53 protein-coding genes, 1 other RNA gene and 1 riboswitch (1 of these 55 running past the window's edge) are annotated in these 57407 nt (G+C 63.2%); of the genes, 24 read left to right on the plus strand and 30 right to left on the minus strand.

What is annotated here, in order from left to right:
- The first annotated feature begins 228 nt into the window (after nt 1-228).
- The 20 genes from cobT to yacG all read left to right on the plus strand — a co-directional run bounded on the left by cobT (nt 229) and on the right by yacG (nt 20039).
- Nucleotides 229-1269 carry a nicotinate-nucleotide--dimethylbenzimidazole phosphoribosyltransferase gene (gene cobT / locus ACZ92H_RS25530; RefSeq protein ID WP_465051461.1) on the plus strand — a complete coding sequence of 347 codons (1041 nt, stop codon included), beginning with the start codon at nt 229-231 and terminating at the stop codon, nt 1267-1269.
- A 3-nt stretch (nt 1270-1272) separates the two neighbouring features.
- On the plus strand, nt 1273-2079 hold the full coding sequence (locus tag ACZ92H_RS25535; RefSeq protein ID WP_465051462.1) for an adenosylcobinamide-GDP ribazoletransferase: 807 nt from the start codon (nt 1273-1275) through the stop codon (nt 2077-2079).
- 4 nt (nt 2080-2083) lie between these two features.
- Nucleotides 2084-2638, plus strand: coding sequence for a histidine phosphatase family protein (locus ACZ92H_RS25540; RefSeq protein ID WP_465051463.1), 555 nt, complete (start codon nt 2084-2086; stop codon nt 2636-2638).
- 44 nt (nt 2639-2682) lie between these two features.
- Nucleotides 2683-2924, plus strand: a riboswitch (cobalamin riboswitch).
- 127 nt (nt 2925-3051) lie between these two features.
- The gene (locus ACZ92H_RS25545; protein ID WP_465051464.1) at nt 3052-4923 is read left to right on the plus strand and encodes a TonB-dependent receptor domain-containing protein; all 1872 of its coding nucleotides are present in this window, start codon (nt 3052-3054) and stop codon (nt 4921-4923) included.
- Between the two features lie 89 nt (nt 4924-5012).
- Nucleotides 5013-6038, plus strand: a complete 1026-nt coding sequence (locus ACZ92H_RS25550; RefSeq protein ID WP_465051466.1) for a FecCD family ABC transporter permease — start codon at nt 5013-5015, stop codon at nt 6036-6038.
- A gap of 7 nt (nt 6039-6045) precedes the next feature.
- The gene (locus ACZ92H_RS25555) at nt 6046-6813 is read left to right on the plus strand and encodes an ABC transporter ATP-binding protein (RefSeq protein ID WP_465051467.1); all 768 of its coding nucleotides are present in this window, start codon (nt 6046-6048) and stop codon (nt 6811-6813) included.
- A 2-nt stretch (nt 6814-6815) separates the two neighbouring features.
- On the plus strand, nt 6816-7460 hold the full coding sequence (gene cobO / locus ACZ92H_RS25560) for a cob(I)yrinic acid a,c-diamide adenosyltransferase (protein ID WP_465051468.1): 645 nt from the start codon (nt 6816-6818) through the stop codon (nt 7458-7460).
- Nucleotides 7461-7467: 7 nt separating this feature from the next.
- The gene (cobU, locus tag ACZ92H_RS25565; protein WP_465051469.1) at nt 7468-8034 is read left to right on the plus strand and encodes a bifunctional adenosylcobinamide kinase/adenosylcobinamide-phosphate guanylyltransferase; all 567 of its coding nucleotides are present in this window, start codon (nt 7468-7470) and stop codon (nt 8032-8034) included.
- The gene (gene cbiB / locus ACZ92H_RS25570) at nt 8028-8981 is read left to right on the plus strand and encodes an adenosylcobinamide-phosphate synthase CbiB (RefSeq protein ID WP_465051470.1); all 954 of its coding nucleotides are present in this window, start codon (nt 8028-8030) and stop codon (nt 8979-8981) included. The genes cobU and cbiB overlap by 7 nt, the downstream gene beginning before the upstream one ends.
- Nucleotides 8974-9960 carry a threonine-phosphate decarboxylase CobD gene (gene cobD, locus ACZ92H_RS25575; protein ID WP_465051472.1) on the plus strand — a complete coding sequence of 329 codons (987 nt, stop codon included), beginning with the start codon at nt 8974-8976 and terminating at the stop codon, nt 9958-9960. Before cbiB ends, cobD begins: the two co-directional genes overlap by 8 nt.
- Complete coding sequence (locus ACZ92H_RS25580) at nt 9957-10868, plus strand: cobalamin-binding protein (RefSeq protein WP_131376135.1); 912 nt, start codon at nt 9957-9959, stop codon at nt 10866-10868. The genes cobD and ACZ92H_RS25580 overlap by 4 nt, the downstream gene beginning before the upstream one ends.
- Nucleotides 10865-11671 carry an ABC transporter substrate-binding protein gene (locus ACZ92H_RS25585; RefSeq protein ID WP_465051473.1) on the plus strand — a complete coding sequence of 269 codons (807 nt, stop codon included), beginning with the start codon at nt 10865-10867 and terminating at the stop codon, nt 11669-11671. Before ACZ92H_RS25580 ends, ACZ92H_RS25585 begins: the two co-directional genes overlap by 4 nt.
- Nucleotides 11668-13131, plus strand: coding sequence for a cobyric acid synthase (locus ACZ92H_RS25590; RefSeq protein ID WP_465051474.1), 1464 nt, complete (start codon nt 11668-11670; stop codon nt 13129-13131). The genes ACZ92H_RS25585 and ACZ92H_RS25590 overlap by 4 nt, the downstream gene beginning before the upstream one ends.
- Nucleotides 13132-13245: 114 nt before the next feature.
- Complete coding sequence (locus ACZ92H_RS25595) at nt 13246-14718, plus strand: DHA2 family efflux MFS transporter permease subunit (RefSeq protein ID WP_465051475.1); 1473 nt, start codon at nt 13246-13248, stop codon at nt 14716-14718.
- 73 nt (nt 14719-14791) lie between these two features.
- Nucleotides 14792-15988, plus strand: a complete 1197-nt coding sequence (locus ACZ92H_RS25600) for a type II secretion system F family protein (protein ID WP_465051476.1) — start codon at nt 14792-14794, stop codon at nt 15986-15988.
- A gap of 135 nt (nt 15989-16123) precedes the next feature.
- Nucleotides 16124-17305, plus strand: coding sequence for an acyltransferase family protein (locus tag ACZ92H_RS25605; protein ID WP_465051477.1), 1182 nt, complete (start codon nt 16124-16126; stop codon nt 17303-17305).
- A gap of 177 nt (nt 17306-17482) precedes the next feature.
- Nucleotides 17483-18352 carry a prepilin peptidase gene (locus ACZ92H_RS25610; RefSeq protein ID WP_465051478.1) on the plus strand — a complete coding sequence of 290 codons (870 nt, stop codon included), beginning with the start codon at nt 17483-17485 and terminating at the stop codon, nt 18350-18352.
- Nucleotides 18353-18373: 21 nt separating this feature from the next.
- Nucleotides 18374-19021 (plus strand): dephospho-CoA kinase, encoded by a 648-nt coding sequence (coaE, locus tag ACZ92H_RS25615; protein ID WP_131376149.1) that lies wholly within the window; start codon nt 18374-18376, stop codon nt 19019-19021.
- 62 nt (nt 19022-19083) lie between these two features.
- Complete coding sequence (gene zapD / locus ACZ92H_RS25620) at nt 19084-19839, plus strand: cell division protein ZapD (RefSeq protein ID WP_131376152.1); 756 nt, start codon at nt 19084-19086, stop codon at nt 19837-19839.
- 11 nt (nt 19840-19850) lie between these two features.
- Entirely contained in the window at nt 19851-20039 is a 189-nt protein-coding gene (yacG, locus tag ACZ92H_RS25625) for a DNA gyrase inhibitor YacG (protein WP_071325269.1), read from the plus strand.
- Nucleotides 20040-20042: 3 nt separating this feature from the next.
- Here yacG and ACZ92H_RS25630 read toward each other — a convergent pair whose 3' ends face one another.
- The 5 genes from ACZ92H_RS25630 to argJ form a co-directional block, all read right to left on the minus strand.
- Nucleotides 20043-20459, minus strand: coding sequence for a PIN domain-containing protein (locus ACZ92H_RS25630; protein ID WP_465051479.1), 417 nt, complete (start codon nt 20457-20459; stop codon nt 20043-20045).
- 6 nt (nt 20460-20465) lie between these two features.
- On the minus strand, nt 20466-20675 hold the full coding sequence (locus tag ACZ92H_RS25635; protein ID WP_131376156.1) for a FitA-like ribbon-helix-helix domain-containing protein: 210 nt from the start codon (nt 20673-20675) through the stop codon (nt 20466-20468).
- A 119-nt stretch (nt 20676-20794) separates the two neighbouring features.
- Entirely contained in the window at nt 20795-21229 is a 435-nt protein-coding gene (locus tag ACZ92H_RS25640; RefSeq protein WP_465051480.1) for an NUDIX domain-containing protein, read from the minus strand.
- Entirely contained in the window at nt 21226-22107 is an 882-nt protein-coding gene (locus ACZ92H_RS25645) for an ATP-binding protein (RefSeq protein WP_131376160.1), read from the minus strand. Before ACZ92H_RS25645 ends, ACZ92H_RS25640 begins: the two co-directional genes overlap by 4 nt.
- Nucleotides 22104-23342, minus strand: coding sequence for a bifunctional glutamate N-acetyltransferase/amino-acid acetyltransferase ArgJ (gene argJ, locus ACZ92H_RS25650; RefSeq protein ID WP_465051481.1), 1239 nt, complete (start codon nt 23340-23342; stop codon nt 22104-22106). The genes ACZ92H_RS25645 and argJ overlap by 4 nt, the downstream gene beginning before the upstream one ends.
- Before the next feature lie 291 nt (nt 23343-23633).
- Here argJ and ACZ92H_RS25655 point away from each other — a divergent pair, with 291 nt between their 5' ends.
- Nucleotides 23634-24908 (plus strand): alpha/beta hydrolase, encoded by a 1275-nt coding sequence (locus tag ACZ92H_RS25655; RefSeq protein WP_465051482.1) that lies wholly within the window; start codon nt 23634-23636, stop codon nt 24906-24908.
- A 73-nt stretch (nt 24909-24981) separates the two neighbouring features.
- Here ACZ92H_RS25655 and secA read toward each other — a convergent pair whose 3' ends face one another.
- On the minus strand, nt 24982-27753 hold the full coding sequence (gene secA, locus ACZ92H_RS25660) for a preprotein translocase subunit SecA (protein WP_131376169.1): 2772 nt from the start codon (nt 27751-27753) through the stop codon (nt 24982-24984).
- Nucleotides 27754-28034: 281 nt separating this feature from the next.
- Between secA and ACZ92H_RS25665 the strand changes: the two genes are divergently transcribed.
- Nucleotides 28035-28544, plus strand: a complete 510-nt coding sequence (locus tag ACZ92H_RS25665) for a DciA family protein (protein ID WP_131376172.1) — start codon at nt 28035-28037, stop codon at nt 28542-28544.
- 149 nt (nt 28545-28693) lie between these two features.
- Here the strand turns inward: ACZ92H_RS25665 and lpxC are convergent, their stop codons facing one another.
- From lpxC to ACZ92H_RS25680, 3 genes are all read right to left on the minus strand, one after another.
- Nucleotides 28694-29629, minus strand: a complete 936-nt coding sequence (gene lpxC, locus ACZ92H_RS25670; protein WP_465051483.1) for a UDP-3-O-acyl-N-acetylglucosamine deacetylase — start codon at nt 29627-29629, stop codon at nt 28694-28696.
- A 75-nt stretch (nt 29630-29704) separates the two neighbouring features.
- Nucleotides 29705-30547 (minus strand): DMT family transporter, encoded by an 843-nt coding sequence (locus tag ACZ92H_RS25675; protein WP_465051556.1) that lies wholly within the window; start codon nt 30545-30547, stop codon nt 29705-29707.
- Nucleotides 30548-30722: 175 nt separating this feature from the next.
- Complete coding sequence (locus tag ACZ92H_RS25680) at nt 30723-31493, minus strand: helix-turn-helix transcriptional regulator (RefSeq protein WP_465051485.1); 771 nt, start codon at nt 31491-31493, stop codon at nt 30723-30725.
- A 104-nt stretch (nt 31494-31597) separates the two neighbouring features.
- On the opposite strand from ACZ92H_RS25680, the gene ACZ92H_RS25685 reads away from it, so the two are divergent.
- The gene (locus ACZ92H_RS25685; protein ID WP_465051487.1) at nt 31598-32365 is read left to right on the plus strand and encodes a class I SAM-dependent methyltransferase; all 768 of its coding nucleotides are present in this window, start codon (nt 31598-31600) and stop codon (nt 32363-32365) included.
- 159 nt (nt 32366-32524) lie between these two features.
- On the opposite strand, the gene ACZ92H_RS25690 is transcribed toward ACZ92H_RS25685, so the two are convergent.
- The 17 genes from ACZ92H_RS25690 to rnpB all read right to left on the minus strand — a co-directional run bounded on the left by ACZ92H_RS25690 (nt 32525) and on the right by rnpB (nt 51682).
- A complete protein-coding gene (locus tag ACZ92H_RS25690) occupies nt 32525-33031 on the minus strand; it encodes a peroxiredoxin (protein ID WP_121668503.1) in 507 nt (168 codons plus the stop codon).
- A gap of 322 nt (nt 33032-33353) precedes the next feature.
- Nucleotides 33354-34562 (minus strand): cell division protein FtsZ, encoded by a 1209-nt coding sequence (ftsZ, locus tag ACZ92H_RS25695; RefSeq protein WP_131376184.1) that lies wholly within the window; start codon nt 34560-34562, stop codon nt 33354-33356.
- A gap of 155 nt (nt 34563-34717) precedes the next feature.
- Nucleotides 34718-35950: a cell division protein FtsA gene (gene ftsA / locus ACZ92H_RS25700; protein WP_010394955.1), complete on the minus strand. Its 1233-nt coding sequence runs from the start codon at nt 35948-35950 to the stop codon at nt 34718-34720.
- Between the two features lie 42 nt (nt 35951-35992).
- Nucleotides 35993-36805, minus strand: coding sequence for a cell division protein FtsQ/DivIB (locus ACZ92H_RS25705; RefSeq protein ID WP_131376190.1), 813 nt, complete (start codon nt 36803-36805; stop codon nt 35993-35995).
- A gap of 1 nt (nt 36806) precedes the next feature.
- Nucleotides 36807-37775 carry a D-alanine--D-alanine ligase gene (locus tag ACZ92H_RS25710; protein WP_131376193.1) on the minus strand — a complete coding sequence of 323 codons (969 nt, stop codon included), beginning with the start codon at nt 37773-37775 and terminating at the stop codon, nt 36807-36809.
- 1 nt (nt 37776) lies between these two features.
- Nucleotides 37777-39180: a UDP-N-acetylmuramate--L-alanine ligase gene (gene murC / locus ACZ92H_RS25715; protein ID WP_131376196.1), complete on the minus strand. Its 1404-nt coding sequence runs from the start codon at nt 39178-39180 to the stop codon at nt 37777-37779.
- A 10-nt stretch (nt 39181-39190) separates the two neighbouring features.
- Nucleotides 39191-40246 carry an undecaprenyldiphospho-muramoylpentapeptide beta-N-acetylglucosaminyltransferase gene (gene murG / locus ACZ92H_RS25720; RefSeq protein WP_465051489.1) on the minus strand — a complete coding sequence of 352 codons (1056 nt, stop codon included), beginning with the start codon at nt 40244-40246 and terminating at the stop codon, nt 39191-39193.
- A gap of 35 nt (nt 40247-40281) precedes the next feature.
- On the minus strand, nt 40282-41493 hold the full coding sequence (gene ftsW / locus ACZ92H_RS25725) for a putative lipid II flippase FtsW (RefSeq protein WP_131376201.1): 1212 nt from the start codon (nt 41491-41493) through the stop codon (nt 40282-40284).
- A complete protein-coding gene (murD, locus tag ACZ92H_RS25730) occupies nt 41493-43058 on the minus strand; it encodes a UDP-N-acetylmuramoyl-L-alanine--D-glutamate ligase (RefSeq protein WP_465051490.1) in 1566 nt (521 codons plus the stop codon). The genes ftsW and murD overlap by 1 nt, the downstream gene beginning before the upstream one ends.
- On the minus strand, nt 43058-44233 hold the full coding sequence (gene mraY, locus ACZ92H_RS25735; protein WP_092803429.1) for a phospho-N-acetylmuramoyl-pentapeptide-transferase: 1176 nt from the start codon (nt 44231-44233) through the stop codon (nt 43058-43060). The genes murD and mraY overlap by 1 nt, the downstream gene beginning before the upstream one ends.
- 2 nt (nt 44234-44235) lie before the next feature.
- A complete protein-coding gene (locus ACZ92H_RS25740; protein WP_465051557.1) occupies nt 44236-45672 on the minus strand; it encodes a UDP-N-acetylmuramoyl-tripeptide--D-alanyl-D-alanine ligase in 1437 nt (478 codons plus the stop codon).
- A 23-nt stretch (nt 45673-45695) separates the two neighbouring features.
- On the minus strand, nt 45696-47204 hold the full coding sequence (locus tag ACZ92H_RS25745) for a UDP-N-acetylmuramoyl-L-alanyl-D-glutamate--2,6-diaminopimelate ligase (protein WP_465051492.1): 1509 nt from the start codon (nt 47202-47204) through the stop codon (nt 45696-45698).
- Nucleotides 47205-47212: 8 nt separating this feature from the next.
- Complete coding sequence (locus ACZ92H_RS25750; protein WP_131376210.1) at nt 47213-48991, minus strand: peptidoglycan D,D-transpeptidase FtsI family protein; 1779 nt, start codon at nt 48989-48991, stop codon at nt 47213-47215.
- Nucleotides 48991-49260 carry a cell division protein FtsL gene (gene ftsL, locus ACZ92H_RS25755; protein ID WP_010394930.1) on the minus strand — a complete coding sequence of 90 codons (270 nt, stop codon included), beginning with the start codon at nt 49258-49260 and terminating at the stop codon, nt 48991-48993. Before ftsL ends, ACZ92H_RS25750 begins: the two co-directional genes overlap by 1 nt.
- The gene (gene rsmH, locus ACZ92H_RS25760; RefSeq protein WP_131376213.1) at nt 49257-50225 is read right to left on the minus strand and encodes a 16S rRNA (cytosine(1402)-N(4))-methyltransferase RsmH; all 969 of its coding nucleotides are present in this window, start codon (nt 50223-50225) and stop codon (nt 49257-49259) included. Before rsmH ends, ftsL begins: the two co-directional genes overlap by 4 nt.
- Nucleotides 50226-50234: 9 nt before the next feature.
- Nucleotides 50235-50663 (minus strand): division/cell wall cluster transcriptional repressor MraZ, encoded by a 429-nt coding sequence (gene mraZ, locus ACZ92H_RS25765; protein WP_086145305.1) that lies wholly within the window; start codon nt 50661-50663, stop codon nt 50235-50237.
- Nucleotides 50664-51322: 659 nt separating this feature from the next.
- Nucleotides 51323-51682, minus strand: an RNA gene (gene rnpB, locus ACZ92H_RS25770) — RNase P RNA component class A.
- A gap of 243 nt (nt 51683-51925) precedes the next feature.
- Between rnpB and ACZ92H_RS25775 the strand changes: the two genes are divergently transcribed.
- Nucleotides 51926-53629, plus strand: coding sequence for a thiamine pyrophosphate-binding protein (locus ACZ92H_RS25775; protein ID WP_465051493.1), 1704 nt, complete (start codon nt 51926-51928; stop codon nt 53627-53629).
- Between the two features lie 73 nt (nt 53630-53702).
- Here the strand turns inward: ACZ92H_RS25775 and ACZ92H_RS25780 are convergent, their stop codons facing one another.
- The 4 genes from ACZ92H_RS25780 to ACZ92H_RS25795 form a co-directional block, all read right to left on the minus strand.
- Complete coding sequence (locus tag ACZ92H_RS25780; RefSeq protein ID WP_465051494.1) at nt 53703-54236, minus strand: hypothetical protein; 534 nt, start codon at nt 54234-54236, stop codon at nt 53703-53705.
- Nucleotides 54237-54387: 151 nt separating this feature from the next.
- Nucleotides 54388-55503: a porin gene (locus tag ACZ92H_RS25785; RefSeq protein WP_465051495.1), complete on the minus strand. Its 1116-nt coding sequence runs from the start codon at nt 55501-55503 to the stop codon at nt 54388-54390.
- Between the two features lie 976 nt (nt 55504-56479).
- Nucleotides 56480-56923, minus strand: a complete 444-nt coding sequence (locus tag ACZ92H_RS25790; protein ID WP_465051496.1) for a nuclear transport factor 2 family protein — start codon at nt 56921-56923, stop codon at nt 56480-56482.
- A 14-nt stretch (nt 56924-56937) separates the two neighbouring features.
- A protein-coding gene (locus ACZ92H_RS25795) for an SDR family NAD(P)-dependent oxidoreductase (protein WP_465051497.1) crosses the window boundary here: on the minus strand, nt 56938-57407 show its 3' portion. 298 nt of this gene lie beyond the right edge of the window; only the last 470 of its 768 coding nucleotides appear in the window; its start codon lies beyond the right edge, outside the window; the stop codon is at nt 56938-56940.

Below are 57407 nucleotides of genomic sequence, written 5' to 3' on the forward strand. Positions count from 1 at the left end.
GCGAAGAAGGAAGAGTATGAAGCATTTCGCTAAATCCGTCAACACCTTCTTTTCTGCTACATCACCGTTTCCGGTGATCCTCAAGTGCCGCATTTGACTGCGTCTCATTGGGGAGGCGAACTATAGCAAAGCCGTCCGCACCCCGCAAGGGCTATTTTGCGGCTGGGCAAATATTGCTGTGTGATATCGTAGCGACGACCATACCCAGCTTCATCTACATAGATCCCCATGCCTATCCCACACATCGTACCCACCGCCAATCTCGCCCTGGCCGGCGCACTCGAACACGCCATCAACAGCAAAACCAAGCCATTGGGCAGCCTCGGCATGCTGGAAACCCTGGCCTGCCAGATTGGCCTGATTCAGCAAAGCACGCAACTGGCCTTGCACCAGCCAGCCATCATCGTTTTCGCCGCCGACCATGGCGTCGTCGCAGAAGGCATTTCCGCCTATCCGCAAAGCGTGACCTGGCAAATGGTGGAGAACTTCCTCGGCAACGGCGCCGCCATCAATGTCTTCGCCCGCCAGGCCGATTGCGCCCTCTATATAGTAGACGCCGGCGTGAACCACGACTTCGGCCAGCGCGACGGCTTACTCAACCGCAAGCAAGGCCCTGGCACGCGCAATTTCGCCAAGGAACCGGCCATGAGCGAGGCGCAATGCCTGGCAGCCATGCAGGCGGGCATGGACCTGGTCGCCACACTGGAAGGCAATGTACTGGGCTTTGGCGAAATGGGAATCGGCAACACGACGGCCGCCGCCGCACTGATGCACAAGCTGACCGGCACGCCCGTCGCCGATTGCGTGGGCGCCGGCACTGGCCTGTCGAAGGAAGGCGTGTTGCACAAGCAGCAGGTGATCGAAGCGGCCGTCGCGCATCACGCGGCAGTCAACGAGCCGCTCGCCGTGCTGGCCACGTTTGGCGGTTTCGAGATCGCCATGATGGCCGGCGCCATGTTGAAAGCGGCGGAACGGCGCATGATCCTGCTGATCGACGGCTTCATCGTCAGCAGCGCCCTGCTGGTGGCCGCGCGCCTGCGGCCAGCCATTCTCGATTACTGCGTGTTTTCGCACTGCTCCGATGAAAACGGCCATCGCCAACTGCTGGCCAGCCTGGCTGCGCGGCCACTGCTGCAACTGGACCTGCGCCTGGGCGAAGGCACGGGGTCCGCGCTGGCCTTGCCGCTGCTGCACGCGGCCGTCAACTTCATGCGCGAGATGGCGACCTTCGCCTCGGCCCAGGTCAGCGAAAAATCCGCGGCAGATTAGGCGATGTTCAATCCCCTGACTGCCCTCTTCCACCAGTGCCGGCTGTTCTTCATTGCGCTGCAGTTCTTCACGCGCCTGCCCATCCCGCGCTGGGTAGGTTTCGAGCCGGCCTGGCTGCAGCACGCGTCGCGCTACTTTCCCCTGGTCGGCGTGGTGGTGGCGGCCATTGCCGGCGCCGTGTACGTGCTGGCCAGCTGGCTGCTGCCATCGCCAGTGGCCGTGCTGCTGGCCGTGGCGGCCGGCATTTACCTGACCGGCGCCTTCCATGAAGACGGCTTCGCCGACATGTGCGACGGTTTCGGCGGCGGCCTGACGCGCGAGCGGGTGCTGGAAATCATGAAGGATTCGCGCATCGGCGCGTATGGCGCCATCGGCATCATCTGCCTGCTCGCCGTCAAATGCATGGCACTGGCAGCGCTGCCGCCCGCCGTCGTCGTCGCGGCCTTGTTCATCGCCCATCCACTTTCGCGCCTGGCGGCCGTGTCGCTGATCTGGCTCATGGACTACGCGCGCGACGAAGGCAAGGCCAAGCCAATGGCGCAGGAGATGCGCACGGGAGAATTCCTCATCGCCGCCGCCTGCGGCCTGCTGCCCGCCATCGCCTGCGGCGCACTGGGCATCGTGGACTGGAGCGCACTGGCCTTCGCCATCGTGGCGGCTGCCGGCGCCGCCTGGTGGCTGGGCCGCAAATGCCAGCGCCGCCTGCAAGGCTACACGGGCGACTGCCTGGGCGCCGTGCAGCAGGTGGCGGAAGTGGCGATCTACCTGGCCATCCTGTCCAGCTTCCAGCCGCCAGTACACTTCTATTAGCAGCATGCGCCTGATTCTCGTCCGCCATCCCGCGCCGCACGTCGCCAGCGGCATCTGTTATGGCCGCAGCGACGTGGCCGTGGCGCCGGAGGAAATGAGCAAGGTGCGCGCCGCGCTGCAAAGTAGCTTGCCGGCCGGTGTGCCGCTGTATGCAAGCCCCCTGCGCCGCTGCGCCGAACTGGCGGCGGCACTGAAGCAGGACTTGCCAGCGAGCGCACTGCGTTTTGACGCCCGACTGGCCGAGATGGATTTCGGCGCCTGGGAAATGCGGCCCTGGCAGGCGATCGCGCGCGAAGAAATCGACGCCTGGGCCGCCGACATGGTCCATTACCGGCCCGGCGGCGGGGAGAATGTCCTGTCCATGGCCAACCGCGTCGACGCATTTCTGCATGATCTGTTGCGCGAACCACACGCAACGGCTGTCATCCTCTGCCATGCGGGCACCATCCGCCTGCTGTGCGCATTGCAAGCAGGGCTGCCATTGGAGGAAACGGCCTTGCTGGCGGCCACTTCGGCCCACAAAATCGCCTATGGTGCGACGATCAGCCTCGATTTCTGATATCGAATCGTCGAGCCAACCATTTCAGTCCACGCCTGCTGCACGTATAATGGCGGGGTTTTGGTGCCCGCGTTCATGTCCATGAGCGCAGTTAAACGGGAAACACGATGCCGCGCCTGCGGCGAACGTGTGCTGCCCCCGCAACGGTAAGCAAGTGTCGCCCCTCCCGACCGGAAGCGGACGACAAGCTCTCTCTGAAAACCACTGTGCTTGCAATCATCGAGCATGGGAAGGTGGGATAGCCGTACTTGCCAGCCCGGATACCGGCCAGGACAGGTGGAAGTGTGCGAACGGGGATGTTCGCGATCCGAATGGCCCATGGCCATCTTCGATCGTCATCTTCAGTTCCCACTTCTGTTCAATCTGGCCAACGGGGACGTCGGCTGGTTGCATATTACTTACTGAAAATTATCATGACCCATGCTGTTTCCCGCCACGCGGCGCTCACGTCGCTCGCGCTAGCCATTGCCGCGCCTGCCGCTTTCGCCCAATCCACGCCCGACACCTTCGACCCGGTGGTCGTCACCGCCAACCGCTACCCGCAGCACCTGAGCGAAGTACTGAGCGACACGCAGACCATCAGCTCGGAAGAAATCGCCCGTTCGGGCGCCGGCTCGCTGATCGACCTGCTGCAAAAGCAGCGCGGTATCGAAGTGACCCGCAATGGCGGCGCAGGCACCTCGGCCAGCGTGTTCATCCGCGGCGCGAACAGCAACCAGAATATCGTCCTGGTCGACGGCGTGCGCATCGGCTCGTCCACCCTGGGCACGGCCAACTGGAGCGCCCTGCCCCTGTCGAGCATCGACCACGTTGAAATCGTCTACGGTCCGCTGAGCACCATGTACGGCGCCGATGCCATCGGCGGCGTGATCCAGATCTTCACCAAGAAAGGTGACGGCGCTACGCGCTTCTCCGCTTTCGCCGGTTACGGCAGCAACAACACGCGCCAGGCCGAAGCCAGCGTTGCCGGTTCGACGGGCGGCGTGAACAGCTTCAGCTACGCGCTGGCGGCAGGCAAGGAAAAGTCGGATGGTTTCTCCGCATCCAAGCTGGGCGCCTCCTCGTTCACCTACAACCCGGACAAGGACGGCTACGACAAGGAAAGCGTCAGCGGCCAGTTCGGCTACCAGATGGCCAAGGGCCATGAAGTCGGCCTGGTGTTCCTGAATAGCGAATTGAAAGCCCAGTACGACGCCGGCCCGGGCTACGATGCGCGCAGTAACCAGAAGCTGCAGAACGTCTCCGTCTTCACCAAGAATGAATTCCTGCCTAACTGGACCAGCGAACTGCGCTACGCGGAAGCGCGCGACAAGTCGGGCGACGACAGCAGCGCTGCATCGTATGGCAAAAGCCAGATCGACACCAAGCAGACCGACTTCACCTGGCAGAACGACATCCGCATCGGCCGCGACAACCTGCAATTGCTGGCCAGCTACCGCGACGAAGACGTCATGTCGAGCAGCACGCCGGAAGTAACGGGCGCACGCAATACCAAGTCCTACGCAGCGGCATACAACATGGTACGCGGCGCGCACCTGTTCAATATCAGCGGCCGGCGCGACGACAACTCGGCATTCGGCTCGCACAACACGGGCAGCATCGCCTACGGCTACCGCATCAGCAATGCGCTGCGCGCAAACGCCAGCTATGGCACCAGCTTCCGTGCACCGACCTTCAATGAACTGTACTACCCGGGATATGGCCTGGCATCGAACAAGCCGGAAACGGGCCGCAACGCGGAAATCGGCCTGCACTACAACGACGGCGTCTCGCAAGCCAGCGCGACCTACTACCATAACAAGGTCACCGACCTGCTGGTCAACACCACGCCATGCCCGGATCCGCTGTTCAACGGCAGCTATGGCTGCGCCTACAACGTCAACAAAGCCCTGCTCGAAGGCGTGACCCTGGCGGCCAGCCGCAAGTTCGGCGCCTTCAATGTCAGTGGCAATATCGACCTGCAGGACCCGCGCGATGAAACCAAGGACAAGCAGCTGCAGCGCCGTGCCAAGCAGCACGCCAATGTCGCCGTTGACTACACGCTGGGCGCGCTGACCTCGGGCGCCGAATGGCAACTGTCGGGCAAACGCTACGACGATGCCGCCAACAAGAACGTCCTGGGCGGCTATGGCCTGGTCAATCTGTACGCCACCTACCAGTTTGCTCCTGAGTGGTCGGTGCTGGCCCGCTGGAACAACATCGCCAACAAGAACTACGAACTGGCCCGTTTCTATGCAACGCCAGGCTCGAAAGTCTTCGTCGGCGTACGCTACGGCATGAAATAAGCAAGTAGTAATGATGTAAGCTGCGGGCCATGGCTCCATGCCATTGCCCGCAGTGCAGTCCTGCAGTCTCCCGCTTCTTAAGGCAGTCAATGCACCCATTCTTTCGCAACATGCGCCACCGCGCCACCGTGATCATCGCGGTGCTGGTCGTGTGCGCCGTTGCCAGCCTGATTTTCTCCGGCATGACCGGTTCGATCGCGATTCCGCTCGCCGACCTGCCTTCCGCCCTGTTCCACGTCGTGCAGGGCAAGACCGATACCCTCGCCGCCACCTTGCTCGACCTGCGCCTGGGCCGCGCGCTGACCGCCTTTGTCACCGGCGCGGCACTGTCGCTGGCCGGCGTCATGATGCAGGCGCTGCTGCGCAATCCCCTGGCCGACCCATATGTTCTGGGCATTTCCGCCGGCGCTTCCGTCGGCGCCCTGGCCGCGCTGCTGTTCATGTGCGCGCTGTGGGTGGTCGATGCGGCGGCATTCGCCGGCGCCGTCGGCGTGTCGATGCTGCTGTACTTCTTTGCCCGGCGCGACCTGCGCGGCGGCGCAGCGGCAGAAGGCGGCGCCTCATTGCTTCTGCTGACGGGCGTGATCCTGGCCTCGGCCTGCATGGCCATCGTCACGCTGATGCTGTCGATCGCGCCGGAAAGCCGCTTGCGCAGCATGATCTTCTGGATGATCGGCGACCTGTCCGGCGCGCCGGCGCGGCTGATGCCATGGCTGGTCCTGGCGGGCGCCCTGATTTTCGCCCTGCGCTGCGCGCGTTCGCTGAACATCATGGCCCTGCACGCGGAAGCGGCCAGCACCCTTGGCGTGCGCGTGGGCGCCCTGCGCAAGGGACTGTTCTTCTGTTCCGGCCTGCTCACTGCCAGCGCCGTCACCAGCGCCGGCAGCGTGGGCTTCGTCGGCCTGATCGTGCCGCATGCGCTGCGCTTTGCCTGCGGCCCCGACCATCGCCTGCTGATTCCCGCCGCCGCGCTGGCCGGCGGCACCTTCCTGGTGCTGGCAGACACCTTGGCGCGCACCGTGCTGGCGCCCTTGCAGCTGCCCGTCGGCGTCGTCACGGCGATGATAGGCGCACCCGTCTTCCTGTACCAGCTGCACCGGCTGCGCCGGAGATGAGACAACCATGATCCGCACCTACCAACTTGGCCTGAAGGCAGGCACCCGCTCCCTGGTGGAAAACCTCACCTGGCAAATCAAGGGAGGCGAATGCTGGAGCGTGATCGGCCGCAATGGCGCCGGCAAAAGCACCCTGCTGCGCGCCCTGGCCGGCTTGCGCGAGCCCGACGCGGGCCACGTAACGGTACAGGGCCGCGCCCTGGTCGACTGGCCGCTGGAGGAGCTGGCGCGCGAACGCGCCTTCCTGGCGCAGGCACGGCATGACGCCTTCTCGTACCGCGTGATCGAAACGGTGCTGTCGGCGCGCCACCCGTATCACGACAGCCACTACTGGGAAGGCAGCGACGACCAGCGCATCGCCCTGGCGGCGCTGGCCTCGATGGAAGTGGAACACCTGGCCGAGCGCGACGTGCGCAGCCTGTCCGGCGGCGAGCGCCAGCGCGTGGCCATCGCCGCCATGCTGGCGCAGGACACGCCCCTGCTGCTGCTGGACGAACCGGCCAACGCGCTGGACCTGGCGCACCAGGTCAGCGTCATGGGCCTGCTGGCCAGGCTGTGCCGCGAACAGAACAAGACGGTGGTGATGGTGGGGCACGACCTGAACCTGGCGCACAGCGTCTCCACCCACGCGCTGCTGCTGATGGGCGACGGCGGCTGGCTGGCCGGCCCCGTGGCCGAGGTGATGCAGGCGTCCATCCTGGGCGACTACCTGGGCCACCCAATCGAGATCATCGATCACGGCAAACGCAAGATATTCATACCGAAAGAGGATTAACCATGAGCGACAACAAGAACATCGACGCGGACAGCGCGGCCAATACCGCAGCGATCAACGAACGCCACCGCGTGCGCATGGAGCGCAAGAAGGCCATCATCGACGCGGCCATCGCCAAGGCGGACAAGGAAATCGGCATCATCATCGTCAACACGGGCAATGGCAAGGGCAAGAGTTCGAGCGGCTTCGGCATGGCCATCCGCGCAATGGGCCACGGCATGAAAGTGGGCGTGGTGCAGTTCATCAAGGGCGCCATGTCGACGGGCGAGGAAAAATTCCTGCGCCGCTTCCCCGACGAAATCAGTTTTCATGCGATGGGCGAAGGCTATACCTGGGAAACGCAGAACCGCGAACGCGACATCGAAAAGGCCGAACTGGCGTGGGAACAGGCGAAGACCTTCCTGTCCGATCCCGCCTATGGCCTGGTGCTGTTCGACGAACTCAATATCGCCCTCAAGTACAAATACCTCGACGTGCACAAAGTCATCGCCGACCTGCTGGAACGCCCGCACATGCAGCACGTGGTCATCACGGGCCGCGGCGCGCCCGATGAACTGATCGCCATCGCCGACACCGTCACCGAGATGGCCGTCGTCAAGCATGCGTATGCGGCCGGCATCGGCGCGCAACTCGGCACCGAGTGGTAACAGCGCCATGACGCGCACCCTGGTCTTCGGCGGCGCCCGTTCCGGCAAGAGCGCCTACGCCGAGCAGCTGGCCCGCGCATCGGGCAAGGAAGTGCTGTACATCGCCACGGCGCAGGCGGGCGACGGCGAGATGGCCACGCGCATCACGCATCACCGCGCGCAGCGCCCGGCCGAGTGGACCACGCTGGAAGAACCGCTGCGCCTGGGCGACACGCTCCTGCAGCAGGCGCGTCCACACCGCCTGCTGCTGGTCGACTGCCTGACCCTGTGGCTGACGAACCTGATGTTTTCCAGCGGCGAAACCTATCCGGACGTGGGCGACATCACCCTGCCCGAGCTGTTCCACAGCGAGCGCGCGCACCTGCTGTACGCGCTGGCCGAAATCGGCGACACCGGCTGCGACCTTGTGCTGGTATCGAACGAAGTGGGCATGGGCATCGTGCCGTATGGCGCCATCTCGCGCTGCTTCACGGATGAAGCGGGACGCCTGAACCAGGCCGTGGCGGCCGTCTGCGACAAGGCCGTGTTTGTCGCCGCCGGCCTGCCCCTGTGCCTGAAAGGCGGCCCGTGCTGAGCGGCCTGTCGCTGCCCATGCTGGCCGCCCTGATGACGGCCGGCGTGCTGCTCGACATGCTGCTGGGCGAGACGCGCCGCTGGCATCCGCTGGTGGGTTTTGGCCGTCTCGCCAGCGCGCTGGAGCGCCTGCTGAACCGGGGCCGCGCGCGCTTCCTGCGCGGCGCGCTGGCGTGGTCGCTGGCCGTGCTGCCGCTCAGCTATGCCGCCTACTGGCTGTGCGGCGTGGCGGGCGCCGCCCTGCACGTCTTCCTGCTGTATCTGTGCCTGGGCTTGCGCAGCCTGCGCGACCACAACCAGCCCATCGCCGATGCCCTAGCCATCGATGACCTGGACAATGCGCGCCTGCTGACGGCGCGCATCGTCAGCCGCGACACGGCCAGCGCCGATGCCGCCAGCCTGGCCAAGGCCAGCACGGAATCCCTGCTGGAAAACGGCAACGATGCCGTCTTCGGCACCCTGTTCTGGTTTGCCGTGGCGGGCGGCCCCGGCGCCGTGCTGTTCCGCCTGGCGAACACGCTGGACGCCATGTGGGGCTACCGCACTGCGCGCTACGACTGGTTCGGCTGCTGCGCCGCGCGCATCGATGACATCCTGAATTATCTGCCGGCGCGCCTGACGGCCCTGTCGTATGTCTTGCTGGGCAAGAGCATGGCCGACAAGCGCCGGGCCTGTCACTGCTGGCGCACGCAGGCGCCCCACTGGGGCAGCCCGAACGCGGGCCCCGTGATGGCCAGCGGCGCCGGCGCCCTGGGCCTGGCCCTGGGCGGCGACGCCATCTACGACGGCGCACTGGAACAGCGCCCGCCGCTGGGCAGCGGCCGTCCCGCCGAAGCGCGCGACATCGACCGCGCCTGGCGCCTGGTGGCCGAAACAGCCGTGCTGTGGCTGATCTGGATGGCGCTGCTGGCGGGTCTGTTGTACCTGAAAGGAAAGTATCTTGCTTGAGCATGGCGGCAACCTGCGCGACGCCGCGCGCGAATACGGCCGGCCCATGGCCGACTGGATCGACCTGTCGACGGGCATCAACCCGCACTGGTATGCAGCGCCAGCGCCCGATGCCAACGCCTGGCACCGGCTGCCGGAAGCCGACCCCGCCCTGGCTGCTGCCGCCTGCAGCTACTACGGCGCGCCGGCCATGCTGCCCGTGGCCGGCACGCAGGCCGCCATCCAGGCCCTGCCCCGGCTGCGCGCGCCGTCGCGCGTGGTGGTGGCCGCGCCCTCGTATGCGGAACACGCGCACCACTGGGGCCAGCACGGCCACCAGCTGCGCCAGGTGCCGTATGCGCAGCTGGCCGATGCGGTGGACCATTGCGACGTGCTGGTGATCTGCAATCCGAACAATCCCACGGGCGAGCGCATCGCACCCGAGCTGCTGCTGGCGTGGGCCGGCAGGCTGGCCGCGCGCGGCGGCTGGCTGGTGGTCGATGAAGCCTTTGGCGACACGGAAACGCACGCCAGCCTGGGACAGCATACGAGCCAGCCGGGCCTGATCGTGCTGCGCTCGGTGGGCAAATTCTTTGGCCTGGCGGGACTGCGCCTGGGCTTTGTCGCCGCCCATCCAGCCTTGCTGGCCCAGCTGTCCGACCTGCTGGGACCGTGGGCCGTCAGCGGTCCGGCGCAGCAGGTGGCGCTGGCGGCCCTCGCCGACACGCACTGGCAGAACGCCATGCGCGAGCGCCTGCGCGGCGAAGGCGTCCGTTTGCAGCAGCTGCTGGCGGCCCACGGCATCGCCAGCGGCGGCACGGCGCTGTTCCAGTGGTGGCCGGAAGCGCGCGCCGAAGCCTTCTGGCGCCATATGGCCGAACAAGGCATCTGGGTGCGCCTGTTCCGCCACGCGGCACGCGGCATCCGCCTGGGCCTGCCCCCCGACGAACCCGCCTGGCTGCGCCTGCAGCAGGCCCTCACCGCATGGAAGCACATATGAACACCTTGAAAATTTCGCTGCTGCTGGCCGGACTGGTTTCGCTGCAGGCGCACGCCGCCATCAGCGTGCGCGATGACGACGGCAATGTCGTCACCGTGGAAAAACCGGCGCAGCGCATCCTGGCGCTGGCGCCGCACATCACGGAACTGCTGTTCGCAGCCGGCGGCGGCGAAAAGATCGTCGGCGCCGTCAGCTACAGCGACTATCCGGAAGCGGCAAAAAAAATCCCTCAGGTGGGTGACAACCGCCAGTACGACATGGAACGCATCATCGCCATGAAGCCGGACCTGATCGTCGTGTGGATGCACGGCAGCGCCGAGCGCCAGATCGCCATGCTGCGCCAGCTGAAGGTACCCATCTACCACAGCGAGCCGCGCAAGCTGGCCGACATCCCCAGCGGCATCGAGCGCCTGGGCCAGTTGATGGGCACGGAAGCGGTGGCGAAACCGGCAGCCGCCCAGCTGCGCGCCAAGCTGACCAACCTGACGGCGCAATACGCTCAGCGCCCGCCCGTGCGCGTGTTTTACCAGGTATGGGACAAGCCTTTGTACACCCTGAGCGGCGCGAGCATCATCAGCGATGCCATGCGCGTGTGCGGCGGCCAGAATATCTTTGCCGCGATGAAGGTAGTGGCGCCCGTCGTCACGCCGGAAGGCGTGCTGCAGGAAGACCCGGAAGTCATCTTCGGCACCAGCGAAAAGAGCGACCCGCGCAGCGAAGGCGGCCTGGCCATGTGGCGCGCCTTCCCGTCGATGACGGCCGTGCGCCGGAATAATCTGTTCCGCCTGAATGGCGACCTGCTGAACCGCGCCGGCCCGCGCATGATCGAAGGCACGGCCGCCATGTGCGCACAGCTGGAAGTGGCGCGCCAGCGCCGCAGCGCGCCCGCCGTCAAGGCGGCACCGTGAGTCACTACCAGCGCATCGCCTGCCTGTCGACGGAAGCCGTGGAAACCCTGTATGCGCTGGGCGCGGAAGACGCCATCGCGGGCATTTCCGGCTTTACCGTGCGCCCGCCCCGCGCACGCGCGGAAAAGACCAGGATCAGCGGTTTTTCCTCCTCCAACCTGGAACGCATCCTGGCAGTGAAGCCGGACCTGGTGATCGGCTTTTGCGACATGCAGGCCGACATCTGCCGCGACCTGGTCAAGGCCGGCATCGAAGTCCACCAGTTCAACCAGCGCACCGTCGACGGCATCCTGCGGATGATCGCCGTGCTGGCCGCGCTGGTGCGGCGCGAGGAGGCTGGCCGCATGCTCATCGCCAGCCTGCGCGCCGACATCGCCGCCGCGCAAGCCCGCGCCGCTGCGTGGAAGCGCAAGCCCGTGGTCTATTTTGAAGAGTGGAACGAACCCCTGATGAGCGGCATCGGCTGGGCGGCGGAGCTGATCGCGCTGGCCGGCGGCGCGGACGCCTTCCCGGAACTGTCCGTGCAGCCGGGCGCGAAGGAACGCATCATCGCCGACCCGCAGGACGTGGTGGCGCGCGCGCCCGACATCATCATCGCCAGCTGGTGCGGCAAGAAATTCCAGCCCGCGCAACTGGCGGCGCGGCCGGGCTGGGAAACGCTGCCGGCCGTGCAAAACCAGATGCTGTTCGAGATCAAGTCGCCCGACATCCTCTCGCCCGGCCCCGCCGCCATCACGCACGGACTGCGCCAGATCAGCGACATCATCGCGCAGTGGCAGCAGCGACAGGAGCAGCAGGCATGAAGAGTCCCTTTCCCGCCCTGATGGTACAGGGCACGACCTCCGACGCGGGCAAGAGCACCGTCGTCGCGGCCCTGTGCCGCCTGCTGAAACGGCGCGGCGTGACGGTGGCGCCCTTCAAGCCGCAAAACATGGCCTTGAACAGCGCCGTGACCAGCGACGGCGGCGAGATCGGCCGCGCCCAGGCATTGCAGGCGCTGGCCTGCGGCATCGCGCCGCACACGGACATGAATCCGGTGCTCCTGAAACCGTCGTCGAACACGGGCGCGCAAGTGATCATCCACGGCAAGGTGCGCGCGGAAATGGATGCGCGCGATTACCAGCAATATAAAACCGTCGCCATGGGCGCCGTGCTGGAGTCGTATGCGCGCTTGCGCCAGCAGTACGACGCCGTCGTCGTCGAAGGCGCGGGCAGCCCGGCGGAAGTGAACCTGCGCGCGCGCGACATCGCCAACATGGGCTTTGCCGAAGCCGTCGACTGCCCCGTGATCCTGGTGGCCGACATCGACCGGGGCGGCGTCTTCGCCCACATCATCGGCACCCTGGCGTGTTTGTCCGACAGCGAGCGGGCGCGCATCGTCGGCTTCGTCATCAACCGCTTCCGCGGCGACATTTCACTGCTCACGCCCGGCATCGAATGGCTGGAACAGCAGACGGGCAAACCCGTGCTGGCCGTGCTGCCCTACCTGCAAGGGCTGTTCCTCGACGCGGAAGACGCCGTCGAGGCGATGCAGGCCGAACGGGGCGCCTTCAGGGTGGTGGTGCCGCGGCTGCCGCGCATCAGCAACCACACGGACTTCGACGCCCTGCGCGCCCATCCCGACATCGACCTGCAGTTCGTCAAACAGGGGCAGCCGATCCCGCCGGCCGACCTGGTGATCCTTCCCGGCAGCAAGAACACGCGCGGCGACCTGGCCTGGCTGCAGCAGCAGGGCTGGCCTGCCTACCTGGCGAAGCACCTGCGCTACGGCGGCAAGGTAATCGGCATTTGCGGCGGCTTCCAGATGCTGGGGCAGTGCGTGCGCGACCCGCTGGGCGTGGAAGGACCCGCTGGCGCATCGCAGGCATTGGGCCTGCTCGACATGGCGACGGAACTGACGGCGGAAAAAACGCTGGAGCAAGTCAAGGGGCAGTGCGCGTTTGCCGGTGCGGACAACGCCGGCGTGGCCGGCTACGAAATCCACATGGGCGTGTCGCACGGCCCTGCCTTGCAGCAGCCGGCCTTTGCCATCGCAGGCCGGCCGGAAGGGGCCGTATCGCCCGACGGGCAGATTTTGGGCAGCTATTTGCACGGCATGTTCGACGCGCCCGCCGCCTGCGCGGCGCTGCTGCGCTGGGCGGGACTGGCGTCGGCGCACACGGTCGACACCGGCGCCCTGCGCGAAGCGAGCCTGGAGCGCATCGCCGATGCGGCCCTGCCATTGCTGGAAGCGCTGGAAGCACTGGACGGTCTGGGAGACTGATCAAAGTTTCCCTGTCACAACAATAGGCCGCTGCGGCGGCGACGCCTCGCGCCTATTTATGTGACAATTGCCGGCATACCACAGGCGCAGCATCCCTTACTAGGCCCCGCATCCATGACCAGTTCCCCGATTAAAAGCTACCTTCCGTGGGTGGTCGCCACCGCCCTGTTCATGGAGCAACTCGACTCCACCATCGTCAACACCGCCATTCCCGCCATGGCCGCCAGCCTGAATGTAACGCCGCTGAGCCTGAAAGCGGTCGTCACCAGCTATATTTTGAGCCTGGCCGTGTGCATCCCCATCAGCGGCTGGATGGCCGACCGCTTCGGCACGCGGCGCGTGTTTTCCGCCGCCGTCGCCATCTTCACCATCGCCTCGATCCTCTGCGGCCTGTCCGTCAATTCGCCCATGCTGGTGGCGGCGCGCCTGCTGCAAGGGGTGGGCGCGGCCATGATGATGCCGGTGGGCAGGCTCACCATCATCCGCACCTTCCCCAAGTCGCAATTGCTGGCGGCCATGAATTTCGTCATCATCCCCGCCCTGATCGGCCCGCTGCTGGGGCCCACGGTGGGCGGGCTGATCGTGCACTGGCTGTCGTGGCGCGAGATTTTCTTCGTCAACGTGCCCGTGGGACTGGTGGCGCTGTACCTGGCGCACCGCTACATGCCCGATTATTACGGCGACAAGCCGCGTCCGCTGGATCTGATCGGCCTGGTGCTGTTCGGCACGGGCATCGCGCTGTTGTCGTGGCTGCTGGAAATCTTCGGCGAACACCGCATCGATCCCACCTCGTTTGCCGTGCTGCTGTTCATTTCCATCAGCCTGCTGGCCGCGTACGCCTGGCATTCGAGCGAAGTGCTGCATCCGCTGCTGCGCCTGACCCTGTTCAAGATCCGCACCTTCCGCGTCTCCGTGGTGGGCGGCTTCGTCACGCGCCTGGGCGTGGGCGGCCTGCCCTTCCTGTTGCCGCTGCTATATCAGCTGGGCCTGGGCTTGCCCGCCTGGCAGTCGGGCTTGCTGATGATGCCGTCGGCCGCGGCCGCCATGGGCATGAAGTTCATTTCCGCGCGCGTGCTGGCGCGCTTCGGCTATCGCCAGGTGCTGATCGTCAACACGGTCTTGATCGGCGTCACCATCGCCATGTTTTCGCAAGTGAGCGCCGGCACGCCCCTGTACGTGATCGTCTTCATCAGCCTGTGCATGGGCTTTTTTAACTCATTGCAATTTTCCAGCATGAACACGATTGCCTATGCCGACGTCGACAAGAGCGATTCCAGCATGGCCAGCACCATCGCCAGTTCGATGCAGCAATTGTCGATGAGCTTTGGCCTGGCCTTCGGTTCGCTGATCACGGGCTGGTACCTAGGCGACATGCCGCAGTCGGACCGCGCCATGCTCAGCACGGCCTTGCACCACGCCTTTTTGACCCTGGCGGCACTGACGGTCCTGTCGTCGCTGACCTTCTGGACCTTGCGCCGCGACGATGGCGAAAGCATCAGCAAGGGCACGGATAGCGACGAGGCAGACGCGGACGACATCAAGGCCCAGGCTGTTGTACAGACGGAAGTACAAACCACGAAAGGCTGAGCCACATCAAACCAGCATCTGCTGCCACTGGCGCTTTGGTCCGCTACTGCTACCGTGACGGCAGGAGGCGCACATGGCGGCCGAACGGCGGTTTGCATGGAAGGGCACGGACCGCCATGGCCAAGCCGTGGACGGCATTCTGCGCGCGACGGACGCCAGCGCCGCCATGGTTGCGCTGCGGCGCCAGGGCATCCTGGCCAGCAAGGTCAAGGCCGCGCGTGCCGCGCCGGGCAAGGCCATCACGCGCAAGGATATCGCCCTGTTCACCCGCCAGCTGTCGACCATGATGGCGGCCGGCGTGCCGCTGCTGCACGCCTTCGACATTGCCGGCAAGGGCCACGCCAAGCCCGCCATCACGCAACTGATGCGCGATCTGCGCCACGATATCGAAGCGGGCAGCAGCCTGCAGCAGGCGTTCCGCCAGTTTCCCCTATTGTTTGACGACCTGTATTGCAACCTGCTGGCGGCGGGCGAACAGGCGGGCATCGTGCAGGAATTGCTGGCACGCCTGGCCACGCACCAGGAAAAAGCCATCGCCCTGCGGCGGCAGGTGCGCGGCGCGCTCATGTATCCGCTGGCCATCGTGCTTGTCGCCATCGCCGTCACGGCCATCATCATGAGCGTGGTCGTGCCCGCCTTCCGCCAGGTCTTCGACAGTTTTGGCGCGCCGTTGCCGCTGCCGACCCTGGTCGTCATGGGCTTGTCCGCCTTTCTCGTGCGCTACTGGCTCGCCATGCTGGCGGCGCTGGTGCCGGCCTGCCTGCTGCTGCACCTGGCGTGGCGCCGCTGTCCCGCCCTGCGCCGGCACGCGCAAGTGCAGGCGCTGCGCCTGCCCCTGTTCGGTGCGCTCCTGCGCAAGGCAGCGATTGCCCGCTGGACACGCACGCTGGCCGCCATGTTCGCCGCCGGCGTGCCGCTGCTTGATTCACTCGGCCTGGTGGGCGCCGCCTCCGGCAACGCGCTGTACCGGGAAGCGACGGCGCGCATCGACGGGGAAATCCGCGCCGGCGGCAGCCTGGCCCTGGCCATGGAACACAGCGGCGTGTTCCCCCCGCTGCTGACGCAGCTTGCCCTCATCGGCGAGGAATCGGGCGCGCTCGACGCCATGCTGTCGCGCGCGGCCGACATCATCGAAGCCGAGATCGAAGCCACCATCGCCATCCTCACATCGCTGCTGGAACCGGCGCTGATGGTGGTGCTTGGGGTGCTGGTGGGCTCGCTCGTGATCGCCTTGTATTTGCCGATTTTCAAGTTAGGCGCCGTGATCTAGGCCGCTGCAAGCGGCACGTCACATAAAATCCCGAGTGATAACAAAAAACAAAATTACCGCATTGACATGTCTCTCCCGTAGGGGCAGACTGCGCCGATACAACATTCCTTTTATGATGAAACTGCGTCTTAATCCATGAAAAATCAATACAAACTGGACTGGCTGGAAGCGCTCAGGGGCATCGCAGCCGTTCTGGTAGTCCTGACACACGCACGCTACTTCATGTTCAACACCCCCACCTGGGAAAAAGCAGAAGAAGTACTCAGGCCGGGTGCCATGGGTGTCGACCTGTTCTTTATCATTAGCGGCTTCATCATGGCCTATTCAACGAGAAACTCGGACGGCAGCTTAAGGTATGCCAAGATATTCGCCATCAAACGATTCGCGCGCATCTGGCCGGTCTATACCGTCATCACCTTCTGCTGGGTAGTGGCATCACAAGATACCGCCGCTTATTTCACTTCCAGTGACACGCTCCTCCAATTTTTAAAAAGCATTCTCTTCATTCCAACCTCCATCAATAACCCGCCTTATTTTGGTGCGGCATTGCCGCTGGGCTGGACACTGGAATTCGAAATGTATTTTTATGCCATTTTCTGTGTCTCGCTGTTTTTCAAGAAATGGCGCTGGCCTGTTCTTTTCACGTGGATGATCGTCACCGTATTGCTGATACCCATGCAACAAAATCTGGCGCAGTCGGCCTACGATGTCAGCAGAAACCTGTCCTTTTCCCCCATCTATTTTAATTTGATGAGCAATCCGATTGTTTTGGAGTTTCTGGCAGGGGCCGCCATCGGTTTGTTGTATATACAGGAATGGGCCAGAATCAGGAATTCAGCCGTTGCCTATCATCTTCTCGGCCTGAGCATCGCATTTACCATCTGGATCGGGTACTCGCGAGTGGTGGATTTCCACGGCCCCACAAAATGGGGCGGCGCATTGGCACTGACCGTGCTGGTGATGGCCATCGCCAGCAAGACTGTCAAGATTCCCGCCCCGCGCTTGCTGGTCTGGCTAGGCTCTATTTCCTTCTCGCTTTACCTCAGCCATACGATTACCCAGCATTATTTCGGCCTGGCCATGCTCAAGCTGCAGATGGAAGCGCATATGCACTCATGGGGTTATATCTTCATGACCACCGTTACAGCAATTTCGGTTGCAGCAATAGTGCATCGTTACCTTGAAAAAAAGCTTTCCGAATCAATGCGCAACAAACTGCTAGCACTCCTGGTCGAGCAGAAAAAAACGCGACCGGTCGAAAAAGGCGTCGATGCCGCCGTAGTGACGGAAAATAGCAAACCGGCGTCTCCTGCATAATATTCGCGATGCTTGTCTTGCCAGCCGGTACCCAGAACATGCGAACACTTGCATGCTCTGCCGCTGGCAAGAACAGCAGATACACTATACTGTCCCGGCTCGCGACATCGTCCATGTCCTGGTCAGCATCGCGATACACCTCCTCTGCCAGTCCATGCTGAATTACCAATAAAGATAATGCCTCCAGATACCCTGCTGTTCGCCGCGCCCGGCAATCTGCCCGTCGCCCTCGTTGCCGCTCTGTTCGGCCTCATCGTCGGCAGCTTCCTGAACGTGGTGATCCACCGCGTGCCGAAGATGATGCAGCGCGAGTCCGATAATTATGTGGCGGAAGAAAGCGGCTTGCCGCTGCCGCACACGGACCGCTACAACCTGATGCTGCCCCATTCGAACTGCACCGCCTGCGGCCACCGCATCACGGCCATGGAAAATATTCCCGTCATCAGTTATCTGCTGCTGCGTGGCAAGTGCAGCGCCTGCAAGGTCCCCATCTCGGCGCGCTATCCGCTGGTGGAATTGCTCACGGGCGCGCTGTCCGCCATCCTGGTCTGGCACTTCGGCAGCGGCTGGACGGGCCTGGCCACGCTGGTGTTTGCCTACCTGCTGATCGCCATGACCTTCATCGATGCCGATACGCAAATGTTGCCCGACGACCTGACGTTCCCCCTGCTGTGGGCCGGCTTGCTGGTGAATATCAACGGCACGTTCGTGCCCCTGCAGGACGCCGTCATCGGCGCCGCCGCCGGCTACCTGGCCCTGTGGAGCGTGTACTGGGCCTTCAAGCTGGCGACAGGCAAGGAGGGAATGGGCTATGGTGACTTCAAATTGCTGGCGGCGCTCGGTGCGTGGCTGGGCTGGACCATGTTGCCGACGATCATATTATTGTCATCGCTGGTGGGCGCCGTGGTCGGCATCGGGCTGATCGTTTTCGCCAGGCGCGGGCGCGACAAGCCCATTCCTTTCGGTCCCTACCTGGCCGCGGCGGGCCTCATCGCCCTGCTGTACCGCACGCCCCTGTCGCAACTGACGCTGGGCCTGGCTGGCTGACCGGCCCCTATGGATACACACATGCAAATACAAAACGCCCCCTATTTCAGCGTGGGACTCACCGGCGGCATCGGTTGCGGCAAGAGCACCGTGGCCGACATGTTCGCCGCACGCGGCGCCTCCATCGTCGATACCGACCAGATCGCCCATGGCCTGACGGCACCGGACGGCGCGGCCATGCCGGCGCTGGTGGCGGCATTCGGCGCCGATTTTGCGGACGCGCGCGGCGCGCTCGACCGCAAGAAAATGCGCGAACTGGTGTTTTCCGACGCCGCCGCCAAGGCGCAGCTGGAAGCCATCCTGCACCCGCGCATCCGCCAGGCCACCTTGACGGCAGCCGCCGAAGCGACAGGCAGCTACGTGATCTTTGCCGTACCGCTGCTGGTCGAATCGGGCGGATGGGTGGAGCGGGTCAACCGTGTGCTGGTCATCGATTGCCTGGAAAGCCTGCAGATACAGCGCGTCATGGCACGCAATGGTTTATCGGAAGAGCAAGTCAAAGCCATCATGGCGACGCAAGCCACGCGCGCCATGCGGCTGGCAGCGGCGGACGACGTGATCGACAATAACGGCGATTTGGCGTCCCTGGAACCGCAGATTGCCCAGTTGCACGATTTATATCTGGCATTTTCAAAAAGAATGGCCGGAATCGGGTCGCAACGTTTGTAATTTGTCGACGCTTGGTTCAAAATCACGGGATTGTTTGCAGGTCCTTACTTAAGGGAATTATTTTGATTGTCTACGAATACCCTTTCAACGAACGCATACGTACCTTGTTGCGGCTGGAAGACCTGTACGACAAATTCAAGTTCTTCATCCAGCAAGAGCACGCAATGCAACACCATGTTGCCCTGGCAACTATTTTCGACATGCTGGAAGTGGCCGGCCGCGCCGACCTGAAGTCCGACCTGCTGCAGGAACTCGAACGCCAGCGCCAGAGCCTGCTGGGCTACCGCAGCAATCCGAACGTGGAGCCGGAAACCCTGGACGCCATCCTTGGCGAACTCGACAGTGTCAGCGGCGCCCTGGTGGCGGCGCAAGGCAAGACGGGCCAGAATATCCGCGACAATGAATGGCTGATGAGCATCCGCGGCCGCACCATCATCCCGGGCGGCGCCTGCGAATTCGACTTGCCGTCGTATTTTGCCTGGCAAAAACGCAGCTCGGAACAGCGCCTGGCCGATATCCACGCCTGGTTTGCCCCGCTGGCGCCCCTGTTCGATGCGCTGGCCCTCGTCTTGCGCCTGCTGCGCGATTCCGGCGGACCCGTTAAACTGATCGCCAACGGCGGCAGCTACCAGCAAATGCTGCAAGGCAAGGTGTACCAGATGTTGCGCCTGAGTCTGGATGAAAACAGCGGGGCCATCCCGGAAATTTCCGCCAACAAATACATGCTGTGGGTACGTTTTACCACCCAGGGCGGCGATTTGAAACCCAAGCCGCTGGAAGAAGACGTGCCATTCGAGCTGACGCTCTGTAATTTTTAACTGTAATCGCCATGACCGTTGTTAACTGCCCTACCTGTGCCGCCAAAGTCGAATGGACTGAAGCCAACAAATACCGCCCTTTCTGCTCGGAGCGCTGCAAGCAGATCGACCTGGGTGCCTGGGCCGAGGAAAAGTACACGATTCCCGCCGCCGACCCGTTCGAAGATCCGCTGGCGGACGAAGACAACAAGCCGCAATAATCTTCAGCGAAACGGATTTTCCAAGCGCAATCCCTGCGCCACGAAACTGTCGAGCCTGCCACTGACCACCGTCAAGCCATAGGCGATGCCCATCGCCGCGATTTGTCCGTCCACGCCATGCGCATCGCCGCGTCCATGCAGACGCGCGCAGACGAGCGCGCAATCGAGGTCGAATTCCAGCAGCCGCGCCGCATAGTCAGCCAGCAGCGCTTCCAGCCAGCCTTCCAGGGCCAGCGCTTCCAGCGCCGCTTCGCGCCGCCAGCTGCACTGTATGCCTGCGCGCAATTGCGCAATCACCTGCACGGGAATATAGCGCGCCTCGGGCGCCACCCGTTCGAAAAAGGCGGCCACGCCGGCCGGTGCCGCCGGGCCCTTGCGCGCTGCAACGATCACATCCGTATCGACTAGATAGGCGCACATGGCAGCTCAGGAGCGGCGCTCGAAATCCGTGTCCAGGCCCACGTCGGGCATGCGCCGCAAAATATCCTCGAGCGGGCGCTTGGGCAGCGGCCGCAAGGCGCTGCGCAGGATGTCGCGGTGCTCTTCCTCAATGCTGCGCCCATGCGCGCGGGCACGCTTGTGCAGCGCCGCGATCAGCAATTCATCGGTATCGGTAAAGGTCAGGGTCAGCGGCATGCGGACTCCCCAGTGCGTGAGATGAAAGCACTGTAGCGCAAAGCGCCGCCGATACAAGGAGAGTCAGGGAAAAGCTTGCGCCAGCACGCAGCAGGATGCTGCCTGCTGGCACCAGCGGGTCATGCGGGAAGCAGGTATTCCCGCCGCACGTCATCCAGCCATTCTAGCAGGGGAATAGTGGCCGGCAGCAAGGGTTCCACGCCCACCGTGCCTTGCCACGCGAATGCCTGGCCTTCCAGGCTTTGCGGCTCGCCCCGCCATTCGCGGCTGATATAGAAATGCAGGCGCACATGGGCGTGCGGATACACATATTCCACGCCGCACCAGGCTTGCGCGCTGTCGATATACAGGCCCAGTTCCTCGACAAACTCGCGTTTCAAGGCATCGAAAATGGCTTCGCCCGCTTCGACTTTGCCACCAGGAAATTCCCAATAGCCAGCATACGGCTTGCCGGCCGGGCGCTGGCCCAGCAGCACGTCGCCGTTCGGCTTCATCAGGATGCCGACGGCCACGTCGACAGGCTGGACTTTATCCTTCAAGGTCACTTCGCTCATTGCGGCAGCTTTCCCGCAGGTAGTTTCCCAGCATAGTCGCGCGCGAATTGCCAAGCGACACGGCCCGAGCGCGAACCGCGCTGCAAGGCCCAGCGCAGGGCGTCGCCGCGCGCTTGGGCGATCTGTTCCGGCGTGCAGCCGAACGAAGCCAGCCAGTGCGCCGTGATGTCGAGATAATCATCCTGCTTGAACGGGTAGAACGACAGCCACAGGCCGAAGCGCTCGGACAGCGAGATTTTTTCTTCCACCGTCTCGCCCGGATGCAGGTCGCCGTCGTCGTCCGTCTTGTAGCTGCTGTTGTCCGACATGCGTTCCGGCATCAAATGACGTCGGTTTGAAGTAGCATAGATCAGCACATTGTCCGATTGCGCGGCGATGCTGCCGTCAAGCGCCACCTTCAGCGCCTTGTAGCCGCTTTCGCCCTCCTCGAACGACAGGTCGTCGCAAAAGATGATGAAGCGCTCGGCGCGCGCCGCCACCAGGTCGACGATGTCGGGCAGGTCGGCCAGGTCGGCCTTGTCCACTTCGATCAGGCGCAGGCCCTGGCCGGCGAACTGGTTCAGGCAAGCCTTGATCAGGGACGACTTGCCCGTGCCGCGCGCGCCCGTCAGCAGCACGTTGTTGGCAGGACGGCCGCTGACGAACTGGCGCGTATTCTGTTCGATCTGCGCCTTTTGCGTGCCGATATTGTGCAAGTCGTCCAACGCGATGTTGGACACGTGGGCCACGGCTTGCAGATACGGCACGGCGCCAGGACGGCGGCGCCAGCGGAAGGCGAAGCTGCTCCAGTCCGGCGCGGGCGCGGCCTGCGGCAGGATCGCTTCCACCCGCGCCAGCAATGCCTCGGCACGGATCAGGAATTGATCGAGGCTGGTCATGAGCGGTAGTCGGCGTTGATCGACACGTAGTCATGCGACAGGTCGCACGTCCACAGGGTGGCCGTGGCATCGCCGCGCGCCAGTTTCACGCGGATGGTGATTTCGCTTTGCTGCATCACGCGCTGGCCATCCTGCTCCTGGTAATCGGGGTTGCGGCCGCCATTCTTGGCCACCCACACGTCGTCCAGGTACAGGTTCAGCTGGCCCACGTCCAGGTCGTCCACGCCCGCATAGCCGATGGCGGCCAGGATGCGGCCCAGGTTCGGATCGGAAGCGAAGAACGCCGTTTTCACCAGCGGCGAATGGGCGATGGAATAGGCGATCTTGCGGCACTCTTCCACGTTGCGGCCGTCTTCCACGGTCACGGTCATGAATTTGGTGGCGCCTTCGCCGTCGCGCACGATGGCTTGCGCGAGAAAAGTAGACAGTTCGGTCACGGCAGCGGCCAGTTGAGCGTAATGCGGCGAATCGATGGAATCGATGACCAGGCTGCCGGCACCCGTGGCCACCAGCATGAACGAGTCATTGGTGGAGGTGTCGCCGTCGATGGTGATGCAGTTGAACGACTTGTCGGCCGCCTGTTTCACCAGCTGATCCAGCACCGGCTGCGCCACGGTGGCGTCAAACGCGAGGAAACCCAGCATGGTGGCCATGTTCGGCTTGATCATGCCGGCGCCCTTGCTGATGCCCGTCAGGGTCACCGCGTGGCCACCGATGGCGACCGTGCGCGAAGCGGCTTTCGGCTGCGTGTCGGTGGTCATGATGGCTTCGGCGGCGGAGAACCAGTTGTCCGATGTCAGCGCGGCGACGGCTTGCGGCAGGCCGGCGACCAGGCGCTGCACGGGCAAGGGTTCGAGGATCACGCCGGTGGAAAACGGCAGGATCTGCTGCGGCGTGCAGCCCAGCAGCTCGGCCAGCGCGGCGCAGCTGGCCTGCGCGTCGGCCAGGCCCGATTCGCCCGTGCCCGCATTCGCGTTGCCCGTGTTGACCAGCAGCGCGCGGATCGGCGCGGCGCCGGCCGTCACGGCGGCCAGGTTGGCTTTCGAGATTTGCACGGGCGCGGCGCAGAAGCGGTTCAAGGTAAACACGCCAGCCACGGTGGCCGTCGGCGCCAGTTTCAATACCAGCAAATCCTTGCGGTTGGGTTTCTTGATGCCGGCTTCGGCAACACCGATTTCAATGCCGGCGACGGCTTTCAAGTCGGCGGCGACGGGCTTGGGAGAATTGACGGCCATAGGAGTTCTTCTGCGAGGGAAAATGGAAGCGCTATTGTAGCGCCTTCGCGGCAACGGTGAACATGCGGCAAGTGAATAGTGGCGGCGGGCCGCCGGCATGGCCAGGCTTGCGATTTATCAGAACGACGCCGCCTGGCGGCACTATGGTGGAAGAACAGACGACCGCGCGTCTGGCAAGCGCCGTCCAGGGAGGATGCCATGGCGCATGAAAAATCCTGTCGACTGCATGGCACCGCCCCGGCTCGCTGCTGCCTGCGGCGCCTGGCATGCCTGCTATGCCTGCCAGTCTGGTTGACGGCATGCACGGCGCCAGGCGACCCGGCCGGCAGCGCTCCCCATCCCGCTCCCGCCGAGGAACACGCACCGGCCAAGATCCCCCCGCTGCCGGCCGCGGAAGTTCCGCCGCCCGGCAAGCCGGTACATCCGCCACAGACCGGCCCCTGGACCGGTGCATGGTCAGGCGTGGGCGGACTGTTCGGCAACCTCGGCAAGCGCGGCGGCAGTGCCATGGGCATCGGCGGCGCCACCGGCTCCATCAAGGATACAGCCGCCCCGCCCGCCCAGCCCGATGGCGTCGCCGGAACCACGCCAGTCACCGTGTACTACGCCACCGACAGGCAATACGAGTCCAGCAGCCGCAATTATGGCTGGCAGCCCAACCGACAGGCGCCGCACCTGAGCTATGGCAGCATCGTCGTGAGCATCCCGGAAAAAAGAGCCCCGGGCGAGCTGCCGCTGCCGCCCTGGTACGACATCCTGTCCCGCGATGATGCGCAACGATATGTGCTGATCATGGGCAGCACGCGCCTGTCGCGCGCGGATTTTTTCGCCTCCGTCCAGGCCAGGATACGGGCCGCGCCGGAGCGCCACGCCGCCTTCATCTATATCCACGGCTACAGCAACTCCTTTGACGATGCCGCCCGGCGCACGGCGCAGATGGCGGTCGATCTCGATATCGGCGCCCTGCCCGTGTTCTACAGCTGGCCGTCGAAAGGCACCCTGGCCGGCTATGAGTTCGACGAGAATGCCGCCGAATGGACGCAGGCGCACCTGCAGGCTTTCCTGGCCGACTTCGCGGAACATTCGTCCGCCACCGATATCTACATCATCGCCCACAGCATGGGCAACCGCCCGATGACCGTGGCCCTGGCCAGCCTGCTGGAACGGCGCCCCGACCTGCTGCCCCGCTTCAAGCAGGTAGTGCTGGCGGCGCCGGACATCAATGCCGACATTTTCCGCGAACAGATCGCGCCCCGCTTCGCCAGCCTGAAACTGCCCGCCACCCTGTATGCCTCGGCCAACGACAAGGCGATGCGCGCTTCCTACAATTTTGCCGACTGGGACAGGATAGGCGACATCCGCGGCCCCGTTGTCGGCATCCCCGGCATGGAACTGGTCGACGCCTCGGCCGTGATCATGAATTTCATGGGGCACGACTACTTTGCCAGCAACCGCGTCTTGCTGACCGATATCGCCACCATGATCAAGACGGGGCAGCGGGCAAAGAACCGGGGCGGCTTGAAAGGCATTCCGAAGCAGGCGCCACAGTACTGGGCATTTCCCTGAGCAGCGCGCCCGCGGCGGGCAAAAAAAAACGGAGACCGCAGTCTCCGTTTTTGTTCATGCCGTCAAACCGGCATCAAGCCAGCTTGCCGTGGCACGCCTTGTACTTCTTGCCGCTGCCGCAAGGGCATGGGTCGTTGCGGCCCACTTTGACGCCCATGCTCACGCTCATGTCGTCGACGCTGTCGTCGTGGGCGGAAGCGGCCGTCGGTGCCAGCAGTTCTTCCGGCGCCGCGTTCGGGTCGAATTCGGCGTGCTGGTAGTGCACGTTTTCCACGTGCGACTGCTGCATCGCCTGTTCGGCCGCATCGACTTCTTCGCGCGACTGGATGCGCACCGTCATCACGTGCTTGGTGACGTCGTTCTTGATCATGTCGAGCATCTGGCCAAACAGTTCAAACGCTTCGCGCTTGTATTCCTGTTTCGGATTCTTCTGCGCATAGCCGCGCAGGTGAATACCCTGGCGCAGGTGATCCAGCGCCGCCAGGTGTTCGCGCCAGTGGCTGTCCACGCTTTGCAGCATGACATTGCGCTCGAAACCGCCAAACGATTCCTTGCCGACGATATCGATCTTCGACTGGTACACGGCGTCGGCCGCGGCCAGCACTTTTTCCAGGATCTCTTCGTCCGTCAGGGTCGGATCGGCTTCCAGCATTTGCTGCAGCGGCAAGTCGATCAGCCACTCGCTGGACAGGGTTTTTTCCAGGCCCTTGATATCCCACTGCTCTTCCACCGATTCCTGCGGCACGTACTGGTGCACCAGGTCGGTGAACACGCCGTGGCGCAAGGATGCGATCATGTCCGAGATGTCGGTCGTTTCCAGCAGCTCGTTACGCTGCTGGTAAATCACCTTGCGCTGGTCGTTGGCGACGTCATCGTATTCCAGCAATTGCTTGCGGATGTCGAAGTTGCGCGCTTCCACCTTGCGCTGGGCCGATTCGATCGAACGCGAAACGATGCCGGCTTCAATGGGTTCGCCTTCCGGCATTTTCAGACGGTCCATCACGGCGCGCACGCGGTCGCCGGCGAAGATGCGCAGCAGCGCGTCGTCCAGCGACAGGTAGAAGCGGGATGAACCGGGATCGCCCTGGCGGCCGGCACGGCCACGCAGCTGATTGTCGACGCGGCGCGATTCGTGGCGTTCGGTGCCGATGATGTGCAGGCCGCCCGCATTGACCACGTGGTCGTGCAGCGACTGCCATTCATCGCGCAGCTTCTGTGCCTGCGCCGCTTTTTCGGCGTCGCTCAGCTCAGGATTGGCTTCGATGAACTTGATCTGGTTTTCCACGTTACCGCCCAACACGATGTCGGTACCGCGACCGGCCATGTTGGTGGCGATGGTGATGGCTTTCGGACGGCCTGCCTGGGCGATGATTTCCGCTTCGCGGGCATGCTGCTTCGCGTTCAGCACATTGTGCGGCAAACCGGCCTTGGTCAGGATGCCCGACAGCAGTTCCGAGTTCTCGATCGAGGTCGTGCCGACCAGCACGGGCTGGCCGCGCTCGTAGCAGTCGCGGATGTCGTTCAACATCGCGTTGTACTTCTCGGCCGAGGATTTATACACCTGATCCTGGCGGTCCTTGCGCTGCAGCGGACGGTTCTGCGGAATCACGACCGTTTCCAGGCCGTAGATTTCCTGGAACTCGTACGCTTCGGTATCGGCCGTACCGGTCATGCCGGCCAGCTTGGCGTACATGCGGAAGTAGTTCTGGAAGGTGATCGAGGCCAGGGTCTGGTTCTCGTTCTGGATCTTCACGCCTTCCTTCGCTTCGACAGCCTGGTGCAAGCCGTCGGACCAGCGGCGGCCCGTCATCAGGCGGCCGGTGAATTCATCGACGATCACCACTTCATTGTTCTGCACCACATAGTGCTGATCCTTGAAGTACAAGGCGTGCGCGCGCAGGGCCGCATACAGGTGGTGTACGAGGGTGATGTTGGCCGAATCGTACAGCGAAGCGCCTTCCGGCAGCAGGCCCATTTCCATCAGGATGCGCTCGGCCTTTTCGTGGCCCGCTTCCGTCAGCAGCACCTGGTGCGCTTTTTCATCCTTGGTGTAGTCGCCCGGGACTTCCACTTTGCCCTTGCCATCCGGCGTCTCTTCGCCGATCTGCAAGGTCAGCAGGCGCGGCACTTCATTGATCTTGTGATACAGGTCGGTATGGTTCTCGGCCTGGCCCGAAATGATCAGCGGCGTGCGCGCTTCATCGATCAGGATCGAGTCGACTTCATCGACGATGCCGAAGTTCAGGCTGCGCTGCACGCGCTCGCGCGCTTCGTAGACCATGTTATCGCGCAGGAAGTCGAAACCGAATTCATTGTTGGTGCCATAGGTGATGTCCGAGGCGTACGCCTGCTGCTTGGCGCTATGCTCCATCTGCGACATGTTCACGCCCGTCGACAGACCCAGCCACGCATACAGGCGGCCCATGGTTTCGGCATCGCGCTGCGCCAGGTAATCGTTGACCGTGACGATGTGCACGCCCTTGCCCGACAAGGCGTTCAGGTAGGCTGGCAAGGTAGCCATCAGGGTCTTGCCCTCGCCCGTGCCCATCTCCGCGATCTTGCCAAAGTGCAAGACCATGCCGCCGATCATCTGTACGTCGAAGTGGCGCATGCGCAGGACGCGCTTGCTGGCCTCGCGGCAGACGGCGAACGCTTCTGGCAACAGGGCATCGAGCGATTCTCCGCCGGCGATGCGTTCCTTGAAGGCAGGCGTCTTCGCTTGCAGCTCGGCATCCGACAGCTTTTCGATGACCGGCTCGAGCGCATTGATCTCGCGTACCGTTTTTTGGTATTGCTTGAGCAGCCGCTGGTTGCGGCTACCGAAAATCTGGGTCAGTAATGACATGCTTGAATTCTTGAAAAAACGCCGTTAAAAAAAGCTCGGTAGGGAACAACGAGGTAAGCATCGCGTCACCGCACGGAGTTCGACTATGGCAAAAGACGATGATTTTATCATGCGTTCCCGACATGGTTGGGGTAATGCGCCATATAACAATAGCTTAATGACAAACAAATAGCAGAATTTGCGGACATTTTCCATACTGTAAGGCAATACCGGCAGGCGGTCCGGGTTTCACCGGCCGCCCCGCTCGTCATGCGCGGGCCACTTGTGATATGTTTCGCCTCATGCGAACTCCCACTTACTCACCGGCACCGCGCCGCGGCTACGGCTTTGCCCGCTCAGGCCCGGCCGTCACGGGCGCAACCGACTTTCTGCGCGGCAATGCGACGATGGCATCCCTGATGCCCACCGTCACGCGCCTGGCCGCCCTGCAAAAGGATTGCGCCAAGGCCTTGCCGGTGATGTTCGAGCACTGCGACATTCTGCAATTCGAGAGCGGCCAGCTGGTGCTGGCCACGCCGAACGCGGCGCTGGCGGCCAAGCTCAAGCAGCAATTGCCGAAACTGCAGGGGGAACTGGAAAGAAAAGGCTGGCAGATTTCAGGCATCAAGCTGAAAGTGCAGGTCATCAAGAGCATCGCGCCCATCGTGCATACGCGGGCGCTGGTCTTGCCGGAAAAAGCCATGTCCGCCCTGGAAGCGCTGAGCACGGCCCTGCCCGCGTCGAAGCAGAACGAACAATTGATCGCGGCGCTGCGCAGTTTAGTGCGCCACCACCGCGAAGCAAAAGATTAAGACTGTCCGACGACATTTTGACACCTCAGAAAACCATAGCGAGCGGAAGGGAGAGGTGACTAAGAAGCGCAACCGTACGAAGTACGGGGGCGCCGAGCCGGTGAGCATCGCAGGTCGCCCGCAGTAGGTTTAATGAGGTGTCGCTCAGATCAGGTCAGCGACCACTCGCGCTGCATTTGCCGCAAATACGATTGCGGCGCTTCCTCGTTCGTGGCGAACGAGACGATTTCATACGCGTCCGGCTGCTCCAGCAGCGCCAGCAACAGCTGGTTGTTCAGCGCGTGGCCCGACTTGTGCGCCGTGTAGTACGCCAGCAGCGGGTGGCCCACCAGGTACAGGTCGCCGATGGCGTCGAGGATCTTGTGGCGCACGAACTCGTCTTCGTAGCGCAAGCCGTCCGCGTTCAGGATGCGGTATTCGTCCATGACGATGGCGTTTTCCAGCGACCCGCCACGCGCCAGGCCCATGCCGCGCAAGCTTTCCACGTCCTGCATGAAGCCGAAGGTGCGCGCGCGCGCCACGTCGTGCACGTAGGACACGTCGCCGAAATCGACGGAAGCGCGCTGCATCGTGCCATCGACGGCCGGATGATTGAATTCGATGAAGAAATCGAGCTTGAAGCCGTCATACGGCGACAGGCGCGCCCACTTCTCGGCGTCGCCCTTGCCCTGGCGAACTTCCACGGGCTTGATGACCTTGATGAATTTCTTTGCCGCTTCCTGCTCTTCCACGCCCGCTTGCTGCAGCAGGTAGACGAAGGACGAGGCGGAACCATCCATGATGGGAATTTCTTCCGCATTCACGTCGACGAACATATTGTCGATGCCCATGCCGGCCGCGGCCGACATCAGGTGCTCCACGGTCGAGACCCTGGCGCCATCCTTGACCAGCACGGAAGCCATGCGCGTATCGCCCACGGCCATGGCGCTGGCGGGAAACTCCACCACGGGATCGAGATCGATGCGGCGAAACACGATGCCCGTGTCAATCGCGGCGGGACGCAGGGTCAGTTCGACCTTGGTTCCTGAATGCAAGCCGACACCGATGGTACGGACCAATTGTTTGATAGTGCGTTGTTTTAACATCTGTCGATTATATCCATTTGGCGTCTTTTCGTTGCGGCGCGGCATGGGCCACGCCAGAAAAACCACAATGCGCCGTCAAGGATGCTCGCTTTCCGCATGCACGGCTTCGCGGCGCACCAGGTAAATGCCGCTGCCAATGATGATGGCCGCGCCGATCAGGGTGTACTGGTCGGGCAAGGCGCGCCACAGCAGCCAGTCCAGGGCCATGCCCCAGGCCAGGGCCGAGTATTCGAACGGCGCCACGCTGGACGCCTTGCCATGCCGAAACGCCTCCGTGATGGCCAGCTGGCCCAGGAAGCCGCTGACGGACAAGCCCGCCAGCAGCCACCAGTCCTCGCGGCGGATGCTCACCCATTCGTGCGCCGACAGGGCCACGCCGCCGATGGCCATCATCACCATCAGCCAGAAGACCATGCTTTCGCTGGCATCCGTGCGGCTGAGGATGCGGCCCGTGACGGCCGAGATGGCGTAGCAGGCGGCCGACCCCAGCACGGCCAGCCCGGCCAGCGAAAAGAATCCCGAACCGTCCGGGCGCAGCGCCACCAGCACGCCCAGGAGGCCCACGGCGATGGCGCACCAGCGCGCGAAGTCGACTCGTTCCTTCAGGATGAACACCGACAGGACCGTGATCAGCAAGGGGGCAACGAAGAACAGTGCATACGTCTCGGCCAGCGACATGCGCTTCAAGCCGTAGGCGAACAGGGTAATCATCAGCACGCCCAGGGCGCCGCGCAACAGGTGCAACGGCCAGCGCACCCGCATCACGTTCCTGAAGGCGCCCCGGTACAGCAAATACACGCAGACGAGCGGCAAGGACGACAGGGCGCGCAGGGCCGTCACCTGCATGGCGGGATAATGGGCGGACAACAGCTTCATGGCTGTATCCATCAAGGAAAACATGGCGACGGCGACCAGCATCACATAGATGCTGCGCAGGTTGGGATTACGGGGGAGCAAGGCAGACTCCTGGCGAAAGAGCGGGGCCGTCATCATGGCGACGGCCGGAGCCAGGACAGCATGGTCTGGAAAGCCAGGGCCAGGCGGTCAGCCCGATTATAGCAAGCGCGGCCGATTCATATTTTCAAAGGAGCAACTATGCGGGCAACAGCATCACCAGCTTCAGCTCGTGCTGGCGCGCCAGGTGCAGGGTCACCTGGTTAAACGCCAGCAAGCCCTGCTGCGGATGCTGGAAGCGCCGCAATCCCCCGTCGCGGCCCTGCACCTGCTGCGCTTGCCACCACTGGCGAAACGGCGCGCTGGCGCCAGCCAGTTCGGCGATCAGGCCGGCCAGCGGCGCCTGGTCCGCATGCCGGCCGATGTCGGCGCGGAACTCGGCCACCAGCCGCTGCGCCCGTTCAGGCCAGCCGACGACCAGCGCGCGCGCGCCGGGCGCCAGGAACATGAAGCGCAGCTGGTTCGGCGCGGCCGCCTCGGCGTGCAGCCAGTCCGTGAACAAGGCGGCGGCGGCGTCATTCCACGCCACGGCATTCCATGCGCGGTCCAGGATGTAAGCGGGCGCGGCGATGGCGGCGACGATGGCGGCCAGCTCGGCGGCGGCGGGACCGTCGCCCTCGCCTGCCCCGTGGCTGGGGTCATGCTTGTCGGCCACCTCGAACAGGTAGGCGCGCTCGGCCGCGCTCAGCTGCAGCACCTGCGCCAGCCGCGCCAGCATCCTGGCCGACGCGGACACGGGCCGCCCCTGCTCCAGCCATGTCAGCCAGGTGGGACTGACGTCGCACAGCTGCGCCAGCTCTTCGCGCCGCAGGCCCGGCGTGCGGCGCCGCCCGCCGCCGGGCAAGCCGGCCATGGCGGGGGTCACGGCTTCGCGCCGGGAGCGGATGAATTCAGCGAGCTTGCTTGACATGGTCAGGATGCATGGTAGTGGTTATACCAGTATAAGTTATGGTCTTGTTACAGGATAATTTTATCCTTATTCTGCAGGCACTCACCCATCAACAGGAGAACACCATGCAGCAGCACGATGTCGTTACCGAACAGTTTGGCAAGACGGCGAATGCCTACCTGAGCAGCGCCGTCCACGCGCAAGGCGCCGATCTGGTGCTGATGCAGGAATGCGCGCGCCGCCATGGCACGCCGCTGGTGCTGGACCTGGGCTGCGGCGCCGGCCACGCCAGCTTCGCCGTCGCGCCCGTGGCGCAATCGGTCGTCGCCTACGACCTGGCGCAGCCCATGCTCGACGTGGTCGATCACGCCAAGGTGCAGCGGGGCCTGCACAACATCCGCACGCAACAGGGCGACGTGGCCCGCCTGCCGTTTGCCGACGCCAGCTTCGACATGGTCGTCACGCGCTTTTCCGCGCACCACTGGAACGACGTGGCCGCGGCGCTGTCGGAAGCGTGGCGCGTGCTGCGCCCGAACGGCACCTTGCTGGTGGTCGATATCGTGGCGCCGAAGACGGCCCTGTACGACAGCACCTTGCAGGCCGTGGAAATGCTGCGCGACGCCTCGCACGTGCGCGACTACCGCGCCTGCGAATGGGGCGCCAAGTTCGACAATGCGGGCTTTACGCACAGCTTGCGCAGCGTGTGGAAACTGACGATGCGGTTCGACGAGTGGGTGGCGCGCATGCGCACCCCGAGCGAGCGCGTGGCGGCCATCCGCCACCTGTTCGATGGCGCGCCCGAGGAAGCGCGGCGCTATTTCGCCCTGCAGGACGATTATTCGTTCAGCATCGACGCGGCCTTGTTCGAGGCGACCAAGCCGTCGGTACAATAAAAAAAACGGCGCCGATGGCGCCGTTTTTTTTGCGTAGGTTGGATTAGCGCATAGCGCGTCATCCAACAAATGTCGCCATACCACTGCTTTGACCGCACAGTGTCGGCTTACGCTGCGCTAAGCCGACCTACGCTTGGCCTACGCCAACCTGCGATCTGCTTAAGCCAACTGGCTCAGCAACGTCTCGGCATTCGACACTTCAAACTTGCCGCCCTGCTCGATGTTCAGTTGCGTCACGACGCCATTGTCGACCAGCATCGAGTAGCGCTGCGAGCGCGTGCCCATGCCATGCTTGGAGAAATCGGCATCCAGGCCCAGGGCCTTGCTGTAGGCGGCGTTGCCGTCAGCCATCATGCGTACCACGCCGGTGGCTTTCTGGTCGCGGCCCCAGGCGCCCATCACGAACGCGTCGTTGACGGAGATGCACCAGATTTCATCGACGCCCTTGGCCTTCAGGTCGGCGGCGTGCTTGACGTAGCCTGGCACGTGCTGTGCGGAGCAGGTCGGGGTGTAGGCGCCTGGCAGGCCGAAGATGGCGATCTTCTTGCCCTTGACCAGGTCTTGCACGTTGAACGTGTTCGGGCCCAGCGCGCAGCCTTCGGTTTCGCTTTCGATGAATTCAGCCAGGGTGCCTTCTGGCAGGGTGTCGCCGATCTTGATGGTCATGTTGACTCCTTGTGTACTGTCGGTTGAAGACGCTGCCCGCTTCATGCAGCCGACAGCGCCCGTGATCTGGTTCTGCCGGCATGATGCCGACACTGCGCGATAGTATGCCTGACTTGCCGCATTTGTGCAGAAAATGGCAGGAAAGGCAAAGGCAAACATCAAGGCAGCGGAGAAAAAAACGGCGGCCCTCAGGCCGCCGTCATGTTTGCTGACATCAAATCACCTCCGCTCACCTAATCACATGAAAAATACTCAGGGCAAGGCGCATGGCCGCATGTGCGGCAGGGCTATGCAACGCCGCCATGGGCTTTTTTCACTGTGATTAGTCGGCCTGTTTGCGCAGGAAGGCGGGAATGTCGTACGTCTCCATGCCATTCTTTTCCATCGCGCGCACCTGCTCGGAAGCCGATTCGCGGCGCCATACGGCCGGTGCCTTCATGCCATCGAAGCCGGCTGCCGGCGTGGCCACGCCCACGGTGGTCGCCGCCGCCTGCGCGCCGCCCATTGCCGCCGACGGAGTCAGCGGGCCGTTGTGGGTACCGGTGCGCAGCACTTGCTGCGGTACCAGCTGGATGTTTTTCTTCGCGCGGCCCAGGCCTGTCGCCACCACGGTGACGCGGATGTCGTCGCCCATGGCGTCGTCGTAGGCGATACCTTGCGCGATCGACGCGTCCGGCGCGGCAAACGCGCGCACGGCAGCCATGACTTCCTTGATCTCCTTGCCCTTCAGGCCACGGCTGGCCGTGACGTTGACCAGCACGCCGCGCGCGCCGGACAGGTCGATGCCGTCCAGCAGCGGCGAAGCGACAGCCTGTTCGGCGGCGATGCGCGCGCGGTCCACGCCGGATGCCGTCGCCGTGCCCATCATGGCCTTGCCCTGCTCGCCCATGATGGTTTTCACGTCGTTGAAGTCGACGTTGATATGGCCCGGCACGTTGATGATCTCGGCAATGCCGGCCACCGCGTTGTTGAGCACATCATCGGCATGCTGCATCCATTCCAGCATGCTTTCATCTTCGTAGATCTCTTCCAGTTTTTCATTCAGGATGATGATCAGCGAATCGACGTGCAACGACAGCTGTTCCAGGCCTTCGTCGGCGATGTCCATGCACTTCTGGCCTTCGTACGAAAATGGCTTGGAAACCACCGCCACCGTCAGCGCGCCCAGTTCCTTGGCCACTTCGGCCACGATGGGAGCGGCGCCCGTGCCCGTGCCGCCGCCCATGCCGGCGGCGATGAAGACCATGTGCGCGCCGCGCAGCGAATCGGCGATGCGCGTGCGCGATTCTTCGGCCAGCTGGCGGCCGACGGCAGGCTTCATGCCGGCGCCCAGACCCGTGTCGCCGATCTGGATGATGTTGTGGGCCTTCGATGTCGACAGGGCCTGTGCGTCGGTATTGGCGGCAATGAACTCCACGCCCGACATGCCTTTGTTGATCATGTGTTGGACTGCATTGCCACCCGCACCGCCGACGCCGACGACCTTGATGACGGTACCTAAAGCTGTGTTATCGACCATATCGAACTCCATGATGTGCTCCTATCAGAATGCGGTTTCCAAGCGCCAGGCCTCATATTGGTAGGAGAACTGGAGATTGAAAACTGCGGTTAAATATAAAATTAAGTTATGTGTGTTTACCTGCGATGCTGCCAAAAAACCTGTGCTGCCGGGCGAAAATCATGCCCTTAAAAATTCCCTAAAAACCATTCCTTCATGCGCTGCCAGACTGCCTTCACCGAGCCGTCCTGACGCGTCACGATGTGGCCGCGCAGGTATTGCTTCTTCGCTTCCAGCAGCAGGCCCAATACCGTGGCATAGCGCGGACTGCGCACCACGTCGGCCAGCTGGCCCCGATACTCGGGCGTGCCCAGGCGCGCCGGTTTCAGGAAAATATCTTCCGCCATCTCGACCATGCCAGGCATGATGGAGGTACCGCCCGTGAGCACGATGCCCGACGACAGCACGCCTTCATAACCGGATTCGCGCACCACCTGGTGCACCATGGCGAACAGCTCTTCGACGCGCGGTTCGATCACGGCCGCCAGCGCCTGGCGCGACAGGTTGCGCGGGCCGCGGTCGCCCAGGCCAGGCACTTCCAGCGATTCGCCGGGGTCGGCCAGGACCTGCTTGGCCACGCCATAGCGGATCTTGATTTCTTCCGCTTCCGCGGTCGGGGTGCGCAAGGCCATGGCGATGTCGTTGGTGATCTGGTCGCCGGCGATGGGAATGACTGCCGTATGGCGGATCGCGCCATCGGAGAACACCGCCACGTCGGTCGTGCCGCCACCGATGTCGATGAGCACCACGCCCAGCTCCTTTTCATCGGGCGTGAGCACCGCATCGGCCGAGGCCATCGGCTGCAGGATCAGATCCGACACTTCCAGGCCGCAGCGGCGCACGCACTTGACGATGTTCTGCACCGCCGACACGGCGCCGGTGACGATATGCACCTTCACCTCCAGGCGGATGCCGCTCATGCCGATCGGCTCGCGCACATCTTCCTGGCTGTCGACGATGAACTCTTGCGGCACCGTGTGCAGCAATTGCTGATCGGTCGGAATGTTAACCGCTTTTGCCGTCTCGATGACGCGCGCCACGTCGGTCGCCGTCACTTCCTTGTCCTTGATGGCCACCATGCCGCTGGAGTTGAAGCTGCGGATATGGCTGCCGGCGATGCCCGCGTACACATTGCGGATCTTGCAGTCGGCCATCAGCTCGGCTTCTTCCAGGGCGCGCTGGATGGATTCCACCGTGGCCTCGATATTGACCACCACGCCTTTTTTCAGGCCCTTCGATTCGTGCTGGCCCAGCCCGATCACTTCGTGGCGCCCGTCGGACATCACTTCGGCTACCACCGCCACCACTTTCGAGGTGCCGATGTCGAGGCCGACGATCAGGTTTTTCGCGTCTTTTGTCATTTCTGTCGCCTACTGTATGGGCTATAAATTAAAATTATTGGGTTAAGTCGGTTTTTTAATCGGACTGCTATTTTTCTTCTTCATCACTGGCCTGCCATCCTTGCCTTCCGCCGGTATCACCAGTCCGGCGGAACTGAGCGCCAGGCCATTCTGGTAGCGCATGTCGATCGTGTCGATATTTTCCAGACGGCTCGCCAGTTGCGGATAGATACCCACCAGCCGGTCGACCCGCGCCTTCAGCGTCGTATGATTCTGTTCTCGCCCCAGCGCCACGCTCATACCGTTATTCAGTTTCACGGTCCACGCATAGCGGCTCGACAGCGACAGGGTTTCCGGCACCATCTTCAACGGCGCAAACCATTTTTCCAGCTGCACGTAGGTGGCCAGCACTTCCTTCTCGCTGCCGTCCGGCCCCGAAAACGCGGGCAGTTCATGGTCGTCTTCCGCTTCGGCCACATTGGCCGTAAACACGTCGCCCTTGACCGACAGCAGGCGTCCATCCTCGCCCCACGTGCCCAGCGCCTCGTGTTCCTCCAGCGCCACGATCAGCTGGTTCGGCCACTCGCGCCGCACGCTGGCGCGGCGCACCCAGGGCACCGACTCGAACACGCCGCGCACGCTTTCCAGGTTCGTCGTGAAAAAATTGCCCTTGATGCGGCCAAGCGTGCCGCTGCGCAGGGTCAGGTAATTCACGTGGCGCAGGCCCTTGTCGTCCGCGCTTTCCACCTTGATGGTGCGCAGGTCGAACATGGGACGCTGCGAGACCCACCAGACGCCGGCCGCCACGCACACGACCAGAACCGCGGCCAGCAAGCCGTTGGCAGTCGTATTCAGGCTTTTAGCGTCATGCCACATATCAGTGCTGTCCCTTGTGCATTTTCAGGCGCGCGCCGGCGACGATTTCCAGGCACAGGTCTTCATAGCTGATGCCCACGGCGCGCGCCGCCATCGGCACGAGCGAATGGCCCGTCATGCCCGGCGAGGTATTCACCTCGAGCAGGAACAGCTTGCTGTCGGCCGCGCGCATCAGCACATCGACCCGTCCCCAGCCTTCGCAGCCGAGGGCGCGGTAGGCTTCCACGGCGATGCGCTCCATCTCCGCCACGATCGCCGGGTCCAGCTGCGGCGGGCAGAAATACTGGGTATCGTCCGTAAAATACTTGTTCTGGTAATCGTAATTGCCTTGCGGCGCGACGATTTCAATCGGCGGCAGCGCGCGCGCCGTGGCGCCCTTGCCAAGGATGGCCACGGTGAATTCGCGGCCCTGGATGAATTCCTCGGCCAGCACAGAATCATCGAGAGCGGCGGCGATGTCGTAGGCAGCCTGGAAGGCCGCGGCCTCGTTGACGGTGGTGATGCCGATGCTCGAGCCTTCGTGCGGCGGCTTGACGATCAGCGGCAAGCCCAGTTCCGCGGCCACCTTGGCCAGGTCCGAGCTGTCGTCCAGCACAGCGTACTGCGGCGTCGGCAGCTGGTGCATCAGCCAGATCATCTTGGTGTAGACCTTGTCCATGCCCACCGCGCAAGCCATCACGCCGCTGCCCGTGTAGGGAATGCCCAGTTGTTCCAGCGCGCCCTGCAGGCTGCCGTCTTCGCCGAAGCGGCCATGCAGCGCGATAAAGACGCGGTCAAATTTTTCAGCGGCCAGTTCGGCCAGGCTGCGCTCGCCCGTGTCGAAGCCGTGCGCATCCACGCCATGGCTTTGCAGCGCGGCCAGCACGCCCGTGCCGGACATCAGCGACACTTCGCGTTCGGCAGAGCTGCCGCCGAACAGGACGCCGACCTTGCCCAATTGTTTTACATCGATAGCTGAAGCTTGGTTCACATCAGGCCTTTACAGTGTTGGATTGATACGTAGTCAGTTGTTGCGGGATGCCGCTGATGGAGCCCGCGCCCATGGTCAGCACGACGTCGCCGTCGCGCGCCACGCTCATGATGGTGTCGGCCATGTCGGTCATGGATTCGACGAAAATCGGTTCGATCTTGCCGCGCGCGCGCAGCGCATGCGCCAGTGCGCGGCCGTCGGCGGCGACGATGGGTGCCTCGCCCGCCGCATACACTTCGGACAGCAGCAGCACGTCGGGCGCGCCCAGCACCTTGACGAAATCCTCGAACAGGTCGCGCGTGCGGCTGTAGCGGTGCGGCTGGAACGCCAGCACCAGGCGGCGGCCCGGATAGGCGGCGCGCGCGGCGGCCAAAGTCACTTCCGTTTCCACCGGATGGTGGCCGAAATCGTCGACCAGGGCGAAGCTGCCGCCATTCGGCAGCGCCACGTCGCCATAGCGCGTGAAGCGCCGGCCCACGCCGGAAAATTCCGCCAGGCCCTGCTGCGTGGCGCTGTCGGCGATGCCGATTTCACGCGCGATGGCGATGGCCGAGCAGGCATTCTGCACATTGTGCATGCCGGGCTGGTTCAGCACCACGTCAAGGTCCGGGTAGCCTTCCTGCAGCACGGTGAAATGCATTTCCAGGCCCACGGCGCGCGCGTTGATGGCGCGCACCTGCGCGTCTTCGGCGAAACCGTAGGTGGTGACAGGCTTGGTCACGGACGGGATGATGGCGCGCACGTGCGGATCGTCGATGCACAGCATGGCGCGGCCATAGAAGGGCAAGCGGTGCGTGAACTGCACGAAAGCCTGCTTGAGCTTTTCGAAATCGTGCTCGTACGTATCCATGTGGTCGGCGTCGATATTCGTGATCACTTCGATCATCGGCGTCAGGTTCAGGAACGAGGCATCCGATTCATCGGCTTCGGCCACCAGGTAGTCGCCCGAACCCAGCTTGGCGTTCGCGCCGGCGCTGGTCAGGCGCCCGCCGATGACGAACGTGGGATCGAGGCCGCCCTGGGCCAGCACGGAGGCGACCAGGCTGGTAGTGGTGGTCTTGCCGTGCGTGCCGGCGATGGCGATGCCGCGCTTCAAACGCATCAATTCGCCGAGCATCACGGCGCGCGGCACCAGCGGGATCTTGCGCGCGCGCGCGGCCGCCACTTCCGGATTGTCCTGCGGGACGGCGCCCGACGTCACCACCGCATCGGCGTCGCCGATGTTTTCCGCCGCGTGACCGAGCATGACGGTCGCGCCCAGGCTCGCCAGGCGCTGCGTCGCCGCATTGCTGCCCAGGTCGGAGCCCGACACCTTGTAGCCCAGGTTGACCAGCACTTCGGCGATGCCGCTCATGCCGCTGCCGCCAATGCCGACAAAGTGGATATTGTTTACTTTATGCTTCACAGAGCTAACCTCATGCCAGTTTTTCCAATACGTGTGCGATCGCCTCATTGGCGTCGCGCTTGCCTGCTGCCAGCGCCGCCTGCGCCATCTGCTGGCAGCGATCGCGGTTCAGCGATGCCAGCAGGGCGCTCAGCGACGCCGCACTCATTTCCGTCTGCGGCAAATGAATCGCCGCGCCTTGTTGCGCCATCCATTGCGCGTTGTCGCGCTGGTGGCTGGTGGTCGATGCCACCAGCGGCACCAGCACGCTGGCCACGCCGGCCGCCGTCAGCTCCGACAGGGTGATCGCGCCGGCGCGGCAGATCACCAGGTCCGCTTCGGTATATGCCTTGGCCATGTCGTCGATGAAGTCGACCACATTGGCTTGCACGCCCGCCTGCGCATACGCGGCATGCAGGGCGTCGATATTCTTCTTGCCCGACTGGTGCGTCACCAGCGGACGCTCGCCTTGCGGCATCAGCGCCAGCGCGGCAGGCAGGTTGTCGTTCAGCGCCTTCGCGCCCAGGCTGCCGCCCACCACCAGGATGCGCAACGGCCCGCTGCGGCCGGCGAAACGCGCGGCCGGCGGCGCCATGGCCAGGATCTCGGCGCGCACGGGATTGCCCGTGACGACGGCCTTGCCGGCGGCGCTGCCGAAATCGGCGGGAAAGCCGAAGCATACTTGCTGCGCCAGCGGCACCAGCGTCTTGTTCGACAACAGCAGCGCGGCATCGGCATTGACCAGCACCAGCGGCACGCCCTTCAGGCGCGCCATCAGGCCGCCCGGCACGGTGACGTAGCCGCCCATGCCCATCACCACGTCCGGCTTGCGGCGCGCGATGAAGCGCCGGATGGCAAAAAAGCTGGCCAGCATCCTGAAGCCGCCCTTGACCGTGTGCGCCAGGCCCTTGCCGCGCATGCCGGAAAAGGCGATGGCATCCATGGGAATGCCGCTCTTCGGCACCAGGTCCTGCTCCATGCCGTGGGTCGTGCCCAGCCAGCTCACTTCCCAGCCGCGCGCGCGCATGGTTTGCGCGATCGCCAGGCCAGGGAAAATATGGCCGCCGGTGCCGGCTGCCATGATCATCAGTCTTTTCGTCGGTTTCAATGTCGTTACATTAGTCATAGCCGGCCTCCGCGCATCAGGATCCGGTTTTCGTAATCGATGCGCAGCAAAATCGCCAGGCCGATACAGTTAATCAGTACGCCCGTGCCGCCATAGCTCATCAAGGGCAAGGTCAGGCCCTTGGTCGGCAGCAGGCCCAGGTTTACGCCCATGTTGATGAAGGTCTGCACGCCGATCCAGATCGCGATGCCCTTCGCCGTCAGGCCCGCGAACGTCTGGTCGATGGCGATCGCCTGGCGGCCGATATCGAAGGCGCGCTTGATGATCCAGTAGAACAGGCCGATCACGACCAGCACGCCCACCAGGCCCAGCTCCTCGCCGATCACGGCAAGTAAAAAGTCCGTGTGCGCTTCGGGCAGGTAGTGCAGTTTTTCCACGCTGCCGCCCAGGCCCACGCCAAACAGTTCGCCGCGCCCGAAGGCGATCAGCGAGTGCGTCAGCTGATATGCCTTGTTCAGCGCATTGTCTTCCTGCCACGGGTCGAGATACGCAAAAAACCGCTCGCGGCGGAATTTGGACAGGGCGATGATGGTGACGAAGATTGCCGTCAGCATGGCGCCGATGCCGCCGAACCAGATGGCGTTGACGCCACCCAGGAACAGGATGCCCATGGCGATGCAGACGATCACGCCGAAGGCGCCCAGGTCGGGCTCCATCAGCAGCAGCAGGCCGACGAAACTGACGGCCAGCGCCATCGGCATGAAGCCCTTGGTCAGCTTGTGCATGTATTCCTGCTTGCGCACCGTGTAGTCGGCCGCGTACAGCACCATCACCACCTTCATCAGCTCGGACGGCTGCGGACGCAGGCCCGGCAGGTTCAGCCAGCGGCGCCCGCCGTTGACCGACACGCCCAGGCCCGGTATCAGTACCATCACCAGCAGCACCAGGGTGCCGATGAACAGCCACGGGGCGATCTTTTGCCAGGTGGCGATGCGGATGCGGAACACCATCGCGCCGACGATGATCGACACGCCGATGAACAGCGCCTGGCGCACGACAAAATAATTGTTCGTGTAGGCGGCGAACTTGCGCGCATCGGACAGCGAGATCGACGCCGAATACACCATCACCATGCCCAGCAACATGAGCAGCAGCACCACCCACACCAGCGGCTGGTCGTACTCCATCATCTTCGACTGCCGCGCGCGGCCGTCCAGCGGCTTGGCAGCCGAGCCGGAACCGAAGCGGAATGGCAGTTGGAAGGCCATCAGATATCCTGTCCGTTTTCCAGGGCGATGTCGCGCACGGCGTCGACAAACACCTGCGCGCGATGCGCATAGTTCTTGAACATGTCCATGCTGGCGCACGCGGGCGACAGCAGCACCGCGTCACCGGCCAGCGCCAGGCTGCTGGCGCGCTTGACCGCCTCCGGCAAGGTGGCGCAATCGACGATGTCGACGCCGGCCGGCTCCAGCGCCGCGCGCAAGGCGGGCGCATCGCGGCCGATCAGCAGCACGGCGCGCACGTGGCGCGACACGGGTTCGGCCAACGGCGAGAAATCCTGTCCCTTGCCATCGCCGCCGGCGATCAGCACCAGGCGCTGCTCGGCGCCGCCAAAGGCCTTGCCCAGGCCGGACAGGGCCGCGACGGTGGCGCCCACGTTGGTGCCCTTGCTGTCGTCGTAATATTCGACATCGTTGACGGCGGTGATCAGTTCCACCCGGTGCGGTTCGCCCTGGTATTCGCGCAAGCCATGCAGCAGCGGCGCGAACGGCAGGCCGATGGCGCGGCACAGGGCCAGCGCCGCCAGCGCGTTCGCCGCATTATGCTGGCCGCGGATTTTCAGCGCATCGGCCGGCATCAGTTTTTTCGCCATCGTCGGCACCGGTTCCGGCGCCGGATCGTTCTTCCTGCGTTTTTTCTCGATCACTTCTTCGCTGGGCACGGCTTGCGCCAGCCAGAAGATGCCCCGCTCGTTGACGAGGCCAAAACTGTCGACTTCCGCCGGTTCGCCCGTGCCGAAGGTGACGGTCTCGCGCAGGGGATCGGCCATGCGCATGACGGCGGCATCGTCGCGGTTCAGCACGCGCACGGTCTCGTCGCCAAAGATGCGCGCCTTGTCGGCAGCATAGGCGGCCATGTCGCCATGCCAGTCCAGGTGGTCCTGCGACAAGTTCAGCACCGTGGCCGCATCGGCCTGCAGGCTGAAGGTCGTGTGCAGCTGGAAGCTGGACAGCTCCAGTATCCATGCTTGCGGCAAGGTGCTGGCGACGGGTTCCGCCGCGGCCTCGCCTTCTCCTTCTTCCGCGACAGGCTGCGGCGCCGGCTCGGCATCGAGCACTTCGCGCAGCACGTCGAGCGCCGCCGGGCTGATATTGCCGGCCACGCGCGTGGCCAGGCCGGCGCGTTCGCACAGCAGCCCGACCAGGCTGGTGACGGTGGTCTTGCCATTCGTGCCCGTGATGGCGACGACTTTCGGCGCATAGCCGCGCTGCGCCTTCAAGGCGGCCAGCGCTTGCGCGAACAGTTCGATCTCGCCCCACATGGGGATGTGTTTCCCGGCGGCGGCCGGCGCGATTGCAGCCAGTTCACGCTGCGGCGCCAGGCCGGGGCTGACGGCGACAAAGTCCACGCCGTCGAGCAAATCCGCCGTGAAGGCGCCGGCGATGAACTGCGCCTGCGGCACGGCGTCCTGCAGGGCAGCCAGGCGCTCCGGCGCTTCCCGCGTATCGGCCACGCGCACGGCCGCACCGCCGCGTGCCAGCCACAGGGCCATGGCCAGGCCCGACTCCCCGAGGCCCAGTATCAGTGCGGTTTTATCGAGGTACATCATCAGCGCAGCTTCAAGGTGGTCAGGCCGAGCAGCACCAGCATCATGGTGATGATCCAGAAACGCACGACAACCTGCGTCTCTTTCCAGCCTTTTTGTTCAAAATGGTGATGCAGTGGCGCCATCAGGAAGACGCGGCGGCCGGCGCCAAAGCGTTTCTTGGTGTATTTGAACCAGACGACCTGGATGATCACGGACAGCGTTTCGACGACGAAGATGCCGCCCATGATGAACAGGACGATTTCCTGGCGCACGATGACGGCGATGGTGCCCAGTGCGCCGCCCAGCGCCAGCGCGCCCACGTCGCCCATGAAGACCTTGGCGGGATGCGTGTTATACCAGAGGAAGGCCAGGCCGGAACCGGCCAGCGCGCCGCAGAAGATCACCAGCTCGCCGGCGCCCGGAATGTGCGGGATGAACAGGTAGCGCGCATAGGTGGCGTTGCCTGTCAGGTAGGCGAACAGGCCAAGGGCCGTGCCCACCATCACGGTCGGCATGATGGCCAGGCCATCGAGGCCATCCGTGAAGTTGACGGCGTTGCTGGTGCCGACGATGACGCAGTAGGTCAGCGCGATGAAGCCCCACACGCCCAGCGGATAGCTGATGGTCTTGAAGAACGGGACGATCAGGTCGGCCTTCGGCGGCAGGTCCATGGCGAAGCCCGACTGCACCCAGGCGTAGATCAGGTTCCACACGTGGCCCGCGTCCGGTTCCGACACGGAGACGGAAAACGCCAGGTAGAAGGCGGCGACGATGCCGATCAGCGACTGCCAGAAGTATTTTTCGCGCGAGCGCATGCCTTCCGGGTCCTGGTGCACCACCTTGCGATAGTCGTCGGCCCAGCCGACGGCGCCAAAGCCCAGGGTGACGATCAGCACGGGCCAGATGAAGCGGTTCGACAGGTCGGCCCACAGCAAGGTGGAAATGCCGATGGCGATGAGGATCAGCACGCCGCCCATGGTGGGGGTGCCGTGTTTTTTCAGATGCGTTTGCGGGCCGTCCGTGCGCACGGCCTGGCCGACCTTCATGCGGGTCAGCATGCGGATCACGGCGGGACCGGCGCACAAGCCGATCAGGATCGCCGTCAAGGTGGCGAAGACGGCGCGGAATGTGATGAAGTTAAAGACCCGCAGCGGGCCAATGTCGTCCTGGAAATAATGAGCGAGCCAGAGCAGCATGATTAGTGAGCTTCCTTGTTTTTGTTGTTTGAACCAATCAAATGCTGCACGGCCCGTTCCATTTTCATGAAGCGGGAGCCCTTGATTAATACTGTTGCATCCGAACGGCCGGACAAATGCGCATCGAGCGCCGCCAGCAAACCGTCGAACTGTTCGAAATACTCCACGACCGTGCCTGATTCCTGGCTTGCGGCAGCCTGCGCCGGATTGACCAGATGGCGCGCCAGGCCGCCCGTCGCCAGCACGTATTCAATGCCTTTGGCGGCGGCGTAGGCGCCGATCTCTTCGTGGAACTGCTGTCCCTGCGTACCGACTTCACCCATCTCGCCCAGCACCAGGATGCGCGGTGCCCCCGCCTGCGCCAGCACATCGATGGCCGCGCGCGCCGAATCCGGATTGGCGTTATAGGTGTCGTCGATGATGGTGGCGCCATTGCTGGCGCGTTTTTTCTGCAGGCGTCCATTCACGGGAGCAAACGCCTCCAGGCCCTGCTTCACATGCCCGATGGCGATGCCGGCGCCAATCGCGCACGCCACCGCCGCCAGCGCATTGCGCACATTGTGTTCACCGGCCGCCTGCAAGCCGACAAAGAACTGGCGCAGACTACCGTCCTGCGCGCGCACGCTGACGAACATGTCGCTGCCAAAGTCCTCGGCCGCGCGGTGCGTGCAGCTCACGTCCGCTTCTTTCGACAGGCCGAAGGTGATGACGGTGCGCGCGCCGGCCAGTTCGCGCCACAGGGGCGTGAATTCGTCGCCGTGCGGGAAGACGGCCACGCCGCCGTCGCCCAGGGCCGCCAGCGCGGCGCCATTCTCGCGCGCCACCGCTTCCACCGTATGCATGAACTCCTGGTGTTCGCGCTGCGCGTTGTTGACCATTGCCAGCGTCGGCGCGGCAATCGCCGCCAAACGCGCAATTTCTCCCGGATGGTTCATGCCCATCTCGATGACGGCTGCCTTGTGCTCCGCGTGCAGGCGGAACAGGGTCAGGGGCACGCCGATTTCATTATTCAGGTTGCCGCGCGTGGCCAGGCGGCGCTCTTCGCCATAGGCCGCCGCCAGGATGGACGAAATCATCTCCTTGACGGTGGTCTTGCCGTTGCTGCCGGTAACGCCGATGACGGGCAGGCTGAAACGGCTGCGCCAGTAATGGGCGATGCGGCCCAGCGCCACCAGGGTATCGGCCACCACGATGGCCGGTACCTTGGCGCTGTCCCAGCCTTCCGGCAGGCGCTCGACCACCACGGCGGCGACGCCGCTGGCGGCCACCTGCGCCAGGAAATCGTGGGCGTCGAAACTCTCGCCGCGCAGGGCAACGAACAGGGAACCGGCCTGGGCGCTACGGCTGTCGGTGGACACGCCAGCGAACGCGCGGGCAGCATCGCCGGCCAGCTGCGCGCCGTGCAGCGACGGCATCAGTTCGGCCAGGCTTGCGTGCATGATGTGATCAATAAGCTGGTCCATCAGTTCGTCCTCATCATCGTCAGGCGCGCGGACAAAGCCAGCTGCGCATGATCGGCATCGGAGAACGGTAGTTTCTTGCCCTTGATTTCCTGGTATGGCTCATGGCCCTTGCCCGCCAACAGGATCACGTCCGGCTTGGCCGCGTGCTTGATGGCCGACAGGATGGCCGCGGCGCGGTCTTCGATGGCTTGCGGCTGCGGGCCGTCGGCACGCATGCCGGCGATGATCTGCGCGATGATGGCGTGCGGATCTTCGCTGCGCGGATTGTCGCTAGTGACCAGCACGTGGTCGGCCAGTTGCGCGATGGCGCCCATCTGCGGGCGCTTGCCCGGATCGCGATCGCCGCCGCAGCCGAACACGCACCATAGTTCACCGCCGCGTTCCTGCGCCACCTGGCGCAAGGCGGCCAGGGTTTTTTCCAGCGCGTCCGGCGTATGCGCGTAATCGATGACGACCATCGGCGCTTCCTGGCCACCTACCTGCTGCATGCGGCCCGGGGCCGGCTGCAGCGATTCGATGCCGTCGATGGCGGCGCGCAGGCCGGTGCCGTGCGCCAGCAAGGCGCCCAGCACCGCCAGCGCATTGCTGATATTGAAGTGTCCCACCAGCTGCGTCTTGACCAGCGCCACGCCCAGCGGACACTCCAGGTGGAAGTCGGTGCCTGCATTGCGGCTGCGGAACTGGCTGGCGCGCAGCATCAGCACGCCGGGCAGGTCAGGCAAGCTGGCCGCATCCTGCAAGGTATAGCCGATGACGGGATCTTTCCCGGCCAGCTTGCCGTCCACGTGGTGCGCCAGGCGCAGGCCCATGGCGTCGTCGAGATTGATGACGGCCGTTTTCAGGCCCGGCCAGTCGAACAGCTTCACCTTGGCCGCCTCGTAGGCCGCCATGTCGCCGTGATAGTCGAGATGGTCGCGCGTCAGATTGGTAAACATGGCGACGTCGAAATGCATGCCGGCCGCGCGTTCCTGGTCCAGGCCGATCGACGACACTTCGATGGCGACGGCTTGCGCGCCGGCGTCGCGCATGGCGGCCAGTTTGCGCGCCAGCAGCACCGCATCGGGCGTGGTGTAGCCGGTGACGTCGAATTCGATCTCGCCGCGCGGCTTGCACAGGCCAACGCCCAGGGTACCGATGACGGACGCCGTTTCGCCGAGGCGCGCCAGCGCCTGCGCCAGCCACAGCGCGCACGAGGTCTTGCCATTCGTGCCCGTCACGCCGGCGCTGAACATGGCGCTGTCGGGCATGCCGTAGAAAGCGTGGGCGATGGGGCCGGCCACGCGTTTCAGGTCGGCCACGGCCAGCTGCGGCACCGTCCATGCGGCATTCCAGTCGGCGTTGTCGTGGACGATGGCGGCGGCGCCCTGCTCGATGGCGGCGGCGATGAACTGCGTGGCGCCGGCATAGGCGAAAAACACGTCGCCGCGCTGCACGCGGCGCGAATCGGCCGTCAGCTGCCCGGACGGGGCAGCCGCTTTGATCCACAAACAGATTTCTTGTATGGTCATGAGTGACTTCACATGGCCTCCGGGCCGGCATTGGCCGGGACCACGATTTCGGTAACGGAGGAATCGGGCGGTACGTTCATCGCGCGCAGCGCGTTGGTCGCAATCGCCGCGAAAGCGGGAGCGGCAACCTGGCCACCATAGTGGGCCGGGCCGGTCGGTTCATCGATCATCACGGCAATGATGAAGCGCGGCGCCGACATCGGCACCATGCCCACGAAAGAGCCGATGTATTTGCGCGGCATCGCATAGCGGCCGTTTTCAACTTTATACGCGGTACCCGTCTTGCCGCCCACGCGGTAGCCGGCGACCTGGGCGCGCTTGGCCGAGCCGTGCGCGCCGGAGACCACCAGTTCCAGCATGGCGCGCATTTCGGCGGCCGTCTTGGGCTTGATCACTTGCTGGCCCACGGGCAGTTCCGTGACCTTCTGGAACGACAGTGGAATCGTGTCGCCATCGCGGGCGAACATCATGTACGAACGCGCCAGCTGGATCAGCGAGACGGAAATGCCGTTACCGTAACTCATGGTCGCCTGCTCCACCGGGCGCCACGATTTATACGGACGCACGCGGCCGGCGACTGCGCCGGGGAAGCCCCATTTCGGCTGCTGGCCGAAGCCCACCTTGGTAAACATTTCCCACATTTCCTGCGACGGCATGCCCAGCGCGATTTTCGAGGTGCCGATGTTGGACGACATCTCGATGATTTCGGAGACATTGATCACGCCGTGCGGCTTGGTGTCGGTGATCGTGCGGTCGGCGATGGTGTAGCGGCCCGGGCCCGTGTCGATCAGGGTGGTCGGCTTGACCCGGCCCGTGTCGAGCGCCAGCGACACCGTGATCGGCTTCAGGGTCGAACCAGGCTCGAAGGTATCGGTCATGACGCGGTTGCGCAGCTGCTGGCCGGTGAGCTTGCGGCGGTCGTTCGGATCGTAGCTGGGGTAGTTGGCCAGGGCCAGCACTTCGCCCGTGTGCACGTCGAGCACCACGGCGCCGCCGGCCTTGGCATTGAACTTCTCCACCGCTTCCTTCAGCTGCGTGAAGGCGATGTACTGGATCTTGCTGTCGACGGACAGGGTCAGGTCCTTGCCGTCGTGCGGTTCGTGGATGAAGCCGATGTCTTCGACGATGTGGCCCAGGCGGTCCTTGATCACGCGGCGGCTGCCGGTGGTGCCGACGAGGGTTTTCTGCTGCGCCAGCTCCATGCTTTCCTGGCCCACGTCTTCCACGTTGGTGAAACCCACCACGTGGGTCATCACTTCGCCCTGCGGATAAAAGCGCTTGTATTCCTTGCGCTCGTCGATGCCGTCGATGCCCAGTTTGGAAATCTTGTCGGCCACGTCCATCTCGACCTGGCGCTTCAGGTAAACAAAGCTGCGGTCCGAATCGAGCTTCTTGCGCAATTCGTTGACGTTCATTTCCAGCAGACCGGCCAGCGCATTGATTTTTTCCGGCGGCGCCTGCAGCACGTCGTCCGGAATCGCCCAGATGGCTTTCACGGGGACGGACGAGGCCAGCACCTGGCCATTGCGGTCGGTGATCTTGCCGCGCGTGGCCGGCAGTTCCAGCGTGCGCTCATAACGCGCCTTGCCCTGCTTTTGCAAAAACTGCGTCGACACGCCCTGCAGCCACAGGGCGCGCACGCCCAGGCCGGCGAAAGCGAAGAACAGCAGGAACAGCACGACGCGCGAACGCCAGACGGGCAGGCGCACCGCCAGGACAGGGTTCTTCGAGAATGGCACGCCTTTCGACGCCGCCACCCGGCCGTTGCTGTTACCGCCCAGCTTCATTATTCGCCCTCCGTCAGGTATTGGGTACGCGCCGCCGTCAGCGGCGTCATGCTCAGGTCGCGCCGCGCGATGGCTTCGATGCGTTCATGCTTGCCCAGGGTGGACTGGTCCAGCTGCAGCTGCGCCCAGTCGATGTCGAGCTGGCGCGACAGCGCTTGCGCGCGCTCCAGGTCGATCAGCAGGTGGCGCGACTGATACTGCGCGTTCACCAGCGACAGGCCGCAGCACACCAGCAGGGCCGACAGCACGACACACAGCTTGCCAGTCATCGGGGGCCGCCAGCTGGAATGGGCAAACGCTGCGCCACGCGCATCACGGCCGAGCGCGAGCGCGGATTCGCCTCGATCTCGGCATCGGACGGCTTCATCTTCGCAATCAGCTTCATTTCCGGCTGCGGCAAGTCGACGGCGCGGATCGGCAGGCGGCGGTCAGGCTGCTCCACGTTCGCCTTCGAGGCGAAGAAGCGCTTGACCATGCGGTCTTCCAGCGAATGGAAGCTGATCACGGCCATGCGCGCGCCGGGCGCCAGGCAGGCATACGCCTGATTCAGGCCGATCTCGAGATCCTCGAGCTCCTTGTTAATGAAAATGCGTATGGCCTGAAAGGTGCGGGTAGCGGGGTCCTTACCCTTCTCGCGGGTCTTGACGGCGCCTGCCACGATGCTGGCAAGCTGTCGTGTGCTTGAAATTGGCTGGACTGCCCGGCCAGCAACAATCGCCTTTGCAATCTGAAAAGCAAACCGTTCTTCCCCATAATCGCGTATCACTTTCTCTAAATTCTGCTCGGTTTCCACCGCCAGCCATTCGGCCGCGGAGATGCCGCGCGTGGTATCCATGCGCATGTCCAGCGGTCCGTCGTTGCGGAAGCTGAAACCGCGCGCCGCATCGTCGACTTGCGGCGACGAGATGCCCAGGTCGAGCAAGATGCCATCGACCTGCCGCACGCCCCGCTCGGCCAGGCTGGCCGTCATGGTGGCGAAGCTGTCGTGGACGATGTTGAAACGGGGGTCGGCGATCTGTTCGGCCGTGGCGATGGCTTGCAAGTCCTTGTCGAAGCCGATCAGGCGCGCGTCCGGCGCCAGGCGCGACAGGATCAAGCGGCTATGCCCGCCGCGGCCAAACGTGCCGTCGACGTAAATGCCATGCGCGCGGTCGCCCGACAGGTCGAGCGCATCGACCGCTTCATCAAGCAGCACCGTGCGATGCTGAAATTCCGGCACCGTGAGTAGTGTCATTACGGAGCCTTAGAAAGAAAAATTGGAAAGTACATCGGGAGTGCCGGCATCGATCGCCTGCTGTTCTTGTTCGGCCAGTTTCGCGGCATCCCATATTTCAAAGTGGCTGCCCATGCCGATCATCATCACCTCGCGCGACAGCCCCACGGCGTTGCGCAATTCGGGCGAGATCAGCACGCGGCCGGCCGAGTCAAGTTCGACATCGCAAGCGTTGCCGAGGAAGATGCGCTGCCAGGCGCGCGCCGACATGGGCCAGGTGGCGATTTGCTGGCGGTGGCTTTCCCACACGGGACGGGGGAAAAACAGCAGGCAGCCATCGGGGTGTTTGGTCAGGGTCAAGCGGCCTTCGCATTGAATCGCCAGCGCGTCACGATGCTTGGCAGGGATAGACATCCTGCCTTTGGCATCGAGATTGATAGCGGACGCGCCTTGAAACACGGAAGACCTTTTTGAGCTTGGGTTGCGGCACTGTGGTGCCGCGCTGCCAGGGAAAATTTCCCACAAAAATACACTTTTTCACACAGTTGCCCACTTTAGAGTAAGCAAAGATAGTGGTCAAGCGGTTTCCGATTGGCAAAACAGGAATTTTATTAATGAAATTAAGGACTTAGCGCATATCGTTGAAGGAGTCTCAAATAAAAATATATCGATAAATTAGATACTTATGAAAGATAGTGAATGTGGTACCTCATCTGCACACATGTGTTTTCCTACCGTAAACATCGAAAAAGACGAAATCGAAAAATTGAAATTTTTACAGTTAGTTGACACATGACAATAGTTTCGTCGAACGGGCACAACAGTAATTTACCCGAAGGAAAGACTTGGTTTTCGGCAAAAAATTACCGTACAGCACACTCATTTCCGCCATTTTCCGGGGCTGGATTCAGCAGTGAAAACTTATTTTGCAATGCAGCAATTAATTAAAATGGGGAAACTTTAACCAATTGTTCATTTTTAGTTGTATATACAACTTTATCTTAAACGCTATATTTTTAGAAACAAAAAAAGCCCCGTTGCGGGGGCTTTTGGGTGGCACGCAGCGTCAAAAACACGGCGGCCCTGGCGCTTCCTGGCATGCCAGGAAGCTGGAATTCAAGTGAAGCAGGCCGGTAGGCCGGATTTTGTTACGGCGCCTTCCTTGCGGTCGGCGCTATGACAGCCATTCCTCTAGGCGCCAGATTACTCGGGCGCTCAAGCTTTCTACCCGCACGCTCCGCGAGCAGCATCATCGCGTGCCTATTTGAAATTGCACCAGGTGGAGGTTACCGCGTTTCACCGTAACTTAATACGCTCGTCTCTGTGGCCCTATTCCTCGCCTTATACTCCCCCGGCATACAAGTACGCCGGGTCGGCTTTCAGCGGACGGCCGTTAACCGTCACCCCGCTCTATGGAGTCCGGACCTTCCTCCCGCCAGCGCATTGCTGCGCCGGCCAGCGACTGTCTGGCCTGCTTCACCCGCCATTGTACCGCGCCGCAGCATGTTTCTGCAAAAGGCCTGTGCAGGCGTGGCGCCGCCCGCCCGGCGCCCTCGCCGGGTCCCACCCCGGGGGATTGTGTAATTCGGTGTCGCCATTTCAAAAGCCGGGCCAAATCGGCTCACATAGAATGGCGCAAGCTGCGCGCATCCCGATGCGGCGCATGCGCACCGTTTGCCCGATTTTTCTTTGCCATTCAACTAGAACATAAAGAGCCGAACATGACGCAACAATCCCGTACCGGTGGCCAGATCCTGGTCGATGCCCTGCAGATCCACGGTGTCGACACCGCCTTTGGCGTGCCCGGCGAAAGCTACCTCGACGTGCTCGACGCCCTGCACGACTCGGGCATCCGCTTCATCATCAACCGCCAGGAAGGCGGCGCCGCCTTCATGGCCGAAGCCTATGGCAAGCTGACGGGCAAGCCGGGCATCTGTTTCGTCACGCGGGGGCCGGGCGCCACCAACGCCTCGATCGGCGTGCATACGGCTTACCAGGATTCCACGCCGATGATTTTGTTCATCGGCCAGGTGGGCAACGATTTCGTCGACCGCGAAGCGTTCCAGGAAATCGACTACCGCCGCATGTATGGCCAGATGGCCAAGTGGGTGGCGCAGATCGACCGCGCCGAGCGCATCCCCGAATACCTGGCGCGCGCCTTTCAGGTAGCCACCAGCGGCCGCCCCGGCCCCGTCGTGCTGGCCTTGCCGGAAGACATGCTCATTTCGCTGGCCACCGTGGCCGATACGCGCGCCTACCAGCCCGTGCAGGCGGCGCCATCCGACGCCCAGCTGCAGCAGTTGCGCGGCATGCTGGCGCAGGCGCAGCGCCCGCTGGTGCTGCTGGGCGGCGCCACCTGGACGCCGCAAGCGTGCGCCGACCTGCAGCAATTCGCGGAAAACAACCACCTGCCCGTCGCCTGCGCCTTCCGCTTCCAGGATTTGCTCGACAATGCCCACCCGAACTACATCGGCGACGTGGGCATCGGCATCAACCCGAAACTGGCCGCGCGCGTCAAGGAAGCCGACCTGGTCATCGCCATCGGCCCCCGCCTGGGCGAAATGACGACGGGCGGCTACACCCTGTTCGACTCGCCCGTGCCGCGCCAGCGCCTCGTGCATATCCATACGGATGCCGAGGAGCTGGGCAGCGTTTACCAGGCCGAACTGATGATCAACAGCGGCATGCCGCAAGCGTGCGCCATGCTGGCAGCCATGGAGTCCGTCGACGCCGCCGCCTGGCAGCACACGCCGGCGGAAGCGAAGGCCGAGCTGGCAGCCTACCAGCAGCGCCCGCCCATCTTCCAGGATGGCCAGGCGCCGCTGGACCTGTGGCAAGTGACGCAGGAAATCATGGCGCAGGCACCTCTTGATACCATCCTGACGAACGGTGCCGGCAACTACGCGTCGTGGGCGCACCGTTTCTACCGCTATGGCGGCATGCGCACGCAGCTGGCGCCGACGAACGGCGCCATGGGCTACGGCGTGCCGTCCGGCGTGGCGGCGAAGATCGTGCATCCGGAGCGCACCGTGATCACCTTTGCCGGCGATGGCGAATACATGATGAACGGCCAGGAACTGGCGACAGCCGTGCAATACCAGGCGGGCGTGGTCATCATCGTCTTCAACAACCAGATGTTCGGCACCATCCGCATGCACCAGGAGCGCGACTACCCGGGCCGCGTGTCGGGCACGACCTTGCACAATCCGGATTTTGCGGCACTGGCGCAAGCGTATGGCGCGCAAGGCGAAGTGGTGAATGCGACGAAAGAGTTCGCTCCTGCCCTGCAGCGGGCCTTGGCGCACGCGAAAACGCACAACTTGCCGGCCTTGATCGAGCTACGCTACGACGGCAACCTGATCACGCCGAACGCGACGCTGGCCACCATCCGCGCCACGGCGGAAAAGGCGCAAGCGGCGAAGTAAGCCCCATTCGACGCTGACAATGCAAAGGCCCGGTCGATACCGGGCCTTTTTCATATCCATACAGCAACAACATTCAGGCGGCAGGCGCCTCGGTGCTGTCCTGCGCCGGCGCCGGTGTTTCCGGCATGGCCGGGCATGGCGTGCAGGTTTTCAAGGCACGGCCAAAATCGCGCACGCGGCTCAGTTTCATCGGCATGCGCACGTTGCCGCCGCAGTAGTCGCCTTCCAGAGTGAGGGTTTGCCCATCCTTGGAAAACTTGCCGGCGATGGTGCGCTCTTCACTGTCGGCACCGGCGATGGTGAAGTCGAAGGCGCCCGTGGCGTCGTCCAGGTTGACGTCATTGGCCACGATGGGCCAGCTCAGGGCTCCGGCCGTGAACTCATAGATGACCGAATCGGCCTCGGCAAAGCGGTGCAGGGTCACGCGCTGGCCGCCGATCTCGCCGCTGTCCTTTTGCAGGCACAGGTCGGAGTAGACGGCCACGCCATAGCGCTCCAGGCCCGCAGGTTTCTTGGCCTTGGCCGCGGCGGCAGCGGCGCCCGTCGCGCCCGCCAGCAGCAGGGCGGCCAGCATGGCGGCCAGGCGCGGCGATTTCAATGCATACATGGCATTCCTTTACTTTAGTAACAGCAACATTATAACTGCTGCCGCCCATGCAAAAACGCGCCGCCAGGACTAGCCTGGAGACGCGTTTCTTTGCTTTAAGACATCCCCGAAGGGATGTCTGCAGCGGTACTAAGCTTCGCTTGCGCGAATATTAGAACGAGTGACGAACACCAACGTTGAAGGCTTTGTCGCCCGAACCAACGTTGCTGTTGTTACCAACGGTGTAGACTGCGCCGTTTTTGTTCTTGATCTTGGCGTACGAAGCGTAGGTGCTCGTGCGCTTCGACAGAGCGTAGGAGTAACCCAGTGCCCATTGATCAGCATCAGCGTTAGCAACGCCTTTGTCGTTGGTTTTGATGTACGAAGCCATCACGGTGCCAGCTGGACCAACTGGTACGGTCGCGCCGATCAGCAGGTTGGCGCTGTCGATGCTAGGAGCAGCTGCGCGGTAGCCGTAGGCGTTCAGGCTGTCTTTGTTGACGTAAGCTTGACCATTGGCGGCGAAGTTGGTGTTGCTCAGGCCCGAGTTGTACGTTGCGCTGTTGTTGCCTTTGTTCACGCCGTAAGCGATGTAAGCTTTAGCAACTGCGAAGTCGTAGTTAGCTGCAGCCAACCAGTTACGAGCGCTACCGGCTTCGGTCGTTGCTGTGTCGTTGCTGGTGGTGTTGTAAGCCAGACGTGCGTTCAGAGGACCGTTCGAGTAGCCAGCCGACGCGCCGATTTGACGGCCGATTTTGTTCGAATCAGCGTTTTCGCCGAAGGTGTAAGCCACGTCAGCGTCAAAACCGTTGAAGTTTGGCGAGGTGTACAGCACGGTGTTGCTGGTGCGGGTGTTCGCTGGGAACAGGTTCTTTGCGGAACCAGCATAGCCAACTGCGAATGGATCAGCAACTTTCGACAGGGTGTTGTACCAAGGCGTGTATTGACGACCCAGGGTCAGGGTACCGGTCGTTTTGCTGCTCAGACCAACGTACGATTGACGGCCGAACAGGGATTCGTTTTTACCTTGCGCGCCGGTGTCAACGCCGAAACCCGATTCCAGAACGAACAGAGCCGACAGGCCGCTGCCCAGATCTTCGGTGCCTTTGAAACCAATACGGGAAGCCGAAGCAACGCCGCTGTCCACTTTATTGGTGGTGCCGGCTGCGCCGCCGCGCTCGCTGACGAAACCAGCGTCAACGGTACCGTAGATAACAACGCTCGATTGAGCTTGGGCTACGCCAGTGGCTGCTGCCAGGACTGCCAGGGTGATCAGAGTTTTTTTCATTGCGATTTCCTTTAATTTTTGAAGCAAAAAGTAATACAGCCTATGCATCTCGAGCTGCGCTCTAACAGAGCGCTTTTTATGAGTGAGGGCAAGGTCTCCACCTGCCACATTGCTGTTCCGGTCAGGGGAACAGTCATATCGGTATCGGCACGCTATTGCACCGATAAGCTTGAAGGCTGCATAACGACCGTATTTTCGTGCGCCGTTTCGGGTGCTCAAAGGGCACCGGAAGCGGCACTATAACGACCGTTTCACATTCCATCAAGTTCCAACATGTTACTTCCGGTACCAGGCCGAGGGCTTTTTCAGGCATCCCGGCCATCGCCAACCGTACTATGCGACAGAGCCAGTGCCCCTTGCCAACCAATGCATTGGCCTGATTGACCATTCCATCATAGCGCATGGCTTGTTGGCACCCGTTGTATTAGTGCAACAGTATCAGGCGTGTGATTAAAACATCAACATGCTTTACCCATCATTTCCCATCTACAACTTACGCGACAAAGCGCACTATTTGTAAGGTGATAATGCATAAACGGAACGAAGCATACACCGCATCGCCAATGTTTGCTGCGGGAGGCCCAAAAACGGGGAATCGGCCGCCCTGTTTTGGTGCGTTGCCGCATTATTCAGGGGCGTAGCACCTATTTCCGACGTCGGCAGAGGAGATGAAAAAATAGGCAAAGTGACAATGCAATTACTGACCCTTCGGTAATTTAAATTGCCAACGCAGAAATGTTTTCCGGGTTTACCAGATACCCCGATAGATGCCGTTGTGGAAACGCCGAGGACGACTCTTGCTTGCAAATTGCGCATCAGTTGAAACAATTTCTTACAATGTTGCCTTCTCAATATTTCGACATATTTGTGTCATAAAAACGACACATTGACCAAGATCAACTTTTTTACTGCGCCCAAGCGCAGTATTTACTTTTTCTTTTGTCCATTTTTTTCTTAAAAGCATAGGGGATCAGCGCTAGCGCCGGCCTGCGCGCTTGAGCACGCGCATGAAAGCCCCCAGCACGGGCAGCTTTTCATACAATTCCTCGGCCACGTCCCAATAGTCGCGGTGCAGGACCACCCGCCCCTGCGCATCGAAGCGCACATGCGTGGCGCCCCGTATGCACTGCTCGCCAGCGACGCGGCGTTGCATACGGAAGCGAAACTCCCAGGTGAGGAAAGCTTGCCCGCACTGCCCCATGCTCTCGAGCACGATAAAGCGGGGCGCATCGACCTGCACGAACATGTGCCTGAAGATGGCCAGGATGGCGGCATGGCCCTGCACTTCGTTGAACGGGTCCTTGAACTGGGCATCGGGCGCATACACGCCGCCCAGCTGGGCCAGGCTTTCCAGACTCAGGTGTTCATAAAACGCCACCAGGCGCGCCAGCGCGCATGCCATTTCCTCCGTCTGCTGCATGCTCGGCTCCTGACTCATAGGCCGGTGACCTTGCGGATCAGCCAAAAATAGGCGCGGTATGGCAATAGCCGCGCCAGCCGCATGGTATTGGTAAAGCGTTTGGGGAAATGGATATGAAACTGTCCCCGCTCGATGCCATCAAGCATGGCCCGCGCCGCATCCGCCGCCGTCATCAGGGCGGGCATGGTGAAATCATTGCCGGCCGTCAATGGTGTGGCAACAAAACCAGGGTTGATTTGATACACATCAATGCCGTGCCCATGCAGGTCCAGATACAGTGATTCCGTCAGATTGATCAGGGCCGCCTTGCTGGCGCCATACGCGAGCGCCTTGGGCAAGCCGCCGTAGCCGGCCACCGAGGCGACGATGCCGATACCGCCCCGGCCCTGGCGCAGCAGCCACGGCAGAGCCAGGTCCAGGCAATTGAAGACGCCGCCCACATTCAGGGCCAGCAGCCCCTGCGCCGCCTCCAGGTCGAAAGCAT

The organism is Janthinobacterium foliorum (assembly GCF_978021625.1).

Coding starts and splice junctions, on each gene's coding strand:
- secA (WP_131376169.1), bottom strand. CDS start 27,753: ATGTCATTACTGACCCAGATTTTCGGTAGCCGCAACCAGCGGCTGCTC.
- ACZ92H_RS25685 (WP_465051487.1), top strand. CDS start 31,598: ATGCAGCAGCACGATGTCGTTACCGAACAGTTTGGCAAGACGGCGAAT.
- lpxC (WP_465051483.1), bottom strand. CDS start 29,629: ATGTTAAAACAACGCACTATCAAACAATTGGTCCGTACCATCGGTGTC.
- ACZ92H_RS25635 (WP_131376156.1), bottom strand. CDS start 20,675: ATGCCGCTGACCCTGACCTTTACCGATACCGATGAATTGCTGATCGCG.
- ACZ92H_RS25645 (WP_131376160.1), bottom strand. CDS start 22,107: ATGACCAGCCTCGATCAATTCCTGATCCGTGCCGAGGCATTGCTGGCG.
- coaE (WP_131376149.1), top strand. CDS start 18,374: ATGCAAATACAAAACGCCCCCTATTTCAGCGTGGGACTCACCGGCGGC.
- ACZ92H_RS25680 (WP_465051485.1), bottom strand. CDS start 31,493: ATGTCAAGCAAGCTCGCTGAATTCATCCGCTCCCGGCGCGAAGCCGTG.
- ACZ92H_RS25690 (WP_121668503.1), bottom strand. CDS start 33,031: ATGACCATCAAGATCGGCGACACCCTGCCAGAAGGCACCCTGGCTGAA.
- ftsW (WP_131376201.1), bottom strand. CDS start 41,493: ATGGCCTTCCAACTGCCATTCCGCTTCGGTTCCGGCTCGGCTGCCAAG.
- ACZ92H_RS25780 (WP_465051494.1), bottom strand. CDS start 54,236: ATGTATGCATTGAAATCGCCGCGCCTGGCCGCCATGCTGGCCGCCCTG.
- cobT (WP_465051461.1), top strand. CDS start 229: ATGCCTATCCCACACATCGTACCCACCGCCAATCTCGCCCTGGCCGGC.
- ACZ92H_RS25675 (WP_465051556.1), bottom strand. CDS start 30,547: ATGCTGGTCGCCGTCGCCATGTTTTCCTTGATGGATACAGCCATGAAG.
- ACZ92H_RS25630 (WP_465051479.1), bottom strand. CDS start 20,459: ATGTGCGCCTATCTAGTCGATACGGATGTGATCGTTGCAGCGCGCAAG.
- cobU (WP_465051469.1), top strand. CDS start 7,468: ATGACGCGCACCCTGGTCTTCGGCGGCGCCCGTTCCGGCAAGAGCGCC.
- ACZ92H_RS25540 (WP_465051463.1), top strand. CDS start 2,084: ATGCGCCTGATTCTCGTCCGCCATCCCGCGCCGCACGTCGCCAGCGGC.
- cobO (WP_465051468.1), top strand. CDS start 6,816: ATGAGCGACAACAAGAACATCGACGCGGACAGCGCGGCCAATACCGCA.
- ACZ92H_RS25740 (WP_465051557.1), bottom strand. CDS start 45,672: ATGCACGCAAGCCTGGCCGAACTGATGCCGTCGCTGCACGGCGCGCAG.
- ACZ92H_RS25750 (WP_131376210.1), bottom strand. CDS start 48,991: ATGAAGCTGGGCGGTAACAGCAACGGCCGGGTGGCGGCGTCGAAAGGC.
- ACZ92H_RS25545 (WP_465051464.1), top strand. CDS start 3,052: ATGACCCATGCTGTTTCCCGCCACGCGGCGCTCACGTCGCTCGCGCTA.
- ftsA (WP_010394955.1), bottom strand. CDS start 35,950: ATGACAAAAGACGCGAAAAACCTGATCGTCGGCCTCGACATCGGCACC.
- ftsL (WP_010394930.1), bottom strand. CDS start 49,260: ATGACTGGCAAGCTGTGTGTCGTGCTGTCGGCCCTGCTGGTGTGCTGC.
- ftsZ (WP_131376184.1), bottom strand. CDS start 34,562: ATGGAGTTCGATATGGTCGATAACACAGCTTTAGGTACCGTCATCAAG.
- murD (WP_465051490.1), bottom strand. CDS start 43,058: ATGATGTACCTCGATAAAACCGCACTGATACTGGGCCTCGGGGAGTCG.
- ACZ92H_RS25550 (WP_465051466.1), top strand. CDS start 5,013: ATGCACCCATTCTTTCGCAACATGCGCCACCGCGCCACCGTGATCATC.
- ACZ92H_RS25590 (WP_465051474.1), top strand. CDS start 11,668: ATGAAGAGTCCCTTTCCCGCCCTGATGGTACAGGGCACGACCTCCGAC.
- yacG (WP_071325269.1), top strand. CDS start 19,851: ATGACCGTTGTTAACTGCCCTACCTGTGCCGCCAAAGTCGAATGGACT.
- ACZ92H_RS25595 (WP_465051475.1), top strand. CDS start 13,246: ATGACCAGTTCCCCGATTAAAAGCTACCTTCCGTGGGTGGTCGCCACC.
- ACZ92H_RS25600 (WP_465051476.1), top strand. CDS start 14,792: ATGGCGGCCGAACGGCGGTTTGCATGGAAGGGCACGGACCGCCATGGC.
- ACZ92H_RS25605 (WP_465051477.1), top strand. CDS start 16,124: ATGAAAAATCAATACAAACTGGACTGGCTGGAAGCGCTCAGGGGCATC.
- ACZ92H_RS25640 (WP_465051480.1), bottom strand. CDS start 21,229: ATGAGCGAAGTGACCTTGAAGGATAAAGTCCAGCCTGTCGACGTGGCC.
- ACZ92H_RS25705 (WP_131376190.1), bottom strand. CDS start 36,805: ATGTGGCATGACGCTAAAAGCCTGAATACGACTGCCAACGGCTTGCTG.
- argJ (WP_465051481.1), bottom strand. CDS start 23,342: ATGGCCGTCAATTCTCCCAAGCCCGTCGCCGCCGACTTGAAAGCCGTC.
- mraY (WP_092803429.1), bottom strand. CDS start 44,233: ATGCTGCTCTGGCTCGCTCATTATTTCCAGGACGACATTGGCCCGCTG.
- ACZ92H_RS25775 (WP_465051493.1), top strand. CDS start 51,926: ATGACGCAACAATCCCGTACCGGTGGCCAGATCCTGGTCGATGCCCTG.
- ACZ92H_RS25610 (WP_465051478.1), top strand. CDS start 17,483: ATGCCTCCAGATACCCTGCTGTTCGCCGCGCCCGGCAATCTGCCCGTC.
- ACZ92H_RS25580 (WP_131376135.1), top strand. CDS start 9,957: ATGAACACCTTGAAAATTTCGCTGCTGCTGGCCGGACTGGTTTCGCTG.
- ACZ92H_RS25745 (WP_465051492.1), bottom strand. CDS start 47,204: ATGACCATACAAGAAATCTGTTTGTGGATCAAAGCGGCTGCCCCGTCC.
- ACZ92H_RS25535 (WP_465051462.1), top strand. CDS start 1,273: ATGTTCAATCCCCTGACTGCCCTCTTCCACCAGTGCCGGCTGTTCTTC.
- ACZ92H_RS25785 (WP_465051495.1), bottom strand. CDS start 55,503: ATGAAAAAAACTCTGATCACCCTGGCAGTCCTGGCAGCAGCCACTGGC.
- ACZ92H_RS25555 (WP_465051467.1), top strand. CDS start 6,046: ATGATCCGCACCTACCAACTTGGCCTGAAGGCAGGCACCCGCTCCCTG.
- rsmH (WP_131376213.1), bottom strand. CDS start 50,225: ATGACACTACTCACGGTGCCGGAATTTCAGCATCGCACGGTGCTGCTT.
- murG (WP_465051489.1), bottom strand. CDS start 40,246: ATGATCATGGCAGCCGGCACCGGCGGCCATATTTTCCCTGGCCTGGCG.
- ACZ92H_RS25665 (WP_131376172.1), top strand. CDS start 28,035: ATGCGAACTCCCACTTACTCACCGGCACCGCGCCGCGGCTACGGCTTT.
- ACZ92H_RS25790 (WP_465051496.1), bottom strand. CDS start 56,923: ATGCAGCAGACGGAGGAAATGGCATGCGCGCTGGCGCGCCTGGTGGCG.